General features: G+C 70.7%; 44 protein-coding genes, 4 tRNA genes and 3 CRISPR repeat arrays (1 of these 51 running past the window's edge). Of the genes, 28 read left to right on the top strand and 20 right to left on the bottom strand.

The annotated features are described in order from the left end of the window. Window positions 1-172 carry the 5' portion of a hypothetical protein gene (locus AB0I42_RS31015; protein ID WP_357542894.1) on the bottom strand. It extends 530 nt beyond the left edge of the window, so only the first 172 of its 702 coding nucleotides appear in the window; its start codon is at window positions 170-172; its stop codon lies off the left edge, out of view. 304 nt (window positions 173-476) lie between these two features. Here AB0I42_RS31015 and AB0I42_RS31010 point away from each other — a divergent pair, with 304 nt between their 5' ends. Next, the gene (locus AB0I42_RS31010) at window positions 477-2579 is read left to right on the top strand and encodes an N-6 DNA methylase (RefSeq protein WP_357542892.1); all 2103 of its coding nucleotides are present in this window, start codon (window positions 477-479) and stop codon (window positions 2577-2579) included. 249 nt (window positions 2580-2828) lie between these two features. Beyond that, a CRISPR array of direct repeats spans window positions 2829-4324; the repeat unit is 29 nt; unit sequence CTGCTCCCCGCGCACGCGGGGGTGATCCC. Between the two features lie 245 nt (window positions 4325-4569). Here AB0I42_RS31010 and AB0I42_RS31005 read toward each other — a convergent pair. The 4 genes from AB0I42_RS31005 to AB0I42_RS30990 all read right to left on the bottom strand — a co-directional run bounded on the left by AB0I42_RS31005 (window position 4570) and on the right by AB0I42_RS30990 (window position 12030). Continuing rightward, the gene (locus tag AB0I42_RS31005) at window positions 4570-5208 is read right to left on the bottom strand and encodes a class I SAM-dependent methyltransferase family protein (protein ID WP_357542890.1); all 639 of its coding nucleotides are present in this window, start codon (window positions 5206-5208) and stop codon (window positions 4570-4572) included. 514 nt (window positions 5209-5722) lie between these two features. Continuing rightward, a CRISPR array of direct repeats spans window positions 5723-8920; the repeat unit is 29 nt; unit sequence CTGCTCCCCGCGCACGCGGGGGTGATCCC. A gap of 351 nt (window positions 8921-9271) precedes the next feature. After that, window positions 9272-10279: an FAD-binding oxidoreductase gene (locus AB0I42_RS31000; RefSeq protein ID WP_357542889.1), complete on the bottom strand. Its 1008-nt coding sequence runs from the start codon at window positions 10277-10279 to the stop codon at window positions 9272-9274. A gap of 182 nt (window positions 10280-10461) precedes the next feature. Continuing rightward, window positions 10462-11001, bottom strand: a complete 540-nt coding sequence (locus tag AB0I42_RS30995; protein WP_357542888.1) for a dihydrofolate reductase family protein — start codon at window positions 10999-11001, stop codon at window positions 10462-10464. Between the two features lie 30 nt (window positions 11002-11031). Then, complete coding sequence (locus AB0I42_RS30990; protein WP_357542887.1) at window positions 11032-12030, bottom strand: sigma-70 family RNA polymerase sigma factor; 999 nt, start codon at window positions 12028-12030, stop codon at window positions 11032-11034. Window positions 12031-12178: 148 nt separating this feature from the next. On the opposite strand from AB0I42_RS30990, the gene AB0I42_RS30985 reads away from it, so the two are divergent. The 5 genes from AB0I42_RS30985 to AB0I42_RS30965 all read left to right on the top strand — a co-directional run bounded on the left by AB0I42_RS30985 (window position 12179) and on the right by AB0I42_RS30965 (window position 17290). Then, entirely contained in the window at window positions 12179-12961 is a 783-nt protein-coding gene (locus AB0I42_RS30985) for a maleylpyruvate isomerase N-terminal domain-containing protein (protein ID WP_357542885.1), read from the top strand. An 83-nt stretch (window positions 12962-13044) separates the two neighbouring features. Beyond that, entirely contained in the window at window positions 13045-13458 is a 414-nt protein-coding gene (locus AB0I42_RS30980) for a nitroreductase family deazaflavin-dependent oxidoreductase (RefSeq protein ID WP_357542883.1), read from the top strand. A gap of 192 nt (window positions 13459-13650) precedes the next feature. Beyond that, complete coding sequence (locus AB0I42_RS30975) at window positions 13651-15375, top strand: alpha-lytic protease prodomain-containing protein (RefSeq protein WP_357542881.1); 1725 nt, start codon at window positions 13651-13653, stop codon at window positions 15373-15375. A gap of 213 nt (window positions 15376-15588) precedes the next feature. Continuing rightward, the gene (locus AB0I42_RS30970) at window positions 15589-16842 is read left to right on the top strand and encodes a hypothetical protein (protein ID WP_357542879.1); all 1254 of its coding nucleotides are present in this window, start codon (window positions 15589-15591) and stop codon (window positions 16840-16842) included. Window positions 16843-16969: 127 nt separating this feature from the next. Next, complete coding sequence (locus AB0I42_RS30965) at window positions 16970-17290, top strand: hypothetical protein (RefSeq protein WP_357542877.1); 321 nt, start codon at window positions 16970-16972, stop codon at window positions 17288-17290. A gap of 34 nt (window positions 17291-17324) precedes the next feature. Here the strand turns inward: AB0I42_RS30965 and AB0I42_RS30960 are convergent, their stop codons facing one another. The 3 genes from AB0I42_RS30960 to AB0I42_RS30950 form a co-directional block, all read right to left on the bottom strand. Then, entirely contained in the window at window positions 17325-17750 is a 426-nt protein-coding gene (locus tag AB0I42_RS30960; protein ID WP_357542875.1) for a hypothetical protein, read from the bottom strand. A 155-nt stretch (window positions 17751-17905) separates the two neighbouring features. Next, window positions 17906-18889, bottom strand: a complete 984-nt coding sequence (locus AB0I42_RS30955; RefSeq protein WP_357542873.1) for a glycoside hydrolase family 11 protein — start codon at window positions 18887-18889, stop codon at window positions 17906-17908. A gap of 840 nt (window positions 18890-19729) precedes the next feature. Continuing rightward, window positions 19730-20606: a CRISPR direct-repeat array (repeat unit 22 nt; unit sequence CTGCTCCCCGCGCACGCGGGGG). A gap of 22 nt (window positions 20607-20628) precedes the next feature. Beyond that, entirely contained in the window at window positions 20629-21207 is a 579-nt protein-coding gene (locus AB0I42_RS30950; protein WP_357542871.1) for an XRE family transcriptional regulator, read from the bottom strand. 135 nt (window positions 21208-21342) lie between these two features. Here AB0I42_RS30950 and AB0I42_RS30945 point away from each other — a divergent pair, with 135 nt between their 5' ends. From AB0I42_RS30945 to AB0I42_RS30930, 4 genes are all read left to right on the top strand, one after another. Further along, entirely contained in the window at window positions 21343-22029 is a 687-nt protein-coding gene (locus AB0I42_RS30945) for a class I SAM-dependent methyltransferase (RefSeq protein WP_357542869.1), read from the top strand. Window positions 22030-22033: 4 nt separating this feature from the next. Then, a complete protein-coding gene (locus AB0I42_RS30940; protein ID WP_357542867.1) occupies window positions 22034-22522 on the top strand; it encodes a DinB family protein in 489 nt (162 codons plus the stop codon). Window positions 22523-22681: 159 nt separating this feature from the next. Beyond that, window positions 22682-23776 (top strand): glycoside hydrolase family 43 protein, encoded by a 1095-nt coding sequence (locus tag AB0I42_RS30935; RefSeq protein ID WP_357542865.1) that lies wholly within the window; start codon window positions 22682-22684, stop codon window positions 23774-23776. Between the two features lie 131 nt (window positions 23777-23907). Further along, window positions 23908-24795, top strand: coding sequence for an arginase family protein (locus tag AB0I42_RS30930; RefSeq protein WP_357542863.1), 888 nt, complete (start codon window positions 23908-23910; stop codon window positions 24793-24795). Between the two features lie 72 nt (window positions 24796-24867). Here AB0I42_RS30930 and AB0I42_RS30925 read toward each other — a convergent pair whose 3' ends face one another. Continuing rightward, window positions 24868-25371 (bottom strand): hypothetical protein, encoded by a 504-nt coding sequence (locus AB0I42_RS30925; protein ID WP_357542861.1) that lies wholly within the window; start codon window positions 25369-25371, stop codon window positions 24868-24870. Window positions 25372-25747: 376 nt separating this feature from the next. Then, window positions 25748-26839 (bottom strand): IS630 family transposase, encoded by a 1092-nt coding sequence (locus AB0I42_RS30920; RefSeq protein WP_357542859.1) that lies wholly within the window; start codon window positions 26837-26839, stop codon window positions 25748-25750. 131 nt (window positions 26840-26970) lie between these two features. Here AB0I42_RS30920 and AB0I42_RS30915 point away from each other — a divergent pair, with 131 nt between their 5' ends. Further along, window positions 26971-27168 carry a hypothetical protein gene (locus AB0I42_RS30915; protein WP_357542857.1) on the top strand — a complete coding sequence of 66 codons (198 nt, stop codon included), beginning with the start codon at window positions 26971-26973 and terminating at the stop codon, window positions 27166-27168. A 103-nt stretch (window positions 27169-27271) separates the two neighbouring features. Here the strand turns inward: AB0I42_RS30915 and AB0I42_RS30910 are convergent, their stop codons facing one another. After that, window positions 27272-28474, bottom strand: coding sequence for an MFS transporter (locus tag AB0I42_RS30910; protein ID WP_357542855.1), 1203 nt, complete (start codon window positions 28472-28474; stop codon window positions 27272-27274). 54 nt (window positions 28475-28528) lie between these two features. Here AB0I42_RS30910 and AB0I42_RS30905 point away from each other — a divergent pair, with 54 nt between their 5' ends. The 6 genes from AB0I42_RS30905 (at window position 28529) to AB0I42_RS30880 (ending at window position 35098) form a co-directional block, all read left to right on the top strand. After that, the gene (locus tag AB0I42_RS30905; RefSeq protein WP_357542852.1) at window positions 28529-29272 is read left to right on the top strand and encodes a helix-turn-helix transcriptional regulator; all 744 of its coding nucleotides are present in this window, start codon (window positions 28529-28531) and stop codon (window positions 29270-29272) included. A gap of 106 nt (window positions 29273-29378) precedes the next feature. Next, window positions 29379-29687 (top strand): hypothetical protein, encoded by a 309-nt coding sequence (locus tag AB0I42_RS30900; protein WP_357542850.1) that lies wholly within the window; start codon window positions 29379-29381, stop codon window positions 29685-29687. Between the two features lie 25 nt (window positions 29688-29712). Beyond that, the gene (fdh, locus tag AB0I42_RS30895; protein WP_357542848.1) at window positions 29713-32952 is read left to right on the top strand and encodes a formate dehydrogenase; all 3240 of its coding nucleotides are present in this window, start codon (window positions 29713-29715) and stop codon (window positions 32950-32952) included. A 3-nt stretch (window positions 32953-32955) separates the two neighbouring features. Continuing rightward, window positions 32956-33927, top strand: coding sequence for a 4Fe-4S dicluster domain-containing protein (locus AB0I42_RS30890; RefSeq protein WP_357542846.1), 972 nt, complete (start codon window positions 32956-32958; stop codon window positions 33925-33927). Next, window positions 33924-34937, top strand: coding sequence for an NrfD/PsrC family molybdoenzyme membrane anchor subunit (nrfD, locus tag AB0I42_RS30885; RefSeq protein WP_357542844.1), 1014 nt, complete (start codon window positions 33924-33926; stop codon window positions 34935-34937). The genes AB0I42_RS30890 and nrfD overlap by 4 nt, the downstream gene beginning before the upstream one ends. Further along, window positions 34934-35098, top strand: coding sequence for a hypothetical protein (locus tag AB0I42_RS30880; RefSeq protein ID WP_357542841.1), 165 nt, complete (start codon window positions 34934-34936; stop codon window positions 35096-35098). Before nrfD ends, AB0I42_RS30880 begins: the two co-directional genes overlap by 4 nt. On the opposite strand, the gene AB0I42_RS30875 is transcribed toward AB0I42_RS30880, so the two are convergent. Further along, the gene (locus tag AB0I42_RS30875; protein ID WP_357542839.1) at window positions 35045-37666 is read right to left on the bottom strand and encodes a LuxR C-terminal-related transcriptional regulator; all 2622 of its coding nucleotides are present in this window, start codon (window positions 37664-37666) and stop codon (window positions 35045-35047) included. The two genes, AB0I42_RS30880 and AB0I42_RS30875, sit on opposite strands and share 54 nt — an antisense overlap. Before the next feature lie 272 nt (window positions 37667-37938). Here AB0I42_RS30875 and AB0I42_RS30870 point away from each other — a divergent pair, with 272 nt between their 5' ends. From AB0I42_RS30870 to AB0I42_RS30860, 3 genes are all read left to right on the top strand, one after another. After that, complete coding sequence (locus AB0I42_RS30870) at window positions 37939-40866, top strand: endonuclease/exonuclease/phosphatase family protein (protein WP_357542837.1); 2928 nt, start codon at window positions 37939-37941, stop codon at window positions 40864-40866. Between the two features lie 185 nt (window positions 40867-41051). Then, a complete protein-coding gene (locus AB0I42_RS30865) occupies window positions 41052-42119 on the top strand; it encodes a hypothetical protein (protein WP_357542835.1) in 1068 nt (355 codons plus the stop codon). A 93-nt stretch (window positions 42120-42212) separates the two neighbouring features. Further along, complete coding sequence (locus AB0I42_RS30860; protein WP_357542833.1) at window positions 42213-43490, top strand: hypothetical protein; 1278 nt, start codon at window positions 42213-42215, stop codon at window positions 43488-43490. Between the two features lie 24 nt (window positions 43491-43514). Here AB0I42_RS30860 and AB0I42_RS30855 read toward each other — a convergent pair whose 3' ends face one another. Next, the gene (locus AB0I42_RS30855; protein WP_357542831.1) at window positions 43515-46217 is read right to left on the bottom strand and encodes a tetratricopeptide repeat protein; all 2703 of its coding nucleotides are present in this window, start codon (window positions 46215-46217) and stop codon (window positions 43515-43517) included. 240 nt (window positions 46218-46457) lie between these two features. Here AB0I42_RS30855 and AB0I42_RS30850 point away from each other — a divergent pair, with 240 nt between their 5' ends. Then, complete coding sequence (locus AB0I42_RS30850; protein WP_357542829.1) at window positions 46458-46811, top strand: hypothetical protein; 354 nt, start codon at window positions 46458-46460, stop codon at window positions 46809-46811. 107 nt (window positions 46812-46918) lie between these two features. Here the strand turns inward: AB0I42_RS30850 and AB0I42_RS30845 are convergent, their stop codons facing one another. Beyond that, complete coding sequence (locus tag AB0I42_RS30845) at window positions 46919-47566, bottom strand: M15 family metallopeptidase (protein ID WP_357542827.1); 648 nt, start codon at window positions 47564-47566, stop codon at window positions 46919-46921. Between the two features lie 104 nt (window positions 47567-47670). Here AB0I42_RS30845 and AB0I42_RS30840 point away from each other — a divergent pair, with 104 nt between their 5' ends. Together AB0I42_RS30840 and AB0I42_RS30835 are read left to right on the top strand one after the other, a co-directional pair. Next, the gene (locus AB0I42_RS30840; RefSeq protein ID WP_357542825.1) at window positions 47671-48366 is read left to right on the top strand and encodes a response regulator transcription factor; all 696 of its coding nucleotides are present in this window, start codon (window positions 47671-47673) and stop codon (window positions 48364-48366) included. 9 nt (window positions 48367-48375) lie between these two features. Further along, window positions 48376-49455 carry a HAMP domain-containing sensor histidine kinase gene (locus AB0I42_RS30835; RefSeq protein ID WP_357542823.1) on the top strand — a complete coding sequence of 360 codons (1080 nt, stop codon included), beginning with the start codon at window positions 48376-48378 and terminating at the stop codon, window positions 49453-49455. Between the two features lie 50 nt (window positions 49456-49505). On the opposite strand, the gene AB0I42_RS30830 is transcribed toward AB0I42_RS30835, so the two are convergent. Beyond that, window positions 49506-49892, bottom strand: coding sequence for a VOC family protein (locus tag AB0I42_RS30830; protein WP_357542931.1), 387 nt, complete (start codon window positions 49890-49892; stop codon window positions 49506-49508). Next, the gene (locus AB0I42_RS30825) at window positions 49892-50188 is read right to left on the bottom strand and encodes a metalloregulator ArsR/SmtB family transcription factor (protein ID WP_357542821.1); all 297 of its coding nucleotides are present in this window, start codon (window positions 50186-50188) and stop codon (window positions 49892-49894) included. The genes AB0I42_RS30830 and AB0I42_RS30825 overlap by 1 nt, the downstream gene beginning before the upstream one ends. A 177-nt stretch (window positions 50189-50365) precedes the next feature. Between AB0I42_RS30825 and AB0I42_RS30820 the strand changes: the two genes are divergently transcribed. The 4 genes from AB0I42_RS30820 to AB0I42_RS30805 all read left to right on the top strand — a co-directional run bounded on the left by AB0I42_RS30820 (window position 50366) and on the right by AB0I42_RS30805 (window position 56767). Beyond that, on the top strand, window positions 50366-50779 hold the full coding sequence (locus AB0I42_RS30820; protein WP_357542819.1) for a DUF1622 domain-containing protein: 414 nt from the start codon (window positions 50366-50368) through the stop codon (window positions 50777-50779). A gap of 92 nt (window positions 50780-50871) precedes the next feature. Continuing rightward, a complete protein-coding gene (locus AB0I42_RS30815; protein WP_357542817.1) occupies window positions 50872-51678 on the top strand; it encodes an ABC transporter ATP-binding protein in 807 nt (268 codons plus the stop codon). Window positions 51679-51683: 5 nt separating this feature from the next. Beyond that, a complete protein-coding gene (locus AB0I42_RS30810; protein WP_357542815.1) occupies window positions 51684-53561 on the top strand; it encodes a hypothetical protein in 1878 nt (625 codons plus the stop codon). 251 nt (window positions 53562-53812) lie between these two features. Beyond that, window positions 53813-56767: a family 16 glycoside hydrolase gene (locus AB0I42_RS30805; protein ID WP_357542813.1), complete on the top strand. Its 2955-nt coding sequence runs from the start codon at window positions 53813-53815 to the stop codon at window positions 56765-56767. Between the two features lie 94 nt (window positions 56768-56861). Here AB0I42_RS30805 and AB0I42_RS30800 read toward each other — a convergent pair. The 4 genes from AB0I42_RS30800 to AB0I42_RS30785 form a co-directional block, all read right to left on the bottom strand. Further along, window positions 56862-56932, bottom strand: a tRNA-Cys gene (locus AB0I42_RS30800). Between the two features lie 25 nt (window positions 56933-56957). Further along, window positions 56958-57032: transfer RNA gene (locus AB0I42_RS30795), tRNA-Glu, on the bottom strand. Between the two features lie 9 nt (window positions 57033-57041). After that, window positions 57042-57115: transfer RNA gene (locus AB0I42_RS30790), tRNA-Val, on the bottom strand. A 2-nt stretch (window positions 57116-57117) separates the two neighbouring features. Further along, window positions 57118-57193, bottom strand: a tRNA-Met gene (locus AB0I42_RS30785). A 212-nt stretch (window positions 57194-57405) separates the two neighbouring features. Here AB0I42_RS30785 and AB0I42_RS30780 point away from each other — a divergent pair. Beyond that, window positions 57406-57671: transposase (locus AB0I42_RS30780; RefSeq protein ID WP_357542929.1), on the top strand; the 266-nt coding region annotated here is incomplete at its 3' end.

The raw sequence follows: 57671 nt of genomic DNA, 5'->3' as shown, positions 1-57671 counted from the left end.
CGTACGCGTCCGCGATGGCGGTGCCAACGACGGGGTCAAGGCGCACTCGCGCGTACACCCGGGCGGTTGGGTCGCCCGTGGTGCCGGGCGCGTACCGCCGAGCACCACGGGCGACGTACACGACCGGCGAAAGGCGATCGGGAAGAGTGGTTGGCGGCGTGGATTCGAGCAAGGGTGTTCATGGTCCTCCTTCGGTAGTGGGGTCGGGTAACGGTCAGCGGGCTTCCACGGTCTCCCGCAGGTCATGCGTGCGCGATCCATCGCAGGGCCGGGTGCCCTGCTCGCGGCGCAGCGACTCGCCGAGCACCCTGATCTCGGACACCCGGCGGTCCTGGTGAACCTTGGCGATCTTTCCGATGGTGGTACTGCGTCCTCGACGCGGCATTGATCCCCCCTGAGGTAGTGGCCGGAGCCGCACACAACATATCGTCTGTAAACCGTGACCACAAGCATCATCGCCATGCTAGTGTTCACGGGTGACGAAAGAGCCGATCATGGCCCCGAGCAAGGCCACCCTGACCGCCAGCGGCATCGCGCGACTGGCCAACGTCGGCAGGGCAGCGGTGAGCAACTGGCGCCGCCGCTACACCGACTTCCCCACACCGGTGGGCGGCACCCCGACCAGCCCGTCGTTCGACGCCCGGGAAGTCGAGCGGTGGCTGCACCGCCATGGACGGCTACACCAGGCCAGCACCGCCCAATGGGCCTGGCGGCAGATCGAGAGCTACCAGCCCGCGGCGCAGATCAGCGACGTCCTCGGCATCGCCGGTGCGCTTCTGCTCGTCCGGACCGAGTCCGCCAGCGACAACCTGCCGACCCCGAAACAGCTCGTCAGCCACCTGCACACCTTCGACCCCGGCCTGGCCGGGCTGGTCGGTGACGTACTGCCGAAACAGTGGACCGCGCAGCTCACCACGCTCCTGCGCACAGTGGACCAGTTCGGCTCGGAACAGGGCGCGGAGACCGCCTTCGAATACCTGCACAGCCAGTACGTGACCTCAGCCCACTCGATGTCCGGCCTTGCCGGCACGCCCGACGCCGTCGCCGAGGTGATGCTGACCCTCGCCGGCATCGGGACGCGTACCTTCGACTTCACCAGCGGCACCGGATCCATCCTTCGCATGGCCGCCGACCGGGCCCTGCGAAACGGTACGGCCACCCGGTGCTACGCGCAGGAGGTCAACCCGCAGTACGCGCTGATCACCCTGCTGCGCCTGTGGTTCGTGCACCTGCGTACCCGAGCCGCCGGACACGCGGCGGAGCCGCCCGTCATCCACGTCGGCGACAGCATGCTCGCCGACGGCCTACCCGACCTGCGGGCCGATGTCGTCGTCGCGAACTTCCCGTTCGGGGTGCACGACTGGGGCCACGACCGCCTCGCCTACGACCCCCGCTGGGCCTACGGCCTTCCCCCACGAACCGAACCCGAACTCGCCTGGGTGCAACACACCCTGGCCCACCTCTCCCCCGGCGGCACCGCCGTCGTACTCATGCCCCCAGCCGCCGCATCGCGCCCCGCCGGCCGCCGGATCCGCGCGGAACTCATCCGTCGCGGAGCGCTGCGTGCGGTCATCGCCCTCCCCTCCGGCCTGATGCCGCCGATCGCCATCGGACTGAACATCTGGGTCCTCACCCAGCCCGATCCGCACCAGCCGGGCGCCGGAGACCTGCTCATGGTCGACGCCACCACCGCGTCCGAGGGCCAGTCCCTCACCCAGATCGTCGACACTGTCTGGAACGCGTACCGGTCCGACAGCTACGCCGAAAGGCCCGGCGTCCACCGCGCCGTGCCCGCCATCGAACTCCTCGACGACCAGGTCGACCTGACACCGCAACGGCACCTACCACAAGCTGGCGAACTAACCGCCAACCCCGCGGAGATCATCTGCAGGATCGGCGACTTCGACCGACTTCTCGACCACATGCGACGCAGCCTGCCCGCGGTGCACGAGACACCGACAACACCGCTGCTCGAAGCCCCCCAGGCCGACGTCACCGACCTGATCCGGTCCGGCAGCATCACCGTCCAGCGCGCCGTCTCCCGTAGCCGACCGACCAGCGCCGCCGGCGGCGCCGTACTGACCGCCGCCGACGTGCTGTCCGGCGGCCCGGCCAGCGGACAGGCGACCCGCGCCAGCGACGACGCCCCGGGGCCACAGGTAAACGCCAACGACATCCTCGTTCCGGTCATCGGCCGCCGGATCAGCGCCCGAGTCGCCACACCGGAACAGATCGGCGCCGAACTCGGGCCCGGCGTCCAGTTGATACGCGTCGACACAACCCGCTTCGACCCATGGTTCGTCGCCGGTGTCCTCTCCCGCACGGACAACCTGCGGATCGCCGGCCGAACCTCGAGCACCGCAAGCGGCACCCTACGCATCGACATCCGCCGGCTCACGATTCCTGTCGTGCCGCTGAAGCAGCAGCGGGCGTACGGGCAAGCCTTCCGTCAGCTTGTCGAGTTTCGTAACACGCTTGAGCAGGCGGCAGCGACCGGAGCGGCCCTGGCCCGCGAGATCGGCGACGGCCTCACCACCGGTGCCCTCGGTGTTGCGTCGACACCAGGCCCGACAGCATAGAGACGCTTGGTTCAGCGCACATAGGACGGGCGTGAAGTACCACGCGGACGACGGTACGGCAAGCTTCGACCGCTCGAGAAGATCCCTTCAACGGGCGGACCACCGGCCTGTGCTGACATGAAGCTGTTAGCCTCGACCATCCGTACCCTCACGTTGGTCCCATCAAGCCAGGGAGTTCAGATGGCAGCTTTGCCGACCAAAGTGAAGGAAAAACAACTAGTTGATCTCTAGAGCACCAGGTCAGGAAGTCTGCTCCCCGCGCACGCGGGGGTGATCCCGCCCCGCTTGGCTGCGGCCCGCTCGGCGAGATCTGCTCCCCGCGCACGCGGGGGTGATCCCGTCCGGTCGTACTGGATGCCGATCTCGCCGACCTGCTCCCCGCGCACGCGGGGGTGATCCGATGATCTTGGGTCGTGAGCCGGCCGAGTGGGGCTGCTCCCCGCGCACGCGGGGGTGATCCCGCCCGGCTTGATGTCGGTGGCGCGCGACAGGTCTGCTCCCCGCGCACGCGGGGGTGATCCCCATCCGTGCTCGCGCCCGCTGTCGGGCACCGTCTGCTCCCCGCGCACGCGGGGGTGATCCTACGCCTTCGTGGACGCGACACGAGGGAGGCTACTGCTCCCCGCGCACGCGGGGGTGATCCTCGGAGTCTGATCGAGGACCTGCAGGACGTCCTCTGCTCCCCGCGCACGCGGGGGTGATCCCATCGCGCGCGGCACATACCTCGGGCGCTGTGTCTGCTCCCCGCGCACGCGGGGGTGATCCCAAGATCGACACGGCGACGTCGCCACGGAAGACCTGCTCCCCGCGCACGCGGGGGTGATCCCTCGTCCAAACGCCGGGCGATCTCGGCGTTGCTCTGCTCCCCGCGCACGCGGGGGTGATCCCCTCGCCCAGGTAGCCACGATCCTGGCCCTCGCCTGCTCCCCGCGCACGCGGGGGTGATCCCACGGCCGGCGGGTAGTCCAGGTTGGCCCACTCCTGCTCCCCGCGCACGCGGGGGTGATCCCCCGGTGTTCGGGATGGCGCCGCTGCCGGCGCCCTGCTCCCCGCGCACGCGGGGGTGATCCCTCGCCCTGCAGACCCCGGCCGAGCGCGCGGCCCTGCTCCCCGCGCACGCGGGGGTGATCCCTTGTAGACGAGCCGATCCCGCACGATGTTCTCCTGCTCCCCGCGCACGCGGGGGTGATCCCGCCCGTGCCGGGATCTTGCCGTTGCAGCGGAGCTGCTCCCCGCGCACGCGGGGGTGATCCCGACGAACACTGCGAGCAGTGCGGGACGACGGACTGCTCCCCGCACACGCGGGGGTGATCCCCACCGGCGTACACCGACCGAACGCAACGGACACTGCTCCCCGCGCACGCGGGGGTGATCCCCGGCGTAAGAGATCGGTGTCCACACTGGCGGCCTGCTCCCCGCGCACGCGGGGGTGATCCGGTCAGGGCGCGGCAGGCCGCGCTACGGGCGCCCTGCTCCCCGCGCACGCGGGGGTGATCCCGCGGCGAGGAACTGGTCGTCTTCCTCGATGCCCTGCTCCCCGCGCACGCGGGGATGATCCCTGGCGGCTGCGGCACGGCGACGTGACCGGGCGCCGCTCCCCGCGGCACGCGGGGGTGATCCCTGTGTCCGGATCTTCCGGTGCGGCGACGGCCGCTGCTCCCCGCACGGACGCGGGGGTGATCCCGCGCAGGACCTCACGCACCTCGAGCCGACGACCTGCTCCCCGCGACGCGAAGGTGATCCCGCCTAGACGTATGCGATACCCCCGACCGCCACCGGTGAGTCATCGAGTCCGCCTGGTCTGGCTTACACAACCTTCGACTCGTACGCCGCTGCGGGCGCGAGGCCGACCACTTCCATGCCTCCGCCGGCCTCGCCTACGCCCTGCTCCGTCACCACCGGCTCACGAACGACAACCACCTGGGATGAGCCCTACGAAGCAGCAAGCGTGACATCCGATCTCCCAGCGCGTCAGGACTTCAGTTCGATGTCAAGCGATGAACTGGAAGATCTTGCCGTCAGCAGGCAACGGCTGCGGGGTGCCGGTGAAGCGGTGGATGCCGACGGAGAACAGGACGCCGTCGGGGGCGTGGAATGCCTCTTCGACGAATCCCGCGTCGGTCAGCCACCTTCGGATCGCTGGTGTGAGGTCGGGCGTACGCCGGGTCCTGGTCCAGATCACCGTGGCATCGGCGGCGCAGAACTGTGGCAACGCCTTGATGGTGGTGCGGACGTCGCCGTCGCTGATGTTGCCCAGGACTCCCGCCATGATGACGAGGTCGGCGGGCACCGCCTGTCGGTACGAGGCGAGGTCACCCGCGTCGGCCTGCATGACAGTCACCGTCTCGAGCTTCTCGGCGGCCACTCTTGCTCGGGCCGTCGCGACGTTCCGCGGGTCGTACTCGATCAGGGTGGCACCGACCCGAGCGGCGTCAGGGCGCGCTGCCAGCACGTCGAGGATGTCGCGGCCTTGGCCGGCACACACGCTGACCACGGTTACGGGTTTACCGGCGTGCTCATCGAGCCACGCGGCGATGTGCCGCTGAACCAGGCGCAGCCTATGTGCCAGCGGCGAGCCGGGGTCGGCATACGGGCGGTGCCAGTCGTACCAGTCTTCTCCGTCGTTCATGTGGGCCGATCTTGCCAGTGTCACCGTGGCGGCAACAGCCATCACAATCTTGTACCGTGCTCAGGTGCGTCGCGGCGGTGGCGCGGTCACCTCCATGACCTGCTCGACCGGCAGTCGGGGCGTACGCGGCACCGGCTCGGATCGTGGTGAGCCAGGGCATCGACGCGGACATCACCCTCAACGCGCTACGGACCCTCGGCGGCGATCGACGGATACCGGACACAGCGTAACGGCACTGAAACTCTCACTGGGCGCAGGCGGTGACAGCTAACGGGACGGAGATTCGAGGCCTCCGGTGGTGACGGCCTCGGCGTCCACGGCATGCTCCCGTACAAACAGAGGCCCGGACTACCAGCCCTTCTACAATGGAGCCGGATGCAGGAACCCTAGCTTCTGGTCTCAATAGTTCGCACGGGACGTTGGTTTGCCGAGTCGAGAAATCCGGATGGAAGCCTTGCCAACCAAAGTGAAGAAAAACGGCCTACTTGATCTCTAGAGCACCAGGTCAGGAAGCCTGCTCCCCGCGCACGCGGGGGTGATCCCGCCTACTCCGGGGAGCCGCTGGACGCCGATGCTGCTCCCCGCGCACGCGGGGGTGATCCCTCGCGGAAGCGATCCTCACCCCGGTCAAGGCCCTGCTCCCCGCGCACGCGGGGGTGATCCCCGGAGTCCCACCGGCCCGGGCATCCGTCCCTCCTGCTCCCCGCGCACGCGGGGGTGATCCCTTGTTGCGCCAGCCCATCCCGTCGCCCAGGTCCTGCTCCCCGCGCACGCGGGGGTGATCCGTCATCGACTCGCCGGTCCTGGCCATGCTCATCCTGCTCCCCGCGCACGCGGGGGTGATCCTTGCCGAACCGTCGTAGGTCCTCAATGGAGCACTGCTCCCCGCGCACGCGGGGGTGATCCTTGCCGAACCGTCGTAGGTCCTCAATGGAGCAACTGCTCCCCGCGCACGCGGGGGTGATCCCTTGACGTTGCGGCTCGACAACGTCGGCGGTCGCTGCTCCCCGCGCACGCGGGGGTGATCCCCGAGGCCGCGCCGGCTGCTGCGGAGGATGGATCTGCTCCCCGCGCACGCGGGGGTGATCCCGGGCTGTCCCACGGGCTGATCCCGAGCACGGCCTGCTCCCCGCGCACGCGGGGGTGATCCCGCCGGGGCACCCTTGCCGCCGTCGGCCGGCTCCTGCTCCCCGCGCACGCGGGGGTGATCCGCCTGGGCCTGGCACCTGTCCCTGGCCCTCGGCTGCTCCCCGCGCACGCGGGGGTGATCCTCCATGGATAGATCTGCCAACGCGCCTGCTACGCTGCTCCCCGCGCACGCGGGGGTGATCCCTCGGCCGGTGGCTGCGGGAGTTGGACGAGCGGCTGCTCCCCGCGCACGCGGGGGTGATCCCGAGACGACCGCGTACTACCGCGACATCAGCCACTGCTCCCCGCGCACGCGGGGGTGATCCGCGCGAGACCGGCGCCGGCCCGGCGGTCACCAACTGCTCCCCGCGCACGCGGGGGTGATCCTTTTTCTCGCCACGGTCAGCGAAGACGCGGATCCTGCTCCCCGCGCACGCGGGGGTGATCCCGAGGACGGTCTACACCTGGCCGACGACCTGGCCTGCTCCCCGCGCACGCGGGGGTGATCCCTGGCGGGGCATGGTCTTGCGACCGATCGCGATCTGCTCCCCGCGCACGCGGGGGTGATCCCCGGCTGATCACCCACGAGGTCACCAGGAAGCGCTGCTCCCCGCGCACGCGGGGGTGATCCTGGTGCCGATCGGGCGGCCGGATCGGAGTCGATCTGCTCCCCGCGCACGCGGGGGTGATCCCGTCATCCCGGTCCTGTACGACCTGTACACGGACTGCTCCCCGCGCACGCGGGGGTGATCCCGCCTGCCCGAATGCCGCCAGGGCCGGCACGATCTGCTCCCCGCGCACGCGGGGGTGATCCGGCGTCGAGGTTGCTGTAGTTGCCCTCACGGGCCTGCTCCCCGCGCACGCGGGGGTGATCCCCACGGCCGGTACGCGGGTGCTGGCGGTCGACCCTGCTCCCCGCGCACGCGGGGGTGATCCCTCGGCACGGACGTACACCATGTTCCTTTGGGCCTGCTCCCCGCGCACGCGGGGGTGATCCCTGGACTCCACCACCGGCCCCGCCCGGTCGGATCTGCTCCCCGCGCACGCGGGGGTGATCCCCTACTCGCGTGGCCAACCACGGGGAAAAGATCCTGCTCCCCGCGCACGCGGGGGTGATCCCGTCCGCTGCGGGCGGACGAGCGCCGTCTCATGCTGCTCCCCGCGCACGCGGGGGTGATCCCTCCCCTTGCGTATCACTCCGATAATGAAGTATCTGCTCCCCACGCACGCGGGGGTGATCCCAGGTCCCGGTGCGCGTCGACGAAGTCCTGTCCCTGCTCCCCGCGCACGCGGGGGTGATCCCCTGAACGTGATCTCCAGGCGCTGCCCGGCCTCCTGCTCCCCGCGCACGCGGGGGTGATCCTGCACCAGCGGTTCTGACCCTGCCCACCGAATCCCTGCTCCCCGCGCACGCGGGGGTGATCCCAGGGTCTGAGCTGCGCCGACCACGGTCCGGATCTGCTCCCCGCGCACGCGGGGGTGATCCCGCGATGTCTCGCTTGTCGACGTGGAGTTCGGCCTGCTCCCCGCGCACGCGGGGGTGATCCCGCGGCCTGGACGTCCGGCACCAGCCCGGTCTCTGCTCCCCGCGCACGCGGGGGTGATCCCTTCTCGTCGCGGATGCGGGCGAGCGCCGTACCCTGCTCCCCGCGCACGCGGGGGTGATCCCGCACTGATGCCATAGGCGGCAGAGGGGCTAGCCCTGCTCCCCGCGCACGCGGGGGTGATCCCGGCCACCGTGCCGGCTGTAATGTCGGCGCCCGCTGCTCCCCGCGCACGCGGGGGTGATCCCGCACGACCGGCCGGCTGGTCCGCGGCCAAAACCTGCTCCCCGCGCACGCGGGGGTGATCCCCGTGCTCGATCTGTCCGCGGACAACACATCCGCTGCTCCCCGCGCACGCGGGGGTGATCCCGCCACAACATCACTATGCGCGAGCTGGGCGTCCTGCTCCCCGCGCACGCGGGGGTGATCCCGCGTACTGGGGTGACCCGCTCGACGCCGATGACTGCTCCCCGCGCACGCGGGGGTGATCCCACGCGCGCCGCGATCCCCAGGAGTCCCTGCCCCTGCTCCCCGCGCACGCGGGGGTGATCCCCACGCCGTAAAAGCGAACGAAGTCGCAGCCGCTGCTCCCCGCGCACGCGGGGGTGATCCCTTCACCACGCCGGCGCCGGCGATCCGGGCGAGCTGCTCCCCGCGCACGCGGGGGTGATCCTCTCAAGCTGGTCCAGGAAGTTGAGTACGGACCCTGCTCCCCGCGCACGCCGGGGTGATCCCAAGTTGGCGGTCTCCCGTCGCCGCGCGCACATCTGCTCCCCGCGCACGCAGGGGTGATCCCGCCACGTGGAGGACATCGCGGGCCGAGGTCGCCTGCTCCCCGCGCACGCGGGGGTGATCTTTAGACGGTTACGGTCACCTCAAGGACTGGGGACTGCTCCCCACGCACGCGGGGGTGATCCCAGCATCCGGCAGCTCGGCACCGTGGACCCCAACTGCTCCCCGCGCACGCGGGGGTAATCCCGCGCCCGTCACCATCGCCACCTCATACTGGATCTGCTCCCCGCGCACCCGGGGTGATCCGGTGGCGCCGGGCTCAGTGCACCAGTGGCCGCGCTGTTCCCCGCTCACACGGAGTACTTCCATGCGGACCGCTTGATTGCCGGGCGTGGTCGGGATCATCAGCTAACAAGGCCGAGTTCGGCGACTTCCTGCGCAAGATCGCCACAGCACGACGTGCAACTGCCGGCGAGAATAGGCCTGACAACTTCCACACGAGGTCTGCGCGGGGTCGTTCGACAATGTCAAGGAACTCATCGCCACGGTCCGCGCTTTCATCGACGGCTGGGGAGGACCGATGCCCCCTTCACCTGAACCAAGACCCCCGCCGAGATCCTGCCGCACGCCACCGGTAAGCGAGATTCAGATGCGGGACGCTAGAAGCGGTCGGGGCGGCATCCCGACAATGCCGGCTCGTCGATGCCGTTGACCAGTTCCCGCGCGATGAGGCGGCCCATGGCCGGGGCAAGCGTGACCGCCGAGTGCATCACCGCCAGGTAGAGACCGGGTACGTCGGCGACCGGACCGACGATCGGTTCACCGTCGGCCGGCATCGGGCGTACTCCGAGTCGTGTGCTGAGCAGCTCGACGCTTCCGGCACCACGGAAAGTGGACCGGACGGCGGCAAGGGTCGGTTCGGGCGAGTCCGCGGCGGCGATCAGCCGGTCCGCGGCGACCTGCCGGAGATCGAAATCCTCAGTGTTGACCACGGTACGGACCAGGCCGGCCGGCGCCCGAAGCCGGAAGAGCGGGCACGGTGACGGCTCGACCGGGACACGCACGCCGAGCGGCGCGCCCAGCGTGGCCGTGGCAACGCCGGCCGCCAACACCACAGTCGTACCGGACAGGGGTCCCACAGCCGTGTCGACCCCGGCAACCTGGCCCGCCGCATCCCGGTGGATCGCGGTGACCGCGGTGTCCAGATGTACCCGGGCGCCGTGGGCGCGGGCGCCGGCGACCAGCCGCTCGGTCACGCCGACCGGGTCGACGGCGCCGTCGCCGGGTGCCCATATGGCCCACTCCGGGGGCTGTCGAAGGTTGGGCTCGAGCGTCATCACGGTGGCCGCGTCCACAATTTCCTGTCCGGGCCCGGCCTCCGGCGCGCTGCCTTCCGCGCGCCAGCTCAGTGAGCCGGACCAGGTCACCGGGAGTCCCGGCAACTCGGCCTCGACCCGGTGGTACTCCTCCGTCGCGGTGGCCCGGATCCCGGCCGCCGGACCGGTACGTACGCCGGATGCTCCGACCCAGGCGAACGAGTCCGCCGTCACGCCGGCGCCTGGCCGCCCGGCATCGAGTAACGTCACGGCGGCGCCCGCCCGGGCGGCGTGATAGGCCACCGACGCGCCGACGATGCCAGCTCCGACGACGACTATGTGCCTACCCACCGGTGCGCTCACCACGTTGACGACCTTACTGTCCGCAGCGGCTCCGTCCGTGCGGCCTGACGGGTCGCCGCCCGCTGACCGACTGCCGGTAGGCGGGATTCAGATGCGGAAGTGGGGCGGCGCGCGTGGCGTGCCGCTCCCCCGCCGGACGCGGTGGAGCGGCACGCCTGTCGCGGCCTCCGTTACCGCCGGACCTTCAGCCACATGGTCGGTACGGGACCCTGTGCGGTCGTGACCTCGTCCATTCGCACATGGGCGCCACCGGGGTGGTGGAACAGGCGTACGCCGTCACCGAGCAGTACGGGTGCGATGAACACCAGGATCTCGTCGAGCAGGCCCGCCGCCAGGCACTGGGCGGCGACGTCGGCGCCGAGGACGTTGACGTACCGGTCGCCGGCGGCGGCCTTGGCCGCGGCCACTCCGCTGGTCAGGTCGTCGACGAAGGTGGTGTCGGGTACGGGGTTGGTGGGCGGCCGGTGGGTGAGCACGAACTGCGGGCCGGTCCACTGGCCTCCGAAGGCGCCTTCCTTGTCGGTGTCGCGGTTCGGGTCGTCGCCGTAATAGGTGCGGGCGCCGATGAGCAGCGCGCCGATCTTCCCGACGAGGTCGTCGGCCACCGGGTTGGGGCCGCCGACGTGCTCGGCGAGCCAGGACATGTCACCGCCGGGGCCGGCGATGTAGCCGTCGAGTGACATGGTCGCGGAGTAGAGAACTTTGGTCATGTCTCCTGAGACTACGGCGGCGCGGAAAAACTATCGGTCGAGGCGCGGTGGCAGCCGGAACGCCGGGAAGAGGGCCGGCTCGTGGAATGCGGTGATCTCCGTGATCTGGCCTTTCTCGACGCACAGCACCCCGATCGCGAACGGCGCGTACGAGTGTTCTTCGGGGCGTCGTACGTAGGCCGCGGCGGCGAGCTGGCCGTTGGCCTGTGCCGGCAGCATCCGGAACGTGCCCACGTACTCGGGCGAGGTGGGGTCCCAGCTCGTCGACAGCGCCGCGAGCACCGCCGGTCGGCCGGCGAGCCATTCCGGGTACGGCGGCATCGTCGTTCTCACGTCCTCGGCCAGCAGTTCGGCGATCTCGGCGAGGTCGCCCCGTTCGGCCGCCGACATGTATCGGCGTAGCACCATGCGCTCCTCGTCGGTGGGCGGGGCGGACGGTGCCCAGTCGGCCCGGCCCGGTGGCAGGTGCTTGCGCAGCGTCGCCCGTGCCCGTTGCAGCGCGCTGTTGACGGATGCGACGCTGCCGTCCAGTGCCTGGGCCGTCTGCCGGATCGGCCAGCCGTGCACGTCGTGCAGGATCACCGCGGCGCGCTGCCGGGGTGGCAGGTGTTGGATCGCGGCCAGGAACGCGAGTTCCAGCGTCTCCTTCGCGACGACCCTCGCTTCCGGCTCGTCGGAGTGCGACGCGACCGGCTCCCACAGGTGGTCGGGAAACGGCTGCAGCCAGGAGGGGTCGACGACGGCGGGTTGCGGCTGGCCCGGGTCGTACGGCGGTCCGACGTGGTGTGGGAGCACGCGCCGCGCCCGACCGGTGAGGGCGTCGAGGCAGGCGTTGGTCGCGATCCGGTAGAGCCAGGCGCGGATCGACGAGTGCCCCTGGAATCCGTGCCGGCCCCGCCAGGCCCGCAGGAACGTCTCCTGGACCAGGTCTTCCGCTTCGTCGAAGGACCCGAGCATCCGGTAGCAGTGCACTCGCAGCTCGCCCCGGTGCCGCTCGATGAGGTCGGCGAAGTCTTCGTCGTCGCTCACCCGGCGACCGTACCGAACCGGCCCGGTCCGGCTCGCCCCGCACCCGCCGAACGTGGCCGCAACCTGCACTTATGGCGGACGGTAGCGGGCCTTCCGTGCGCTAGCATCCGAAACAAGATCACCGCCGGGAGGGTGAATGGTCCTCAACGTGCCATCCGCAGCGACGGACCGCGACGACCCGCGGGGTCGGCCGGAGATCGACGTATTCCTCGACACCCTGCAGGACGTGCCACCGCACGCGCTGACCGCCTGCCAGGGCTGGACCGCGCACGAGGTCGTGGCCCACCTGGTCTCCGGTGTCGAGCTGCTGACCGAGCAGGCCCGGGCCCATCTCGAGGGGCGGCCCGCTCCGGCGGTGACCGACTGGGCGGCGCGGGAGCTGCCGTACCAGGCGCTGGACGACCGGGTGCTGCGCCGCCGGCTGGAGACCGGCGAACGGGAGATGACCGAACTTTTCAAGCACCTTGCCGCCCCCGATCCGACCGCGGCGGTTCCCGGGTTGGGGTGGGGCATGCCGGTCGGGGAACTGATCCTGCACATGCGGCAGGAGTTCGCCGTGCACCGCTGGGACCTCGTCGGCGACGACGGCCAGGGCGACGAGGTGCTGGCCCGGCCCGAACTGCTCGCGCACTCGGTACGGATGCTGCAGAACTCGCTGCTCGCCACCGGCCTGGCCGGTGCGGGCGGAACCGGGGCCGACTTCGCCGCCCGGCTGCGGTGCCCCGACCAACCCGATCTCGTCGTCGAGGTACGGCGCGGTGAGGGGCGGTTCGCGCTGGTCGAACCTGACGACGGTCCGGCGGTGGAGACGGATCCGGCGGCCCGGCTGCTGCTGTTGTGGGGCCGCCGCCCCTCGGATCCCCGGCGGGTCCGCAGCGGGCTGCCGCCTGGCCAGTTACAGCGGTTGCAGCAGTTGCTGTGCGGATTCTGAACCGCACCGGTGATCGGTCGGTCACCGGCGGAATAGTGGTGCCGGATGGACGGTTGGGGCCAGTTGTGACGACGAATCCCGAAATGAGCCCGACCGACTGGGTCCGCAGGCAGACCGAGCAGATCCTCACGCAGGGCACCACCGAGGGCGTATTGATCTTGGATCGCCCGATCGTGCTGGTGACGACGACCGGCGCGCGGACCGGCAAGGAGCGCTTCGTCCCCGTCATGCGGGTCGAGCACGACGGCCGGTACGCGATGGTCGCGTCCAAGGGCGGCAGCCCCGAACACCCTTCCTGGTATCACAACGTGAAGGCGAACCCGGCCCTGACGCTGCAGGACGGCACCGCGATCGACCCGTACGTCGCCCGCGAGGTGGCCGGCGCCGAGCGCGACGAATGGTGGGCGCGGGCCGTCGCGGCCTTCCCGCCGTACGCCGAGTACGAGACCAAGACCGAGCGTCTGATCCCCGTCTTCGTCCTGGAGCCGGCCGGCTGATCCGGACCGCGTCACGGCCGCGCCGGGCCGGGTCCGACCGTGGAGAGACCTCGCTCCACATGATCACCTGGCTCGGGCGGCCGTCAGCCGCGGCGACCGGAACCCGACACGACGTATCTGCCGTACCGCTTCTGCCGTCCTCCCTGCGAGCGCCGGGCCCCCGCCCGGCGCCCTGCACAGGGAGGTTCCGGGTTGCGAAGGATCGCGGTGGGGTGGCTGGCGGCATTGACCGTCGCCGGTTCGATGCTGGTGGGGGCGCCGGCAGCGGCGCAGGCGGTGCCGGACGGCGCGGCGCTGGAGCGGATGAAGGTCGGGCTGGACCGGGCCACGAGCGTGCCGGCGGGAGTGACCGGCTGGTACACGGATGTCGACGAGCGGACGCTGGTGGTGCAGACGCTGCCCGGTACGGCCGGGGCAGCCAAGCGGTTCGCGCAGGACAACGGCGTGCCGCCGAGCGCGGTACGGGTCGTCGAGGCCGCCGGACGCCCGGAGCAGCAGTCGGAGCGCCTGCCCGCCGGCAACGAGTTCCTGATCGGCGCAGCCGCCTGCTCGACCGGGTTCGCCGTGACGGAGAACCTCAGCGGGGACGCCGGATTCGCCACCGCCGGGCACTGCGCTCTCGAGACGCCGCCCGGGGCGCTCACCGCCAAGGGGCGGCCGCTGGGCGTCTGGGGCGGCTACTCCTTCCCGTCCTACGACATGGCCTGGGTGCGGACGTACACCGACTGGCGGCCGACCGCCGAGGTGGCCGGCCTCGGCCCGGTCAACGGCGACGAACCGGCGGCCGAGGGCACCACGGTCTGCCGTACCGGCCGCACGACCGGCGTGCGGTGCGGGACCATCCTGACCAAGAACGCCACCATCATCTACCCCGGCCGCGACGGCGGCCCCGACAAGGTGGTCACCGGCCTGACCATCACCGACGCCTGCTCCGAACCGGGCGACTCCGGCGGCCCGTACGTCGCCGGTGACCAGGCCCAGGGCGTGCTCTCCGGCGGCCTGAACCTGCCCTGCGGCCATTCCGGCGACCGGTCGTACTTCCAGCCGATCCGGCCGATCCTGCACACCTTCGGCCTCACCCTGACCCGCTTCTGGCAGGGCTGGACCGAGGTGCCCGGCGGGCAGCTCATCGATTCGAGCCCGGCGGTGACGAACTTCGCCGGCAGCGAGTACGTCTTCGCCCGCCGCGCCGACGGCCAGATCGTCCACGCCGCCCGCACCGGCACCCATTGGTCGGCCTGGCTGCCGGTGCCCGGCGGCCGCACCACCCCCAGCGCGCCGGCGGTCACCGTCCACAACAACATGCTGTACGTCTTCGTCCGCGACGACACCGGCCGCATCCACTTCAACACGTCCACCCGTACGGCGTGGTCCGGCTGGGTCGAGGTGCCCGGCGGCGGCACCACCCCGAGCGCCCCGGCCGCCGCGGTCGTCGACGGTGAGCTGCACCTGATCGTGCGGGCCGGCAACGGCAAGCTGGTCGAGAACGTCCACGGTCCGTCCGGCTGGTCCGGCTGGAGTGTGCTGCCGGGCAACGGCCTCACCTCCGACGCGCCCGCCGTGACCGAGTACGACGGCACGCTGCGCCTGGCCGTGCACTCCGACAACGGCAGCATCTACCTCAACACGTACGAGGGCGGCGCCTGGGCCGGCTGGATCCCGGTGTCCGGCAACGGCTTCACCGAAAGCCCGCTCGGTCTCACCACCTACGACGGCCTGCTGCGCATCTTTGCCCGTGGCGGCAACGACCACCTGTTCAGCATCACCTCCGACGGCACGACCTTCAACCGCTGGATCGAACTGTCCGGCAACGGCGCCACCCCGAGCGGCCCGGCTGCCAACGTCTACGACGGCAACCTGCACCTGTTCGCCCGCGGGCTGAACGACAGGGTCTACGTCAACACCGCCCGAGCCTGACCCCAGGCGCTGTCGCGTGCGGCGACCGTTGCCGGCGGTAGTGGATTTTGGACGTATATGCACCGGATGAGATCAATGCAACCGGTGCACCCGGCAACTGGGAACGCGCGCGAAAGAATCATCACGCAGGGTGACGGTACGGGCCTGAAGCGGAACACTCCCGAATCGGAGCGGTCGACCGGCCGCTCCGATTCGGGAGGAAGAGGCCCGCACATGATCATGATCGGAGCACAGTCCCCGGCGCGGCGGGCGATGCCGCGTCGTGCCCTTCTCGCGGCGGGCGTCGCCGTGCTCGTCGTCGCATCACTCGCCGGCCCGGCGCCGGCAGCACCCCCGACGGTCGACGCCAGGCCCACCACACCCGGCGCGGGGCCGGTCGGCGCCGTACCCGGTGGGTTCGCCACCTGGTCGGAACTGGTCGACGTCCAGACCCGGCTCAACGCCGCGGCAGAGAAGATCGCCACAGCCAGGAACGCCGGCTTCGCCGGGATCGTGGCCGCCCCGGAGAACCGTGAGGTACGGGTCTACTGGAAGGGTGATCCCGGCGCGACGGTGCGTTCACTGATCACCGACCTGAACCGCACCGTCCCGGTGAGACTGCTGCCGGCCCGGTTCTCGGAGGTCGAACTCGCCGGCGCGGCCCGCCGGCTCGCCGCCGTACCGAACGTCGTCAACGTCATCCCGAAGGTCGACGGAAGCGGCGTCCAACTGACCGTCACCGGTGACAGCGCACAGGTCGGCATGGCGCCGGCCGTACGCGACTCCACCGTCCCGGTCTCGGTCGTGGTCGGTGAGCGGCCGGTGGCCGCCCACAGCCGGCAGGCCGACATCTCCCCCTACTACGGCGGGGGCCGGTTCTGGTCACCGATCGGTGCATGCAGCACCGGCTTCGCGATCAACCTGGGCGGCCTCCAGCAAATGCTCACCGCCGGTCACTGCGGCGAGAACGGTCAGACCGTCACCACCGGCGCCGGCGTCCCCATGGGCAGGATCCACAGCAAGATCCTCTGCCAGGACATCGAGATCATCGACGCCCCCTCCTTCGGCCGGGTCTTCAAAGACCTCGCACCGGGTAGCGTGGCCATCAGCGGCACCGCCGACAGCTTCGTCGGCAACTGGGTCATCCCCAACGGAGCCTCCAGTGGCGAACTCAGTGGCGTCCAGGTCACCGCGGTCAACCTCTTCCTCGCCGTCAACGGCATCCCGTGCGACACCGTCGGACCGCTGATCCAGGCCCGACAGGTCGCCGGCCGGTGCGCCGTCGCGCCAGGGGACAGCGGCGGCCCGGTGATCGCCTACCGGCCCGACGGCACAGCGAACGCCCTCGGCACCATCACCGCCGGCCAGAACCCCGTCCCGAACAGCGCCTGCCCCAGCGCCATCTACGCGCCGGGCTACAACTACGTGTACTACGTCCCGATCAACGCCTCGTTGCGCACCTACGGCGTTTCGATCGCCACCGGCTGATCGCGTACGCACCGGGCCCGTCGGCTCTGCCGGCCGGCCGGCCCGGTGTTCGCCCGGTCTCGCCGCAGCCGGAGGCGCGGGTCATGATTGTGGTGGTGAGACGGGCAGCGCGGTTCGAAGGAGCAGAGTGGACGACTACGCCAGGGTGATCGCAGCCTTCGAGCGGCTGCACGCGGCCGGATGCCCGCTTCCTACCGCCGAGCAACGCGAGCGGATCGCCAAGGTGGCGTTCCGACGGTGGCGAAGCTTCGACCGACGCTCGCGGATTCGTCGCCCCGTACAGGCGGATCGCATCCGGGACCTCGCGCACGGCCTGGTCGAAGCCCTGGAAGCCGAGCCGCGCCTGGTCGGCCCCCTCATGCGTGACTACGAGTGTCTGGCGGAAGCCTTCGCGGCAGCCGTTGATCCGACGGCCGACGAGGGCGGGACCCCTTCTGCGCTCCGGTGACTCGGACGAGGTCGACCAGACGAATGACGCGTTGTCAGGCTGTCAGCAGCAGGATTCCCGCAGAGATCAGGGCTAGAACCTTGATCATCTCCAGGGCGATATAGGCGTAGTGGCTACGTGACCGGGGCGCGTCATGGCCGGCAAGAACGCGGTCCGACCTGCGGGTCAGCCGTGGCCGGACCAGGGCGAGCTGAACGATCAACGCGACCACCGCCACCGCTGCGGCGGTGACCGCGCCGCGCGACGGGTGGCCGGCGACGAGCGCGACGACGAGTACGGCGGCGAGCACGACCTCGACGGTGTTGAGGGCCCGGAAGACGAGCCGGCCGATACCGAGCCCGATCGGCAGGGTGACGCCGGGAGCGCGGAACTTCAACGGTGCTTCCAGGAACGAGATGGCCAACACCATGCCGAGCCATACGAAGGTCACGGCGGTGGCGACCGCTGGCGCGAATGTCATCCGGCGTTGCTCCCGTTCCTGAACGTTCGGCCCGGGAGCAGGCTAGCAACCGGGCGGCCGCCGCCGCCCTCGCACCGACTGGGCTCTCCCCGCCGGACGGCGCCCGGGCGCGACGGTCATGAGCCGCCGGCCGCGGGCGCCGGGTCCGGCGACGGTCAGCCGGTGCTACAGGAGACGGTCGGCCAGGTCCAGTTGCCGTTGTGCCGGATGGTGACGCCCCAGTTGTTGCCGTTGCCGTTGGGCCTGGCGGTCAGCACCTGGGCACTGGGGTAGCTGGCGCTGACGTTCCAGGTCGCGATGACTCCCGCGGGCGACGGTACGGTCATCGTCACGGTCCAGTTGCTGGAGCCGGACACCGCGACGTTGAGGTTGTAGCGGTCGCTCCACTGCTGGCCCGCAGAGAGCGTCGCGGTGCAGCCACCACCGCCTCCGCCGCCACCGCCGCCGCTCCCCAGCGTGATGTTGGAGTTTCCGCTGCTCTGGTATCCCTCCGTCGCGAGAATCATGTAGTCGTGACTGCCCAGGTTCATGCCGTTGCGGGCCCAGGCGTCGAAGTGGTTGCCGGAGGTGATCGTTCCGCCCGTCCTCTTCGACTGCCGGACGCTCCAGTACTGCGGGAAGGTCCTGGTGCCCTCGATGGAGGGAGCGTTGTACCGCATCGTCTCGTAGATGTCGTACGTACCGCCGTCGCTGGTGACCGTGCCCTTGTACGTACCCGTGGGCCGGTAGGTGCCCCAGTTGTCGACGACGTAGTACTCGACGAGTGGGTTCCGTGTCCATCCGTAGAGGGTCAGGTAGGCATTGCCGGACGGGTTGAAGCTGCCCGAGTAGGTCACGCTCCGCCGGCCGCCGGTGCTCCAACCCTTACCCGCGACGAAGTTCCCGGTGTTCCGCCACGAGGTGCTGTAGTTTCCGCCGGCTCCCAGTTCCATGGAGACCGTGCCGGAACTGTCGGTCCAGAACGAGTAGAAGTAGCCGTTGTGGGTGCCGGTCTGGTTCGAGGTCACGGCCGCATGAGCGGTGCCGGGCAGCATCATGGTGGCCACGATCAGCACCGCCGCGCTGGCGCTGCCGATGAGCCGCCTGATTGGCCCGCCTCTGCGGCTTCTCGGACGGGCGGTGACGTCGTTCATGGGCATGATCCCTCCTTGGGACGGCTGGCGGGAACCAGGCAGCGTGATACGGCCCCGCGGGCTGTCGGCGGTCAGAGCGCCGGCCACCGCGCGCGGGCGTGGTAACACGATTGGGTTGCCCGGTCGTCATGCGGCAACGACCGGAGTGCGATGTCGCAACAGGCGCTTGATCGATGACACCCGATGCGCTTGGTGCTCCCGAGTATCGATCCGCTGCCGACTTCTCGTCAACAACTTCCGGAAATGCCACCAGAAGACTGATCTTGCACTGCCACAACCCTGCCGGATCCAACGCCTGGCCATTGTCGTGAGGACGGCCGAGACCGGCTCCAGGCGGGCGCCGAGAGCAGGTTTGACGATTCCAGCTTCGAGCCGCCAGTCCTGAAACTTTCGGAGACCTTCCGATGAGTCCCGCCGGCCCGCTTGGCCGCCCGTACCGGCCTCCAGGCCGAGGTTGTGGCGAACTCCGCCGCCACACCTCAACGCCCAAATGCGCCGCCTACGCCAAACCCGGATCGTCGGCTACGCAGACAGCCACCAGGTCATCAACGCCTGCCACCGGCAGGTGGCTGCGAGGTCATCCATCCACTATGGCGCTTCGACCGGCGGGGGTCCCCGACGCATAGGGAGCAGACCGCTCTTTACAACCCTTCAGATCCGGCGAGCTTCCACGCCTCGAGAGGGTCACTCCAACACCCGGTACGACTTCCGGTTCCACGAACCGTTCGCCATGATGATTCATGCCAGACATCGGTCCCGCCGAGCCAGGGAGTTCAGATGGCAGCCTTGCCGACTAAAGTAAAGGAAAATCGGCTAGTTGATCTCTAGAGCACCAGGTCAGGAAGCCTGCTCCCCGCGCACGCGGGGGTGATCCCGAGGGGGCCCACTGGACGACGTGGAAGGGCAGCTGCTCCCCGCGCACGCGGGGGTGATCCCGGCGTGAGCCGGCCATGGCCGGCTGGAACACCTGCTCCCCGCGCACGCGGGGGTGATCCCCCACCGGCCGACGTGCTCGGCTCCGACATCGACTGCTCCCCGCGCACGCGGGGGTGATCCGTGGCAGGAAATCGGCCAGGACATCGCCGAGATCTGCTCCCCGCGCACGCGGGGGTGATCCTGCTCGTCGGATCGGCGTCGTCGGCCATCACCCCTGCTCCCCGCGCACGCGGGGGTGCCCGCTGTGGCTACAAGTCCGCGGTCCTCTCCGGCTGCTCCCCGCGCACGCGGGGGTGATCCGGAAGGCCAGCAAGACGTTCAGGCCGTGGTCAACTGCTCCCCGCGCACGCGGGGGGTGATCCCAGCGCGACCAGGCGCGGGGGAATGTCGATCGGCTGCTCCCCGCGCACGCGGGGGTGATCCCAGCCGCGCCGAGGTGACCGCGTGACCACCATCCTGCTCCCCGCGCACGCGGGGGGTGATCCCCACCGATTGACCTATGTGCACTGTGTGACCTACTGCTCCCCGCGCACGCGGGGGTGATCCCTCGACGAGTTGCCTGAGGTGATCTCGTAGTTCTGCTCCCCCGCGCACGCGGGGGTGATCCCCAGCTCGGCGTGGACATCCGGCAGCCGCAGCGCTGCTCCCCGCGCACGCGGGGATGATCCCAGCGGCCGCGGGGACCAGGCGACCAACCAAATCTGCTCCCCGCGCACGCGGGGGTGATCCGGCGACGACCGGTACCTCGTCGTAAACGCCCGCCTGCTCCCCGCGCACGCGCCGGACACGGCCGGTGGAGGGCTGAACGGTCAGTGCCCCGATGGTGCCAGGTGGGCGCGTTCTCCCTGTGCGCCGAACAGTGCGAGCAGTTCCGCGGGTTGGGTGTCGGCGCTGCCGATCCAGTGCGGTATGCGGGTGTCGAACTCTGCGGCTTCGCCGACGCCGAGCTGGAATTCCCGCTCGCCGAGCACGAATCGAATCTGTCCATTGAGGACGTAGAACCACTCGTATCCCTCGTGGGTCTGCAGGTTCATCGTGGGCGATCGGCCGGCCGGTGGGTAGATCACCTTGTAGGCCTGGATGCCGCCGGCCCGCCTGGTCAGTGGGACCATCACCAGCCCGGATCGCCGTACGGGTCGCAGGTGGATGCGCGGGTCGCCGGTGGGTGGCGCCGCGACGAGATCGTCGAGTGGTACGCCGTGTGCCCGGGCCAGCGGCAGCAACTGCTCCAGGGTGGGGCGGAGTTTGCCGTTCTCGAGGCGGGACAGGGTGCTCGCGGTGAGGCCGGTTTCGTTTGCCAGCGCCGCCAGCGTGGCGTTCCTCGCCTGGCGCAGGGCGCGCAGACGGGCTCCGACTCCGGCCAGCACATCTTCTGCGGGGTTGTCCATGCATCCGATGATGCGGATCCGCAATTTTTCTTGCAAGCAGGAAACGACGGTGGCGATGCTGGCGGTACACCAACCGGCGTCGGGTGCGTACGGATCACGCGCGGCACGCCGGCCGACGAGGGGATCGACCCACAAATGGATTTCACCCGAAGCCGAGGACCTGCGGGCGACCACGGCGGGGACGCCGAGGCGTTCTGGGAGCGGCACTACCGCACCCGGGGCAGCTGGGGCGTACGCGTGAACCCGCTGCTCGCCGAGATTGCCGCACCGCTGCCCTGTGGCGCCGTACTGGATCTGGGCTGTGGCGCTGGCGGCGATGCCATCTGGCTCGCGCAGCGGGGGTGGCACGTGACCGCGGTGGACATTTCGAGGACCGCCGTCGAGCGGGTGCGGGATCGCGCCCGGGAACTCGGCGTCGCGGACCGGGTCGCCACCGAGCGGCACGATCTGGCCAGGAGCTTTCCGGCCGGCCGGTTCGATCTCGTGTCCGCCCAGTACTTCCACACCCCGTTTGCGTTGCACCGTAGCCGGGTCCTGCGTACCGCGGCGGATGCCCTGCGTCCCGGCGGTCTTCTGCTGGTCGTCGACCACGGCTCCACCGCGCCGTGGTCGTGGAACCAGGACCCTGACGCCCACTTCCCCACGCCCACCGAGATCGCCGCCGAGCTCGATCTCGACCCGGCGCGGTGGTGCGTCCTGCGGGCCGACATGCCCCGCCGCCGGGCCACCGGACCCGGTGGTGAGACTGCCACCGTCGTCGACAACGTCCTGCTGGTCCGGCGAGCCGCCGGGACCGCGCGACCATCCGGTCGGAGGGAGTGACTTGATGTCTGGGAGGCGGGCAAAGGACACCGGACCGCCGTGGACCGGCGGCGGCGAGAAGGCCACCTTGCAGGGTTTTCTCGACTATCTACGTAAGTCGATCGCGGACAAGGTCGCGGGTGCGCCGGAACCGCAGGTGCGGACAGGTGGAGTGCCGTCGGGCACCAGCCTTCTCGGGCTGCTCAAGCATCTGACGTTCGTCGAGCGGTTCTACTTCCTTGGCGAGGATGTCGGCAACTGGCGGGCGACCATACGGCCGTCCGTGGACGACACGGTCGACAGTGTGCTCGCCGACTACCGCAGCGCTGTCGAGCGGGCCAACCAGGTCATCGACGCCTGCCCGGATCTGGCTCTTCCTGCCCCGCGTCCCCCGCGCCGGGGACCGGCACCGTCGATGCGGTGGGTCCTCGTGCACATGATCGAGGAGACCGGACGGCACGCCGGCCACGCCGACATCCTCCGCGAGCAGATCGACGGATCGACCGGCCGCTGACAACGCGGGCGGCAGGATCGGAGCATTTGGAAAACTTTCCTAACAGTCAGTCTCGAAACATTGACGACCGTTCACGTCGTGGCAATACTCTGAGAGCGCTCTCTGTGATCGGCAACCGTCGAGATCAAGCTGCCGCGGCACGATCAGGAGGACAATCCGATGCCTCACCCACGCCGACTCGCCGGCATCGCCTCCGCCGCCCTGGTGGGCGCGCTCGCCCTCGGGCACGCGCCGACCGCTGCCGTGGCCGGGACCGACACCGCCGCGCAGCCGCAGCCATTCGGCCGTACCACGCTGGGCGGCGCCGACCCCAGCGTCATCCGGGTCGGCGGCCTCTACGTCTCGGCCAAGTCGGTGGACGGCGGGGTCGCGGTGCGGACGGCGTCCACCCTCGAGGGCATCGCCACCGCGCCCAAGCGCCAGGTGTGGCGGGACACGGGCAACCTCGGCGAGGTGTGGGCGCCCGAGATCGTGCACCACGACGGTCGATACCACATCTACTTCGCCGCCGGCCGCAGCGCCGCCCACCGGATGTACCACATCAGCTCCGCCACCGCCGACTCCGGCTATTCGGCCGCCACGAAGGTCGCGCTGCCCGGCGACAAGTGGGCGATCGACGGCGTGCCGTTCACCCACAACGGCCAGCGCTGGTTCGTGTGGTCCGGTTGGGCCGGCGACACCAATGTGGAGCAGAACCTCTACGTCGCCCGGATGACCAGCCCCACCACGACCACCGGCGGCCGCTACATCATCTCGCAGCCGCGGGAGCCGTGGGAACGCGTCGTCGGCAACCCGTTCATCAACGAGGCACCGCAGCCGGTCCGCGACCCGAACGGGCAACTGCACATCGTGTACTCCGCCAACGGAAGCTGGAGCAGCCGGTACTGCCTGGCCGACCTGCGGCTGCGGGCCGGCGGCGACCCCACGTACGTCTGGGACTGGTACAAGAGCAACGGCTGCCTGTTCGGCTCGCACGCCGACAACATGATGTCGGGCTGGCACGCGACCCTGCACGTCGACGGCCCCGGCCACAACTCGTTCGTCCTGGAGCGCGGCGACATCGCCACCAGCCCGCCGTCCGGCAACCGGTTCCCGACCATGTTCCACGCGGTCGCCAAGGGCACGCCGTACTCGTGGTCCAACCGGTACTGGTACACCGGCACGGCCGTGTGGTGGGGCAACACCACCTACCGGCGGGCCAACGTTCCCGGGGCCACCACCAACGTCGGATACAGCCTCAAGTTCTTCGAATGACCGACCGCGACTCCTGATCGGCCGGCGCGGCGGGTTCACCGCGGCCACGCGCGGCGACCGGGCCGGTCAGGTGGGCACGGGTACGGGTACGGCACACCCGCCTCCCGGGACGGGTTGGATATCCTGCGCCGATGCGTCCCATCGCCGTCCTCGACGCGCCGTCCAACCTCGGTCTGCGCCCGCCGGCACCGGGCCTGGTGCCCGGCTGCTACAAGCTGGCCGGCGCCCTACGTGACCAGCGCCTGCTGTCCCGGCTCGCGGCCCGCGACGCGGGTGTCGTCGTGCCGCCGCGCTACGACGTCCGCGACTGGCGCCCCGGCGACGGGGTGCTGAACGCCGCCGCGCTGGCGCGCTACACGCGACAGCTCGCGGAACGGGTCGACGCCGTCGTCGACAGCGGTGACTTCCTGGTGCTGCTCGGCGGCGACTGTTCGATTCTCTTCGGCCCGGCGCTCGCCCTGCACTGGCGCGGGCGCTACGGCATCGCCTACCTCGACGGGTCGATCGACTTCCGGCACGTCGGCAACAGCGACCGCGTGGGTGCCTCCGCCGGTGAGGGCACCGCGATCGTCACCGGACGGGGACAGCCAGACATCGCCGACATCGACGGACTCGGGCCGTACTGCCGGGAGGAGGATCTGGTGATCCTCGGGGTGCGTGACTACGACAGCGAACTCGCCGAGGTGCGGGGGTTGGGCATCGCCGTGCACACCACGCCGGAGATCCTGGCGGAGGGCCCGGCGGCGGTCGGCTCCCGGGTGGCCCGACGGCTGGCCGCCCACGACGGCTATTTCGTCCACCTCGACGTCGACGTGCTGGACCCCGAGGTCATGCCGGCCGCCGATGCCCCGGATCCGGGCGGCCTCGACCACCCGCAGTTGACCGAGCTTCTCCGTCCGCTGGTCACCGATCCGGCCTGCGTCGGCCTGCAGGTCACGGTCTACGACCCGGACCTCGATCCGGACGGGCGCCACGCCGCCGCGCTCGCCGACACCGTGGTCGCGGTTCTGCGCGGCTGATCGGATCCCCCACCACCGACAGCGGCGACGGCCGGGAAGACCAGGGCTTCCCTGCCGTCGCCGGCTGCGGTGTCAGCCCAGCTGCGACCACCACTGGCTACTTCCGGTGAAGCGCTTCAGTGGTGTGCCGGCGGCGTGGAAGTAGTAGCTGTAGGCGCCGTTCTGGCCGTATCCGTACATCGTGACCGCGTCGAGGTTCCAGTTGTCGTCGGTCTGAAAAGGGCCGTTGTGCGACAACATTCGCAGCTTCAGGCCGGTGACGTCGCAGGAGTTGACCGTCCAGTTCAGGTTGTGGAGACCCAGCACTTTCGTATGGGTCGAATTGTTGCCGAAGCCGGAACGGAAATGCTGTAGCTCCACGTCGCCGTACCTGGTCGTCAGGAACGGCATCACCTCGCTGTTGCTGCGCAGGTCGTCGCCGCCAGTTCGAAAGACCAGGGTGAAGCTGGTCATGTTGTTGCAGGCGATCGGGCCGGCGTTGGCGGGGGTCGCGGCGACGGCCGCACCGACGGCCGCGAGCAGGCCGGCTGCGAGCAGGCCGATGACACGGTGGAGCGAGCTGGATCGGTGACGCATCGGGATATGCCCTCCATAGGCGATGGGTGGTTGTCGGATTGATTCCGAGTTCGCCAAAACGTATCGTCGAGGCCGCGTGATGTCGTGAGTAGCGCCCTACTCATCGCCGGCCGGGTCCGTGCGCCAATCGGTTGACCTGGGCAGCTGGAACGAACAATCTCCCGGGAACGTTATTCACGGGTGCCGACCGACAATTAAAAGACATAGACCGTTACGCCTACGTTCATCGCCGCGTCGGGGCCGCCGCCCTGGTGGTGTTCGATCGCGGGCTGCCCGGGTAAGCGCGGGGAGCCGACGCGACGCGAGGTTGACATGGAATTCGAGCAGGCCGACGCATACCGGTCGCTGCGGGCGGTCCACTCGAGCTAGTGCCTCGTCATGCAGCCTTGAACGGGTAATCAGGGTGGCGGATTTTGGATCCGGTGGCGAATCCGGATTTCGGGCGTGCGCGGTGGTTGCGCCAGCGGATGTAGTCGCCGATGGCGGCGTCCTGTTCGGCGTGGCTGCGGTGGTCGGTGCCGTTGAGGGCGAAGTACCGCACGGCGGCGAACTCGGCCTCGATCCAGTTCAGCCAGGACGCGTAGGTCGGTAGGAACACCAACTCGACGCGGTTGGTCGCGCACCAGGCGCGGACCTCGGGATGCTTGTGCGGGGAGAAGTTGTCCACGATCAGGTGGAGACGCTGGTCGGGCCAGCGACGGCGCAGGGTTTTGAGGAAGCCGAGGAACTCGCGCCATCGTTTGCGGTCGCGGATGCGGTAGTGCAGGCGTCCGGTGGCCAGGTCCAGGGCGGCGATCATGTGCCGTACCCCCTGGTCACGGCTGTAGGTGGCCCGTAGTCGTACCGGCTGACCTTCCGGACGCCAGGCGCGGCCGGGGCGGGGTTGCAGGTTCAGCGGCCCGAACTCGTCCACGCAGAGCACCCGCCCGTCGGCGGGCGGGTGGTCGTACAGGTCGAGGATCCGACGCATCTTGGCGGTGAAGTCGGGGTCGGTACTGGCCTTCCAGGTCTTGGTGGCCTGCCACGACACGCCACGCTCGTGCAGGATCCGCCGGACGGTCTCTACGCTGATCGTCGTGACATAGCCGGCCTGGATCAGGTAGTCGCGCAGCTTGGTCAGTGACCAGCAGGAGAACGGCTTACCGAGGAAGCGGGGGTCGCACCGGGCGATGACACAGATCCAGTCACGGGTCTGCTCATCGATCCGTCTGGGTGCGCCCCCGCTCCATTTTGGGTCCAGGGCGTCGAACCCCCGTTCGTTGAACGCGTGGATCACGTCCCGCACGTAGTCCTCGCTGGTCTTGAGCAGGTGCGCGATGTCCGGGGCCGGCTGCCCCTGAGCGGACATCAACACGACGATCGCCCGACGCAACTTCACCGGGTCCTTCGCCGTCCGGCTGATCCGCTGCAACCGCTGTCCCTCGGCCATCGACACCTGCCGGACGAACACCTCCGGGCGTCTGCCCACCGGCCACCACCTCCCATAAACGATGGGAGACAGCCTGCCCGACAGGTCCTCAGAACCGGCGCATTACACGATCAACGTTCAAAGACGAGGCACTAGGAGGTGTGCGGACGATGGGACGTAACCTGGCCCAGATGACCACCGGGCAGCTGCGCGACGAGGCGCAGCGTGCCGGGATCGGCAACACCGACCAGATGGACAAGGATGACCTGATCGGTGCGCTCGGCGGCACCACCAACGCCAGACAGGGCGGCGGTCAGACCCAGAAGGATCCTCGGCCGAAGGGGGTCCGTCCGCAGGAGTACAAGAACATACCCGGTAACCAGACCTGAGCCGGTCCGGGCCGGGCGGTCGGTGGGGTGCGGGAGTCGCACCCCACGGGCCGCACACTTCGGGCTTTCGACCGGTCCGGTGAGTCCCGGTAGGGCGAACGGGTCAGTCGACCCGAACAGGGCTGGACGGGGCGGGGACTTCCTGTTGTTTGGCGGGCCGAGACCGCTTCGACGCTTCGGGGTCGCGCAGGGTGCGGAACATCAGCCAACTCAGGGCCGGCATGAGGATCAGGGGTGTGAGCGCGGTCCGTAGTGAGGTCGCGTCGGCCAGGGCGCCGATGACGGGGCTGGCGAGTCCGCCGATGCTGACGGCCAGGCCGAGGGTGATGCCACTGGCGGTGCCGACCCTGTTGGGCAGGTAGTCCTGTCCGAGGGTGATCTGCAGGGAGAAGGGCAGGTAGAGGCCGGCGGAGGTCAGGGCCACGAAGGGGTACATGGCGGGTCCGGGCGCCCACACCACGCCCGCGATGGCGAGGACGGTGACCGCGTAGGACCAGCGGGACACGGTGACGCGGCCCCACCGGTTCGCGGCGGAGCCGCCGAGCAAGGAGCCGGCGACGCCACCGAGGTAGAGCAGGAACAGGGCGGTGGTGCCGGCGACGGCGCTGCCGTTCATGCGCTGTTGGGCGTAGAGGGAGATGAACGTGCCGAGGCCGACGAAGGCGATCGACCGGAACACCACCGCGAAGGTCAGCCGCACGAACGAGGTGACGTCGTCACGCCCGGCCCGCGTGGTGTTCTCGCGGGTGGTGTTCCTACGCCGGGCGAGGGCGTGCAGCACGGGCAGCGCCATCGCGGTGCCGGCGAGTGCCGGCACGACCAGCAGTGGCGTCCAGCTCAGTCCGCCGAGGGCGGCGATACCGGCGACCATCAGCGGTGCCAGGGCGAAGCCGACGTTGCCGCCGGTCGAGAAGTAGGCCATCGCGGTGTGGCTGCCCTCGCTGGCTTCGCGGGCGATGCGGGCGGATTCGGGGTGGTAGGCGGCCACGCCGATGCCGGAGACCGCCACGAACAGAAGGGTGAGGGCGTAGTTGCCGCTCAGCCCGCTCAGGGCGATGCCGACCCCGCCGAGCAGGGTGCTGACGGGCAGCAGCCACGGCATCGCCCAGCGGTCGGTGAGGGCGCCGAACACCGGTTGCGCGATCGAGGACAGCAGCGTCGCGGCGAGCACGATGCCGGACGCGGCCGCGTACGTGTAGGCGCGCTCGGCGACGAACAGGGGCACCAGTGCGGCGACGGTGCCCTGGTAGACGTCGACGCAGGCGTGGCCGACGGAGAGCAGGGTGATGGACGTTCTTCTGCGCACGATCCGATGCTTCCAACGCGCCACCCTGTCGGGCTTCCGATAACCTGACAATCAATGACGGAAATCCGCCACGTGTCGGTGGCCCCGACTCGGAGCCAGTGGCTCGCGTCCGGGGCTGAGATCGACGCGCATCGCCATGACGATCACCAGATCGTCTACGCCGCCCGTGGTGTCCTGACCGTGACGACCAGCGCGGGCTCGTGGGTCACGCCGGGCACCCGGGCCATCTGGGTGCCGGCCGGCACCGTTCACGCCCACCGCGCCTACGGCGAACTCGAACTGCACCTGGTGGGGCTGCCTGCCACGAGCAACCCGCTCGGCCTGGACACCCCGACCGTGTTGTCGGTCGCCCCGCTGCTGCGTGAGCTGATCATGGCCTACACCCGCGGCCCCGTTGAGCAGAGCCCGGAACGTGACCGGCTGCGCGACGTGCTGCTCGACCGGTTACGTACCTCTCCGCAGCAGCCGCTGCACGTGCCGACCCCGACCGATCCGCTGCTGCGTGCCGTGTGCGCACTGCTGCAGGCCGACCCGGGCGGCAACCGCACGCTGGTCGACCTCGGCCGCGAGGTCGGCGCCAGCGACCGGACCCTGTCCCGGCTGTTTCGCCGCGACCTCGGCATGAGCTATCCGCAGTGGCGCACCCAGCTGCGCCTGCACCACGCGCTGATCCTGCTCGCCGACAGGACGCCCGTGACCGCGGTGGCCCATCGGTGCGGCTGGTCATCGGCCAGCGCGTTCATCGACGTGTTCCGCCGTACCTTCGGCCACACCCCCGGCACCCATCCCGCGGGCTAGTTCCAGGATCCCGTGCGTCGCGCGGCGGTCGGTGGCCGTGCGTTGGGGAAAGTGGCCGCCACGGTCCGTCCGTGATGCCAGGATTATCCCCTAGGAGGCTTTGGTCATGCCGGACAGGGATCAGGTACTGCGGCTGCTCGACCAGGGAAACGACTACGTCGAGGTCGGGCGCCGCCTCGGCATCCCACCCGGTCAGGCGTACCTCATCGCCACCGGCGTGCCGGCGGACGACGGGGTCACGGTGAACCGGGAGCGCCGCGGGCGGCCGGGACTCCTGCCGTCCCGGACGCAGCGGCTGGTCAACGACCGTGAGGTCAACCCGATGTCGTCGGCGCTGGTACGCGAATGGGTACGCCGCCGCGCCGCCGAGGACCAGCCGATGCAACGGGCCGCCCGGGCGGACGGACGGCACTGAGCGACCGAGCGGAAGGGCAGGACCGATGGCCGGAATCTCCCCACGGGGGTGGCCCGTCTGGCGGCAGCTCACCGGCCCTGACCGGTCCGGGCGGGGCGCGGCGGTCAAGTCGCCGCGCAGCGACTCCCTCGAGCCGCGTACGGCCGGCGCGGACAAGGTCGTCAAGTCGGTCTGCCCGTACTGCGCCGTCGGTTGTGCCCAGAACGTGTACGTCCGCGACGACCGGGTCGTGCAGATCGAGGGGGACCCCGACTCGCCGGTCAGCCGTGGCCGGCTGTGCCCGAAGGGCGCCGCCTCGCTGCAACTGACCACGGACTCGGGCCGGCTGCGTACGGTGCTGCACCGTCCGCCGTACGCCTCGGACTGGCAGGAGCTCGACCTCGACACGGCGATGGAGATGATCGCCGACCGGGTGCTGCGGACCCGGCGGGAGACGTGGCGGGCCGAGGAGCGGGGCCTGCCGGTGGCCCGCACGATGGGCATCGCCAGCCTGGGCGGCGCGACGCTGGACAACGAGGAGAACTACCTCATCAAGAAGTTGTTCACCGCGCTCGGCATGGTGCAGATCGAGAACCAGGCCCGGGTCTGTCACAGCTCCACCGTCATCGGTCTGGGCACCTCGTTCGGCCGGGGCGGCGCCACCACCTTCATGCAGGACGCCCAGCACGCCGACTGCATTCTCATCGAGGGCTCCAACTACGCCGAGGCCCATCCGGTCGGCTTTCAGTGGATCATGGAGGCGAAGGCGCGTGGCGCGGTCGTCATCCACGTCGATCCGCGGTTCACCCGTACCAGTGCCCTGGCGGACCTGCACGTGCCGATCCGGGCCGGGACCGACGTGGCGTTCCTCGGCGGGATCATCAACCACGTCCTGACCGAGGGGAAGGACTTCCGGGAGTACGTCCTGGCGTATACGAACGCGGCCACGATCATCAACGAGGACTTCCGGGACACCGAGGACCTCGACGGTCTCTTCTCGGGATTCGATCCGGAAGAGCACGTCTACTCGGAGCGGAGCTGGCAGTACGAGGGCGTCGACGTCGTCTCCGCCTCCGGGCAGCGGGACACCCAGTACCAGCAGCGCGCGTCCGGCTCGTCGACCGGCCGGGGCGAGAAGCACGGCGCCGGCGGCGCGGCCCTGACCGGCGAGCCGCACCAGGACCGCACGCTGCGGCACCCGCGCTGCGTCTACCAGATCCTCAAGCGGCACTACGCCCGCTACACCCCGGAGATGGTCGAACGGATCTGCGGCATCGCACCCGACGTCTTCGCCGAGGTGTGCCGGCACCTGGTGGAGAACTCCGGCCCGGAGCGGACCAGCGAGTTGGTCTACGCGGTGGGCTGGACCCAGCACTCCGACGGCTCGCAGTTCGTCCGCGCCGCCAGCGTGCTGCAGTTGCTGCTGGGCAACATCGGCCGCCCCGGCGGCGGCATCCAGGCGTTGCGCGGCCACGCCAGCATCCAGGGCTCCACCGACATCCCGACCCTGTTCAACCTGCTGCCCGGCTACATCCCGATGCCGCACGCCCACGCCGGTCAGACGCTCGACGACCTGGTCGCCGCCGACGCCGCCCCGAAGGGCTACTGGGCCAACATGAAGGCATACCTGGTCAGCCTCATGAAAGCCTGGTGGGGGCCGGCGGCGACGCCGGACAACGACTTCTGCTTCGGCTACCTGCCCCGGCTCACCGGCAGCCACTGCACCTACGACACCGTCATGGAACAGCTCGCCGGCACCTGCAAGGGCTTCTTCCTGCTGGGCGAGAACCCGGCGGTCGGCTCGGCGAACGCGAAGATGCAGCGGCTGGGCATGGCGAACCTGGACTGGCTGGTGGTCCGCGACTTCAACCTGATCGAGAGTGCCACCTGGTGGAAGGACGGCCCGGAGATCGAGTCCGGCGAGCTGCGCACCGAGGACATCGGCACCGAGGTCTTCTTCCTGCCCGCCGCCGCGCACACCGAGAAGTCCGGCAGCTTCACCAACACCAACCGGATGCTGCAGTGGCACCACCAGGCGGTCGAGCCGGCGGGCGACCGGCGCAGCGAGCTGTGGTTCATGTACCACCTCGGCCGGATCATCCGCGACCGGCTGGCCGGCTCCACCGCCCTGATGGACCGCCCGGTTCTGGACCTCACCTGGGACTACCCCACCGAGGGCACGGTGGCCGAGCCGTCGGCCGAGGCGGTGCTGGCGGAGATCAACGGCTGGGACGCCGGCGGCAACCCCCTGCCCGGCTACGCCAGCCTCAAGGACGACGGCTCCACCGCCTGCGGCTGCTGGATCTACTGCGGGGTGTACAAGGACGGGATCAACCAGGCGGCCCGGCGCAAGCCGGCCGAGGAGCAGAACTGGGTCGCCCCGGAGTGGGCCTGGGCCTGGCCGGACAATCGCCGGCTGCTCTACAACCGCGCCTCCGCCCGCCCCGACGGCCGGCCGTGGAGTGAGCGGAAGAAGCTGGTCTGGTGGGACGAGCAGGCGGGCAGGTGGACCGGCTACGACGTGCCCGACTTCGAGCCGACCAAGCGCCCCGACTACCGGCCGCCGGAGGGTGCCACCGGGGTGGCGGCCCTGAAGGGCACCGACCCGTTCATCATGCAGGCCGACGGGCTGGGCTGGCTCTACGTCCCGGCCGGCATCGCCGACGGGCCGCTGCCCACCCACTACGAGCCGCAGGACTCCCCGATCAGCAACCCGCTGTACGGCCAGCAGCGCAACCCGGCCCGGCTGCTCTACCCGCACGAACACAACCGGTACCAGCCCAGCGGCCGGCAGTCCGGCGCGGACGTCTTCCCGTACGTGGTCACCACCTACCGGCTCACCGAGCACTTCACCGCCGGCGGAATGAGCCGGCACACGCCGTACCTGGCCGAGCTGCAACCCGAGTTCTTCTGCGAGGTCTCCCCCGAGCTGGCGGTGGAACGCGGGCTGGAACACGGCGGCTGGGCCACCATCGTCACCGCGCGCAACGCCATCGAGGCCCGGGTCATGGTCACCGAACGGATGGCGCCGCTGCGGGTGGACGGGCGGGTCATCCACCAGATCGGGCTACCGTTCCACTGGGGACCGAACGGCTACAGCCGCGGCGACGCCGCCAACGAGCTGTCCGCCATCTCGCTGGACCCGAACTCGCACATCCAGGAGGTGAAGGCGTTCTCCGCCGACATCCGGCCCGGGCGACGACCACGCGGACCCGCCCGCCTCGAACTGGTCGGCGAATACCAGGCCCGCGCCGGCATCACCGGCCTGACCGGAACGGAGGTCTAGGCGATGGAACTCGACCTGAGAGCGGCCGCCGAACACGGCCTCGACCCGGCCACCGCGAGCGGATACGACGCGCACCCGCCGCGGATGGGCTTCTTCACCGACACCAGCGTCTGTATCGGCTGCAAGGCGTGCGAAGTGGCGTGCAAGGAGTGGAACGCCATCCCGGAGGACGGGCTGACCTTCACCGGCATGTCGTACGACAACACCGTCGGGCTCGGCGCGGACACCTGGCGCCACGTGGCCTTCGTCGAGCAGCCGCGACGGCTGGGCCGGCAGGAGACCCACCTCGCCGACGTGGAACTGCCGGCGGCGGTCACCGCGCAGGCGGCGGGGCGTACCGCCGTCTCGCTCGGGATGCCCGAGTCCCGGCCGCCGGACGGACACCCGCACCCGGTGCGCGACATGGAGTTCCGCTGGCTGATGTCGTCCGACGTGTGCAAGCACTGCACCCACGCCGCCTGCCTGGACGTCTGCCCGACCGGGGCGCTGTTCCGGACCGAGTTCGGCACCGTGGTGGTGCAGGAGGACATCTGCAACGGCTGCGGCTACTGCGTCCCGGCCTGCCCGTACGGTGTCATCGACCAGCGCAAGGACGACGGCCGGGTGTGGAAGTGCACGCTGTGCTACGACCGGTTGTCGGTCGGCCAGGAGCCGGCCTGCGCGAAGAGCTGCCCGACCGACTCCATCCAGTTCGGTGAGCTGACCGAGCTGCGCGAGCGGGCCGAGACGCGGGTCCGGCGGCTGCACGACCAGGGCGTCGCCGACGCCCGGCTCTACGGCGCCGACCCGGGCGACGGGGTCGGCGGCACCGGCGCGTTCTTCCTGCTGCTCGACGAGCCGGAGGTGTACGGCCTGCCGCCGGATCCGGTGGTCACCACCCGCGACCTGCCGGCGATGTGGCGCCGGGTCGCGGTGGCCGCCGCCGGGCTGCTGGTCGGGCTGGTCGGCGTGACGGTCATCGGAGGTGGCAGGTGAACCGGACCGACGTACGCCTCGACGGCGCCCCCGGCCTGCCGGCCGGGCGGGAGGCGGTGGTCGGCTCGGCCGGCCGTTGGCGGCGCCGCCAACGGGGCGAGCGGCTGATGGTGCCGAAGGCCGAGTTCCGCTCCTACTACGGGCTGCCGGTGCTCAACGCCCCGACCTGGCGGGCGGCGGACATCGCCGGATACCTCTTCCTCGGCGGGCTGGCCGGCGCCTCGTCCACGCTGGGCGCCGCCGCCGAGCTGGCCGGGCGGCCCCGGCTCGCCGCCGGGCTCAAGGTCGGTGCCGCCGGCGCGCTCGGCGGATCGCTGTACGCCCTGATCCACGACCTGGGCCGGCCCGAGCGGTTCCTCAACATGCTGCGGGTGTTCAAACCCAGTTCGCCGATGAGCGTCGGGTCCTGGCTGCTGGCCGGCTACGGCCCGCTCGCCGGCCTGGCCGCGGGCAGTCAGGTGACCGGGCTGCTGCCCCGGCTCGGCCGGTTCGGCACGGCGGGCGCGGCCCTGCTGGGTCCGGCGGTCGCCGCCTACACCGCCGCGCTGATCGCCGACACCGCCGTGCCGACCTGGCACGAGGCGTACCGCGAGCTGCCGGCGCTGTTCGTCGGGTCCGCCGCCGCCTCCGCCGGCGGGCTGGGCCTGCTGGTCGCGCCGGCCGGTGAAGCCGGCCCGGCCCGGCGGGCGGCCGTCCTCGGCACCGCCGTCGAGCTGGTCGCGGCCCGGCGGATGGACCGCCGCCTCGGGCTGGTGGCCGAGCCCCTGCGCGAGGGGGCGGGCGGGTGGCTGCTGCGGGCGGGTAGGGCGTTCGGCGTCGGTGGTGCGGTGCTCGCGGTCGCGGGCCGGCGCAGCCGTACGGCCACCGCCCTGGCCGGGGCGGCCTTCCTGGCCGGGGCCGTCTGCACCCGCTTCGGGTTCTTCACCGCCGGCGTTGCCTCGGCCGGGGATCCGAAGTACACCGTGGCCCCACAGCGCGAACGGCTCGGGGAGAAGGAGGCACCACGATGAGGACGGTCGCGAGGTATCTCCCGTTCGCCGGCATCGTGCTCACCACCTGGCTGGTCGCCCGGCTGGCGGTACGGCAGCAGGAGCATCGGCCGGCACCGGGCGCGGTGTCACGGACGCTCGTCTCCGGCGGCGGGCGGCGGCTCGGGCGGGTCGTCGTGTAGCACCTCGGCCAGTTCGGCCCGGCCCCTGGTGCCCAGCTTCCCGTTGATCCGGTAGAGATGGTTCTCGATGGTGCGTACCGAGACGACCAGCCGGTCCGCGATCTCCCGGTTCGACATGCCCCGGGCGGCCAGGCTGCCGATCTCGCGCTCGCGTCCGGTGAGCGGCAGGGGCGCGACGGTGCTCGTCGCGAGGGTCCGTACGCCCTCGCAGCGTTCGGTCAGCCGGCGTACCCGGGCGGCGGCCCGGTGTGCCGCGCCGCGCCGGTTCATCCGCTGGTAGGTGGCGGCCGCCTGGGCCGCCGCATCGGCGGCCGCCAGCAGGTCCCCCATCCGCTCCAGCAGGTCCGACGCGGCCCGCAGACCGTCGGCGTCGTCGGCGGCCAGCGCGGTCGCGTGCGCGGCGGCGGCCGGGGCGCGCGGACCATCCACCCGGGCGGCCAACGCGGTGAGCCGCGCGGCCACCGACCGGTCGCCGAAGCAGACGGCGGTGTGCAGCGCCAGCACCTCGTGGGCGGAGTGCCCGGTCGCCGCCGCCACCGACGCCGCCTCGTGGGCAAGCGCGACCGCCTCGCTCGACACCCCCTGGGCGGCGGCCAGCCAGGCCCGGGACAGGTACAGGTCCGGCTGGAGGAACAGCACCATCGGGTGCTGCCGGGCGTGCAGTCGCGCCTGTACGTCGGCCGCCGCCGCCAGGTCACCGGTCAGCGCCAGCGCCCGGCCCAGCGGGATCAGGCACACGTGCTCGAAGCCGCCGGCCGTGTCGAACCGCTCCAGGCCGGCGTGCGCCTCACGCAGCCAGCGCAGGGCGCTGACCGGCCGGCCCTCGGCCAGGGTCACGTCACCCAGCAGCACCGTGCTGATCAACGCCGGGAGGTCGAGGTAACGCACGGACTCCCAGCAGGCGTACGCGATCTCGGCCGCCTCCCGCAGGTAGCCGGCCAGGCGCAGCCCGGCGACCTGCGCGGTGATCAGCGGGAAGCGTACGTAGCCGAACTCCGCCGACCGGCCGGCCGCGGCCAGGCCACGCGCCGTCGCGTCGGCGAGTTCGTCGGCCCGGCCGACGGCGGCCAGGCCGACAACGTGTCCGGCGGTGGCGAGAGCGACCGACTCGTCCGGCAGTCCCGGTGCCGCGAGCGCGGTCGTCGCCGCCTCGATCGCCGCGACCGGCCGGGCGCGCTGCCCGTCGAACAACGCGCGCAGCGCCATCAGCCGCATCCGGCCCGCGCCGTCGACGACCCGCGACTCGGCCGATTCGAGGATCGTCTGCGCCTCCGCGGGCCGCGACGCCATCCACGCCAGGTTGATCACCTGCGCCACCGTGGCCCGGACCAGTTCGTCGTCCGTACCCGCCGTCGCGGCCAGCGCCGCGACCTCGGCGCCGGCCGGTCGGCTCAGTCCGTTGAGGGCGGCGATCGTGATCATGCTCGGCTCGAATCCGCCGCCGGCGGCCTGCGCCGCCTGCCCGAGCCGTACGGTCAGCGGGAGGTCGCACAGCCGGCCGGCGTGCCTGGCCGCCTCGTACAGCAGCCGCCAGTCCGGTTCCAGGTCCGAGTCCAGCGCCAGTACGGCCCGACGGAGGGTGTCGTCGGCCCGGCGGCCCCCGGTGTCGGCGAGCGCCCGGCTGATCCGTCCGCGTAGCCGCCGGGCCCGCAGCACCCCCATCCGGGCACGTCTGACCTCTGCGAACAGCGGGTGGGTCAGCCGGGCCTCGAGCCGGCGGCCGTCCTGCTCGACCCGGACGAGGCCGGCCCGTTCGGCCTGTTCGACCGCCGAGGGGTCGGCGAGCCGGGCGATCAGGCGGACACCGAGCGGTTCGGCGAGGGCGAGCAGGTCGACCACTGTCGCCACGGGTTCGGCCAGTTCGCCCATCCGGATCGTCACCAGGTCGGTCAGGCCGGGCGACACCGGTGCCCCGCCCGACCACCGCCACACGCCGCGGACCGGGCGCAGCCGGTCGGCCTCGACCTCGCCGTCGACGAAATGCCGCAGGTAGAGCGCGTTGCCCTGGGTGATCTCCCAGACGCGGTCCACGGTCTTGCTGTCCACCGGGCCACCCAGCCCGGCCTCCAGCAGCGAGCCGGTCTGTCGCTGGCCGAGCGGCGACACCTCGAGCCGTTCGAGGTATCCGTCCTTCCACAGGTGGGTGACCAGGTCCGGCACCGTCTCGCCGGTGCGTACGGTGGCGATGACGACCGCCGCGCAGTGCAGGGCCAACTGGTGCACCAGCAGTGCCGACACCTCGTCGAGCAGGTGGGCGTCGTCGACCCCGAGCACGAGCGGGCCGTCACCGGCATCCGCGACGAGCACCCGGGACGCCTCCGCCACCAGTGCCACCGGGTCGCTGTTCAGTGCGCCGAGCAGCGCCGCGAAGGGGCCCAGCGGGAGCCCGCGCGACGCCGCCGTGCCGACGACCCACCGGGTGACGGCGCCGCGCCGTTGCGCCGACGTGAGCGCCTCACGGGCCAGCCGGGTCTTCCCCACCCCGGCCGGACCGGCCAGCAGTACGCCGTGCGGGGTGCCGGACCGCATCGCCGCGTCGATGGAGCGTAGTTCTTCCCGGCGTCCCACGAGCGGCCAACCTCGTGCCATAGATGAAGTTTAATATCTTGGAGTGGGCTGGTGTGTCCCCTCCCGGCCTCGCCACGACCGCCGATTATGGCCGCCTATGCGGGATTACCGGCCGATTCGCGGAAGAGTACGGCACTGGCCTCAAGCCGGCGTCGTTGTGTCGCACCTGTCGGTCGGCGTCCGAGCGGTGTTCACGTCCCTGCCATGCACTGGCGCTTGGCTGCCGACGTCCCCACGTTTTGACCCGCGACCGTCCCAGGAGGACATTGGCGATGCGATCCGTCCATCGTGGCCTCGCGTGTGCCGTGGCTCTGGCCGCCACGGCCGTCGGCGCCCTTCCCGGCGCGCCGGCACACGCCGCCGAATCCGTCCAGTACCTGCAGAACCCCAGTTTCGAACTGCCCGGCAGCAACGCCGCCGCCCCGACCGGGTGGAACCAGGTGCTGCTGGAGAACGAGACGAGCCCGTACCGGGTCGTCGTGCAGACCTTCGACGCGGCCGGCCAGTTCCCGCCCCCGTCCCCCGTACCCGACGGCGACTTCGCCCTGGAGGTGTACTGGCAGGTCGGCTCCAAGCTGGGCCTGCTCGGCGTCGGGGCGGAACAGGCGGTCTCCGTACCGGCCGCCGACGACCTCTGGTTCAGCTACGACACGGTGCAGACCTTCTACGCCGACTCGCGCTCGGCCAACTGGGCCGGCGCGCTGGCCGAGGTGGAGTTCACCTCCGGCACGCAGACCTACAAGTTGCGCTACTTCCACCTCGGCTCGCGGCCGGACTACACCGGTCTGCCGCAGGACTCCGCCACCGTCCGGTACATCGTCGGCCAGCAGTTCGCCGGCAACGGCACCTGGATCGCGAACACCCGGGACCTCGACGCCGACATCGCCGCCAAGTTCGGCCTGACCGACTTCACCGTCACCGCGGTCCGCATCGGCAACCTCCAGGACCGCAAGGCCACCTCGCCGTTTCCGAACCTGACGTCGTACTTCGACGACGTCCGCCTGACGAAGGGCGCCGTCGACCCCGACCCGGACCCCGACCCGGAGCCGGGCGACCACACGCTGATCAGCGCGATCCAGGGCAGCGGCGCCAGCAGCCCGATGTCCGGCCGGACCGTCACCATCCAGGGTGTGGTGACCGGCATCGACAACGAGGTCGGCGCCGACTACGAGCGGACCTACCCCGAGGACCGGGGCATCTACGTCCAGTCGCTCGCCGACGACGTCGACGGCGACCCGAACACCTCCGAGGGCATCTTCGTCGGCTACGTCGACAACCCGGCCGCGTACCGGCCCGGCGACGTGGTGCGGGTGACCGGCCAGGTCAAGGAGAAGTTCGGGCTGACCGAACTCGCCGAGCAGATCGGCCAGGAGCCGACCAAGGTCGGCACCGCGCCGGTGCCGGCGCCGATCGTGATCGACCAGGCCCGGGCCGAGGCGCAGGGCAGCGGCCGGGCGTACTACGAGTCGCTCGAGGGCATGCTGGTCACCCTGCCGGCCGGCGTCGCCAACTCCGGCGGCACCAACAAGTTCGGCGAACTGTTCCTGACCCCGGGCACCACCCGGGACCCGATCCTCCAGGGCGCGGCGGTGCCCGCCTCGCTGCTCGCCCTCGACGCCGACGCGGGTGCCGGCAACCCCGCCAACCCGCACAAGCCGCCGGCGCCGTCGACCACCCACGTCACCGCGGACCACCTCGACGAAGTACGCGGGGCGACCGGGCCGCTCGGCTTCTCGTACGGCCACTACAAGCTGTACCCGCAGCCCGGCGCCATGCCGCAGGTCGTCGACGGACCCACCGCGTTCCCGTACGCCGGACTCGCCCCGACCGGCCCGGGCCAGCTGCGGGTCGTGTCGTACAACGTGGAGAACTACTTCCCGGTCGGCGTCGAGCTCGACCTGTCGCCGGTCACCCAGGCCGAGTACGCCGAGAAGCGGGACCGGATCGCCGCGTCGATCGAGCTGCTCCAGCGGCCCGACATCATCGGCGTGCAGGAGGTCTACCACCTGGCCGTGCTCCAGGACCTGGCGACGACGCTCGGCGGCTACACCGCCCACCTGCTGGAGGGCAACGACTCGCGCGGCATCGACGTCGGTTTCCTGGTTCGTGACGGCGTGAGTGTCGCCAACCTGCGCCAGCTCGACCGGACCACGCCCGGCTGCGACGACTCCGGGCTGGCGTACGACCGGCCGCCGCTGGCGCTGGACGTCACCGCCGGCGGCCTGGAGTTCACGGTCGTCAACAACCACTTCAAGTCCAAGGGCGGGGCCGGCGCGTCCGGCGCCTGCCAGCAGGAGCAGGCGACCCGGCTGCGTGACCGGGTCAAGGCGCTGGAGGACGCCGGCCGGCAGGTGATCGTGCTGGGCGACCTCAACCAGTTCGAGTACGAGCAGCCGCTGGCCACCCTGCAGACCGGTTCGACGCTCACCAACCTCTGGGGCAGCGCCCCGGCGGAGTTCCGGTACAGCTCGCACTACCAGGGCGTCCTGCAGACGCTGGACCACGTGCTGGTCACCGACGGGCTCGACGACGCGGTGGTCGACTTCCGGTACGCGCCGATCAACACCGACTACGCCGACCGGTTCGGCACCGACGGGCACAAGGCCGCCGACCACAACCCGGCCGTACTCACGCTCGAGGTCGAGCCGCCGGCCGACACCACCCCGCCGACGGCGGCGGCGACGCTGTCGCCGGACGAACCGAACGGGGACGACAACCGGAGCTACCACACCCCGGTGACGGTCACGCTGACCGGCGCCGACGAGGGCGGCTCCGGCGTCCGGGTGCTCCAGTACGCCATCGACGGCGAGGCCTGGACCCGGTACAAGGCGCCGCTGACCATCAGCGCCCCGGGTCGGCACGTGGTGAAATTCCGGGCGATCGACCTGGCCGGCAACCGGTCCGAGATCGGCAAGGTCATCGTCACCATCACGCCCGACGCCTGCCCCGGCTCGGACAAGCGGTGGAAGATCTGGCTCGGCAACGTCAACAGCGGGGTCGCCAACGGGGACCTCGGCAACGGCTGCACGTACACCGACGTCCTCTACCCGAGGGACCGGACGTGGAGCGGCAACCAGGAGTACGTCGAGTTCGTCACGGCCAAGGCGAACGGCCTGCGGGTCGACGGTCGCCTGACGGCCGCCGACGTCGAGGCGCTGGTCGCCGCCGCCGCACGCTCGACAGTGGGCGGCCGCTCCTGACCATGTGATGCGCCCGCGGTGCGGGTCCGTCTCGCGGTGGCCGGTGTCCGGGTACTCGTACCCGGACACCGGCCACCGTCGCGTGCAACCGGAGGACCGGGACTGACCCGGGCCGGCCGGACACTCTCCGCCCGTCCACCTGCTGCCGCACGCTGAAGGCCCGCTTCTACAGGAAGGAGCTGTCGATGTTGAAGAGTTTCCCGCGACCGCGACGGCTGGCCGGGGCCGGGCTGGTGGCGAGCGGATTGGCGCTGCTGCTCACGGTCTCGGGAGCGACCGCGGCAGGCTCCGACGTCGGGTTGCACGCCACCTCCGAGGTGTTCATCCAGGACACCCTCAGCGACAACGGCGCCGAACCCTCCACCGTCTCCCCGTTCTGGCATAGCCCGGCGATCAAGGTCTGCGCCTGGACGCCCACGGTGCCACCCGTGGAGTGCCCGACCAGCCAGGACCAACTGCTGATCGGCGGCAGCTACCACGTGTGGATCACACTGTCCAACACCGGAACCACCGACGCCGTCGGCACCCTCGAATTGCGGCGCACCAAGCCGGGTGGCGGCACCAACTGGAACACCGACTGGGTCAACGTCGCCACCAAGCTGGACGTGGCGGTACCGGCCGATGGCGTCACCCGCATCCCGATCCAGTTCGACAACGTGCCGGGTCCCGGCCACTTCTGCCTCGCGGCGCTCTGGGACGCCGACGGAGACGAACTGAAGCCGTACCCGGCCGACCATGACAGGGTCGTCACGAACGACAACAACATCGCCCAGCGCAACGTGAACTCGATCGCGATCGGCAAATCCCAGTCGGCGGACCGGTCGTTCTCCATGGCCAACAACCAGTTCGTACGCACCCACACCAGCCTGATCTTCAGGCCGGTCGGCACACCGTTCCATCTCGTCGGCGGGCAGATCGTCGTCGACCTCGGCCCGGTCCTGTTCCAGCGCTGGCACCAGGCGGGCCGCCGGGGCAGCGGGATCCAGCAGGTCGGCACCACCACCCAACTCCGGCTGGTGTCGACGACGACCGCGAGGATCGAGGAACTGCCACTCGATCCCGTCGAACGGGTGACGGTCAACCTCCGGTTCACGGCCGGCAGCAGCACACCGGCGGGTGTCTACGGCGTCGAGATCGCCCAGGGCAAGACGTCCGTCGCGATCCCGTGCAGCCCCACCGGCGCCCCCTGCCCGCCGCCTCCGGACCGGCTGCCGATCGGCGGCGTCCGCTACACCATCACCGTCGTGGACTGACGGCTCCCTGGCGGGGCGCCGCATCTGGTAACGCGGTGCCCCGCCCGAGGACCGACAGCCGATCAAGCCGGAACGTGAAAGGCAGGAGACCGAATGAGACTCAAGCCCGCACCGGTCATGGCCGCCGCCGTGGCCCTCCTGTTGGCGGCGACACCCGCGGTGGCCCACGCCAAGCCGCAGCCGTCGGTCACGACGCAGATGACCACCCAGGCCGCCCCGGCCGGCTTCGCGTCCTGGGCCGAGGTGTACGAACTACAGACCCGGCTCAACGCGGCCGCCGAGCGGATCCTGCGCGCCGGAGACGCCGGCAATCCGAGCATCGTCGCCGACCCGCTCCGCCGCGAACTGCTGGTGCACTGGAAGGGCACCGTCCCACCCGCCGTCCTGGCGGAGGCGGCCACCGCCGGGGTGCCGGTACGGTTCCGGCCCGCCCGGCACACCCTTCGGGAACTGACCGCCGAGGCCCGACGGATCGTCGGCGACGAGCGGGTCGCGGAGGCCGCGCCCGATGCCGACGGCGGCGGCCTGACCGTGACCGTCACCGGGACCACGCTGGAAGCGGGCCAGCGGGATCTTCTGAGCACCGCCAGGGTTGCGGTGACCGTCCGGACCGGCGCCCGTCCCCAGGCGACCGGCCGGCAAGCCGACAGCCCCCTTTTCTGGGGCGGATCGGCGTACACGATCGGCAGCAACCAGTGCAGCACCGGCTTCACCGTCAAGCGAGCCGGGCAGCCCCTGCCGTCCCGCCTGATGCTCAGCGCGGGGCACTGCACCCGACCCAGCGGCGGCACCGTCGTCGTCCCCGGCCTGCCGAACCCGGCGGGCAGCGTCGAGGCCGGAAGTACGCACGGCTGCCGGGACACGACGCTGCTCCACCTGCCCGGGGGCGCGGCCGGCGTCGTCTACACCGGCGCGTGGAACTCGACCGCCGGCGCGATCGTCGGCCTGGACACCGGCGTCACCGCCGGATTCGACCTCGTCAACAACCTCGTCACCACCAGTGGAGCCGGCACCGGCATGCACTCGAATCTGTTGGTGGAGGCGGTCAACGTCTTCGCCCGGGTCAACGGCGCCCGCTGCGCGGACGCCGTAGGCCCCCTGATCCGGGCCCGGGCCACCGCCGGCTGCGCGGTGGGCCCCGGCGACAGCGGCGGTCCCGTGTTCGCCGGACCGTCCTTCCAGGGGCGCGGCATCATCGTGAGCAGCGGCGCGCCGGACAGTGACGGGGACCGGGCGCAGTGCCCGTCGGCCGCCCCTTCGGGCTACCCGATCCTGGGAACCAGAACCGTCCTGTACGCACCACTCCTGCGCCCGACCGGCGACCCGATGATCGGCGCACTCCAGCACTACGACGTGACCCTGGTGCCGTGAGCCCGGCCGGCTGCGGGGTGGTTGTCACCGGCCGCCCCGCAGCTCGGCGAGTTGGGCGCGAATGCGCGGACCGGTGGTCTGCGCGTCGTCGGTGTGGTCGGTGCCCAGCTTGGCGAGCAGGTCCAGTGCCACCTGCCAGTGCTTTCCAGCCAGTTCGCGATCACCGATGGCGAGGTAGGCGTGGGCCAGGCCGTCGTGCGCCCTCGCCTGATCCGGCAACTGGCCGAGGCCGGTCGCGTGCCGCAACGCCTGCCGGTGCTGGACGAGAGCCACCGCGGGCTGTCCCATCGCCTGCCGCAACCGGCCCAGGCCCTGCAGCGCCTCGAACTGCCAGTTGGCGCTGCCGAGTTCGCGGCCCTTACGCAGTGCCTGTTCATAGCACTCGTCGGCCGGCGCGAACCGGCACTGTGCCAGGTGGGCGTGCCCGAGGCCGACCAGGGCCTGCAGTTCGCCGGTACGGTCGCCGATCTCCTGCGCGATCCGCAGCGCCCGGGTCTGGTGCCCGGCGGCCGGCTCGTGTTGGCCCAGCAGCCAGCGGACGTGGCCGAGCCCGTGCAGCGCGTAGAGTTCACCGGCGCGGTTGCCCGAGTCCTGCGCGATCCGCAACGCCTCCCCGTAGTGGCGCAGGGCCTGTTCGAGCTCGCCCAGTTTCAGCCGGATGACGCCGAGCCCGGTCAACGCCTGTAGTTCGCCGGACCGGTCGCCGAGATCGCCGGCGATCCGTAGCGCCCGGCGGTAGTGGTTCTCGGCCTGCTCGTACTGACCCAGAAGCATGCCGACGTGGCCCAGCCCGTTGAGGGCGGCCAACTCGCCGCCCCGGTCCCCGATCTCGGCGGCGATCGCCAGTGATCGTCCATAGTGGATGGCCGACCGCTCGTTGTTCCCACGCATCCAGTTGACGTGGCCGAGCCCGTGCTGCGCGTAGAGTTCGCCGGACCGGTCGCCCCGCCGCTGCGCGATCCGCAACGCCAGCCCGTAGTGTTCCTCGGCGAGTTCGTGCCGGCCCTGCGCCCGGTGGACGTAGCCGAGATCGATCAGGGCATCCGTCTCCGCTTCCTGGTTTCCCGCGAGTCGGGCCAGGTCCAGGCTGTGCTGGTGCAGGCTTTCCGCTTCCTGGTATTGGCCGTGGGTGCGCAGATGCCGGTGGAGCAGGACCGACATCTCCCACGCCGGTTCCGGCCGGTCCGGCCCGCTGTGCGCGGCGGCCGTGAGCAGGTTCGCCAGCTCGTTCTTGAGCCATCGCCCGGCATGGCCGGCGTCCGGCAGGTCCGGCAACGGGCTGTCGGCCGGCGTCGTCCTGCGGCGGCGCCGTTCGTGGGGATCGGTCACCGACACCGCCAGGGCGGCCGCGTCGCGGTAGTAGGCCAGCAGCCGCCCGGTCGCCGCCGCGCGTGTCTCGGGCGGGTCGGCGGCGGTAGTGAGATGGACCGCGTGCGACCGGACCAGGTCGTGCATCCGGTAGCGGCGGTAGGCGGGCTCCTCCAGCAGATGGTCACGCTGCAACTCGTCCAGGTGCAGCCCGGCCTCGTGCACCGGCAGGCCGGCGAGCGCCGCGACCGCGTACCCGTCGAACTCGACCCCTGGATGCAGGCCGAGTAGCCGGAACAGGCGTTGCCGGCCGGCGGGAAGGTGTTGGTAGGAAAGGTCGAACACGGCGGCGACCGTGCGGTGTTCGGCGGTCAGGGTGAGCAGCCCGCCGGCCGGCTGCCGCATCTCCCGGCGCAGCTCGGCGATGGTCCACGATCGGTGCCGCCGGTAGAGGCTGGCCATGATGGAGATGGCCAGCGGGAGGTGTCCGCAGGCGTGGACCAGTTCGGCGACCTCCCGGCCGGCGTCCCGCGCGGCCAGCCGGGCGAACATCGTGGCGGCCTCGTCCGGGGACAGCACGTCCAGCCCGATCGGCACCGGCGCCGGAAGGTCGGCCAGGATCCGGCGTGACGTCACCAGAACCAGGCAGCCCGGCGTCCCGGGAAGCAGCGGCAGGACCTGGTTGGTGCTGGCGGCGTCGTCGAGGACCAGCAGGAGGCGACGGCCGTTCATCCGGTCGCGCCACAGGGCGGCCCGCCCGTCCAGGGTCGGCGGCAGGAACCGGGCGTCCACCCCGTCGGCGGCCAGCAGGTCCGCGAGCAGATCGGCGGGGTCGGCGGGATGCCGGCCGGAGGTGTAGGCGTGCAGGCTCAGGAAGAGCTGCCGGTCGCCGAACCGGTCCTTGAGCCGGTGCGCGACGTGCACCGCCAGGGTGGTCTTGCCGACGCCGGCCATGCCGTCGATGGCATGGATGCTGACCACTTCCCCGGCCCGTGTGGCGTCGGCGACCGTGCTGACGATCTGCTCGATCTCCTTGTCCCGCCCCACGAACACGGCCTGGTCGGCGGGCAGGGTGCAGCGGGCCGGGGCCGGTCCGGGGGCGGGTTCGGCCACCGGGGCCGGGCGCAGCGCGGCGAGACGGCGCCGGGCGGTCACCCAGCGGTGCACCTCTTCGTCGTCGCCGCCGCAGGTACGCACGAGCGCGACGACGAGATCTTCCCGCGGAAGGGTGTCCCGCGCCAGGGCGGCCGTCACCGTGCTGCGTGGCAGCATCCGACCGGCCGCGGCGGCGCGGCTCTCCAGCCGTCGGAAGCCGACCCCGGACCAGCTCTTCAACCGCCGCAGGGCCTCCACGAACTCGGCCGCCGTGCTCGCGGCAGCCGGGTCAGGTCGGCCGTCACCGCCGGGCGATACCGCCATGCCGCCCCCCACCGCAATACACCTCGTTGGTCGCGGCACCAGTGTAGCCATCATTGACGCCCTTGGATGCCAAAGAAGACATCAACGGCACCGCCGGACGACAGCGTCCCAACTCCGGGGGCGCGGACCCTGGTCGCACGGATTGAGTATCGCGCTACTCACGACGGGTCACCGCGGCGTGGCTAGCTTCGGTTCTGGTGTCCGATCCCGGGCACCTGTCAATTCTCTTGGAGGTCAACAATGCACCGGAAGCGAATTGCCACCCTGGCGGCCGCTCCCCTCGCGCTGCTCATCGGATCGGCGGTCTTGTCCGCGTCGACCGCCAATGCCTCTCATTCGACGGTGCCGGCCGTGGCGAGCTCCACCTGCAATGCGCCCGACGCTGAAAAGATCCTCACCGTCGAGGAGGGGATCGCGCTCCTGAAGAAATGCTCGGCCCGGGCCGACGCGGCGGCCCCGGGATGGCACTGGATGGGCAATTACGGCTCGGTCTACGATGTGGTCGCCGTTGCGAACGGTGGCGGAATCGGCCCCGGCGAACTCATCGCCCAGCCGCAGTCCTCGGGTCTGGTCCCGAGCTTCATGTACTACTGACGCCACTTCCGTAGTTCGTGCTCGTCACGGTACGGCCGCCGCATCCACGGCGGCCGTACCGGCCACGGGTGAGGTGAGTTCACGACGATCGCCGTCCGGGATCGGCTTCAGAGCGGGCCACCAAAAGGCGGCGGACTCGAATGCATCCTGGGGTCGTGGGTGGGGTCGGGATACATGGGTGGACAGCCGTGGTCGACCGCTTCCGGGCGCAGTTCGAAGTGCCAGGACTCGTTGCCGTAGATCTGGCACAGCCCGTATTCGGCGCCGTGCCGGGAAAGCCAGTACGTGGCGTCGAACGGCCCGATGTCGATCGCGTCGCCCGAGACATGGGCGGAGGTCTCGGCCGTGGCCACCCAGCGGGCCGCCTCTTCCGCCGAGCCGTACACGGAGACAGCTTCCCGGAGCAACTGTTCCTGGTATTCCGGCGACCGCCATCCGCTGTTGACCCGGAAGACGACATCGCTCCCGGCGGCGTCCGTCGCCGCCCGGCGAAGGGCATCGCGCAGATCCGGATCCAGGTTTGCTACCGCCGGAATCCGGTCATCGAACACCGACACCACCACACCGTCGGGGATCACCCCGTCAGCCTCGTCGGGCGCATCCCCCCAGATCCCGAGCAGTGCGTCGGCGGGTGACGAGGCTGACGACGATGACGAGGTCAGCGACCGGTAGCCGATGGACGCGGCGATCCCGGCGACGACGACCACCAGGATGACAAGAACCGTCTTCGGGCTCCGGCGGGGTGCTGTTCGCATTGGTGCGCTGGGGTTCATGCCTCCAGTCGAGGCGGAACAGTGTTGCCAGCCCGTATGCGGTTTCCGATATGCCGACGATATGCGCCGGCCCGTAGCATCGCGGCATGCGCGTGTTGATCGTGGAGGACGAACCCTACCTGGCGGAGGCCGTCCGCGACGGGCTGCGCCTGGAGGCGATCGCGGCGGATATCGCCGGCGACGGCGACACCGCTCTGGCGCTGCTGAGCATCAACACCTATGACATCGCCGTGCTCGACCGGGACATCCCCGGCCCGTCCGGCGACGAGATCGCGGCACGCATCGTCGCCTCCGGCAGCGGCCTGCCGATCCTTATGCTCACCGCCGCCGACCGGCTCGACGACAAGGTTTCCGGATTCGAACTCGGCGCCGACGACTACCTCACGAAACCCTTCGCACTCCGCGAACTCGTCCTCAGGATCAGAGCGCTCGACCGCAGGAGCCCTCAGCACCGGCCGCCCGTACGGGAGATCGCGGGCCTGCGGCTGGACCCCTTCCGCCGCGAGGTCTACCGCGACGGCCGCTACGTCGCACTCACCCGCAAGCAGTTCGCCGTACTCGAAGTCCTGGTCAGGGCTGAAGGCGGCGTCGTCAGCGCCGAAGAGCTGCTGGAACGCGCGTGGGACGAGAACGCCGACCCGTTCACCAACGCGGTCCGCATCACCGTCTCGGCACTGCGCAAGCGCCTCGGGGAGCCGTGGCTGATCGCCACCGTGCCCGGCGTCGGATACCGCATCGACGCGGGACCGGGCACCGACGGCGAAGCAGCCGGCCGTGGGTAGGTCACCCGGATGAGCGTTCGCCTCAAACTCGCACTGAGCTACGCCGGGTTCCTCGTCCTCGCCGGTGTCCTGCTGCTCGCCGCCGTGTGGGTGTTCCTGCTGCGCTACGTGCCGGACAGCGCGATCAACACCACCGCGGGCTTCGTACCCAACCGCTCGGACCTTTTACGCGCCTTCACCCCGGCGGCTGCCGCCGTGCTGTCGTTCCTGCTCGTGTTCGGCCTCCTGGGCGGGTGGATCCTCGCCGGCCGCATGCTCGCACCTCTTGATCGCATCACCGATGCCACCCGGTCGGCCGCGAACGGATCCCTCTCCCACCGGATCCGGCTGGCGGGCCGCGACGACGAGTTCCGGGAGCTCGCCGACGCCTTCGACACCATGCTCGCGCGCCTCGAAGCGCACGTCGCCGAACAGCGAAGGTTCGCGGCCAACGCCTCCCACGAACTGCGTACGCCGCTCGCCATCACCCAGACCCTGCTCGACGTGGCACGCCACGATCCGACCCGAGACGCCGGTGAACTGGTCGAGCGCCTCCACACGGTCAACGGGCGGGCGATCGAACTCACCGAGGCGCTGCTGCTGCTCAGCCGCGCCGACCAGAGATCCTTCACCCGGGAGCCCGTCGACCTTTCCCTGGTCGTGGAGGAGGCGGTCGAGACGCTGCTGTCGCTGGCCGAGAAACGTGGGGTCCTCCTCCACATCTCCGGCGACATCGCCCGCACCGTCGGCTCGGCGGCGCTTCTGCTGCAGATGGCCACGAACCTCGTACACAACGCGATCTCGCACAACCTCCCCGACAATGGCGCGGTCTGGGTCAGCACCGCCGTCCATGCCGAATCGGTCATGCTCGCTGTCGAGAACACCGGCGAAAGGCTCTCACCACGGCTGGTCTCGACACTCACCGAGCCGTTCCAACGCGGCACCGAACGCATCCGGGGAAACGACCACGCGGGGGTCGGCCTCGGCCTGGCGATCGTGAAAAGCATCGTCGACGCACACGACGGAACCCTGGCCATCGACTCGCGCCCGGCGGGTGGGCTCCGCATCGCGGTGAAATTGCCCACCGCACCGCCACACATTGACCGATAGGCATCGGATCGCCTTCTCCACCCTTGGCCACCCGCCCGCCGATGCCGCCGCTACTTCATGGCGGCGATCTGGATCAGGTTGCCGCAGGTGTCGTCGAATACGGCGGTGACCACCGGCCCCAGGTCGGTCGCCTCCTGGGTGAACTCGACGCCGAGGCCCTTGAGTCGCTCGACCTCGGCGTAGACGTCGTCGACAGCGAACTGGGTGTACGGAATGCCGTCGTCGACCAGTGCCTTCTTGAACGGACCCGCGGCCGGGTGGCCGTCCGGCTCCAGCAGCAACTCGACACCGTCGGGGTTGGCCGGCGACACCACGGTGAGCCAGCGGGCCCCGCCGGCGGGCACGTCGGTCTTCTTGATGAACCCGAGCTTCTCGGTGTAAAAGGCGAGCGCCTTGGCCTGGTCGTCGACGAGCACGCTGGTGATGTTGATACGAATCACGGGTTCGGTTCCTCTCGGTCAATGGGCCACCGCGCGACGATCGAGCGCAGCGGGCTCGTGTCGATGTGGTGGAACTTGAATCGGCCCTGCCGCCGGGTGTGCACCAGGCCGGCCTGTTCGAGCACCGCGAGGTGCTGCGAGATCGCCTGACGCGAGGAGGCCAGGCCATGCTTCATGGTCAGCCGGCCGCAGATCTCGAAGAGCGTCTGGCCGTCCCTGTCGGCCAGCTCGTCCAGGATGATCCGTCGCGTCGCGTCGCCGAGGGCCTTGAACAGGTCGGGGTTCGCCTCCACACACACAGTTATAGGCAAGCGCTCACTTGCCTGTCAAGCTGGTCGCGACCGAATCCGGCAGCCCCTTCAGCCGAAGATGACGAAACCCACCTGACCCGTACGTCGGATGGGCGATGGTGGGGTATCGCCCGGCGCGGCCACGTGCCGGAGCGGTACGGCTCGTGTCCGGGGGTGGCGGTGTCGGCCAGGGAGGTCATCCAGTGGATCGGCGGTCTGCTTGACCTCGCCGGTGTCCTCGTCATCGCGGTCGGCGTGCTCGTCACCTCGGTGGCCTTCCTGCGCGGTTACCGGCGGGACCGCCAGCGGGGCGACGCCTACCGGTCGTACCGGCAGGGGGTCGGGCGGGCGATCCTGCTGGGACTGGAACTGCTCGTCGCCGGCGACATCATCCGGACGGTGGCGGTGTCCCCGACATTCCACAGCGTCGGTGTCCTCGCCCTGATCGTCGTGGTCCGGACGCTTCTCAGCTTCACCCTCGAGGTGGAGCTCGAGGGGCGCTGGCCGTGGCAGTCCCGGGCGGCCCGGAGCGGGCCTTCCCCGGAAGCGGCCGCACCGGGCGATCAATCGCCGGCGAAACCCGAGCCCCGGTAGCGAGTCGGCCCTCGGACACTCGCCGGGGCGCACTGGTAGTCGCGGCCTACGCTGGGGTCCCAGCGGTTCCCCCGAGGCAGCCGAGGCCAGCGATGCCGAGACCGATCCGGAAGGCCACCGGCCCACCCAGGCCGGCAGAGGACGGGGTCCCGGCGCTTCTCCTCGCCGGCCTGACCAAGACCTTCGGCGACGCCACCGCGGTCGACCACGTCGACCTCAGCGTCCCGGCGGGATCGTTCTTCGGCCTGGTCGGGCCGAACGGCGCCGGCAAGACGACGGCGTTGTCGATGGCGGTCGGGCTGTTACGCCCCGACGCCGGCGGCTCGGCGGTGTTCGGCGTCGACATGTGGTCCGGGCCGGTACGGGCCAAAGCCCTGATCGGGGTGCTGCCCGACAACCTCGCGCTGCCCGAGCGGCTGACCGGGCGGGAACTCCTCACGTTTCTCGGCCAGCTCCGCGGCCTCGATCCGGCCGCGGTCACTGCGCGGGTCAACGAGCTGATCGACGTGATGGACCTGACGCACGCCGAACGGACACTGGTCGTCGACTACTCGACCGGCATGCGAAAGAAGACCGGTCTGGCGACCGCGCTGCTGCACGCACCCCGGCTCCTGGTGCTCGACGAGCCGTTCGAGGCGGTCGACCCGGTGTCGGCGGTGGCGTTGAAGCGGATCCTGGCGCGGTTCGTCGCCGGCGGCGGTTCGGTGGTGCTGTCCAGCCATGTCATGGCGCTCGTCGAGCAGCTCTGCGACACGGTGGCCATCATGGTCGAGGGCAAGGTGGTGACGGCCGGTCCGCTGGACGAGGTCCGGGGCCGGGGTTCCCTCGAGGAGACCTTCGTCCGGGTGGCCGGCGGTGACGCCCGGGCCTCGGAAGGGCTGTCGTGGTTGGCGTCCTGATCCGGATGAAGCTGGCCATCATCCGGAACTCGATGACCGGTGGCCGGGCCGCGTTGATGGTCGTCGGCGGCGCACTCGGCCTCCTGGTCGCCGCCGCCACCATCTGGCTCAGCCTGCTCGACCCGGCCGGCCCCGGCGTGGTCCCCGACCTGCTCGCGACGGCATACCTGGTCTGGTTGCTCGGGTGGGTGGTCGGCCCGCTGTGGGGCGTCTCGTCGGTTCTGCGCGTCGACCACTTCGCGCTGCTGCCGTTGCCCCGCCGACGGCTGGCGGTCGGCCTGCTCGGTGCCGCGTTCGTCGGCGTCACCACCGCGGTGACGGCGCTGGCCTTCGTCAGCCTTGTCGTGTACGGCATCCGGCAGGGCGTGCTGCCGGCGCTCGTCGCGGTGCCCGCGGCCGCGCTGCAACTGGTGCTGGTGGTCCTGCTGTCCCGCACGTCCCACAGCGTGATCGGCCTGATCGCCCGGGGGCGCGTCGGCTCGGCGTTCACCGGGCTCCTGCTCGCCGCGTTCCTGATACTCACCCAGTCCGGCTGGGTCGTCGTCGTCGCGATCGCGTACTCGGAGGTGCTCACCACCGGTTTCCCGTCGGCGTACTCGACCGTGGTGCGGGCGGTTCCATCCGGCTGGGGCGTGGTCGCCGTCGACTCCGCCCACAGTGGGCAGTGGTGGCGCGTGGCCGGTGTGCTGGTGGCCATGGTCGCGCTGATCGGGCTGCTGCTGCTCGGGTGGAGCCGTACCCTGGGCTCGTTCCGCCACGGCCGGGCGACGATCCGCGGGAGCGCCCACGTGCCGGCCGCCACCGGGCCCGTGCTCGCCGGCCGCACCGCCGCCGTCGTACGCAAGGAACTGCGCACCTGGTGGCGGGACCCGGGGCGGACCCACCTGCTGGCGATCGTCCTGGGGTGGGCGTTGGGAACCGCGCTGCTGCCGATGGCCCTGGGTTGGACGGCGGCGCTTCCGTGGGCCGGGCCGGGCATGGCGTTGATGGCGGCCACGGTCGTCTGCAACCTCTACGGCTCGGACGGCACCGCGTTGTGGCTGACCCTGCAGACCAGCACCGAACGGGAGGACCTGCGCGGCCGGCAGTGGGCATACCTGCTGGTGTTCGGTCCCCTCACGGTCGCCGTCACGGTCGGGCTCACGATCTGGAGCGGATACACGTGGGCGTGGCCGTGGTTGCTCGCCCTGGTGCCGGCCCTGCTCGGCGGCGGCGTGGGCCTTGCCGGGTACGCCTCGGTCTTCGCGCTGGCGCCCGGCCCGGACGCGCACCGGCGACCGGAGAACCCGCTCGAGCAGGCCGGGACCACCTGGCAGTCCCAGGTGCTGTTCTGGGCCGCCCTGCTGCCACCGGTCCCGGCGGTCGCCCTGGTCGTTGCCGGCACCGTGTTCGACAATGCCGCGCTGCGGTGGGCCGGTGGCCCGGTCGGGCTGGTCACCGGCGTCTTCCTCGGCTGGTGGTTGGGGCGGGTCGCGATCGAGCGGCTGCGGGCCGCCGGCCCGGAGATGCTGTTCCTGATGCGTACCGGGCACCCCTCGAAGACCACGGCCGTCGCGGCGCCGGTCGACGTACCCAAGGTCAAGCTGTCCGGGCGGGAGAGTCTCGTCGCGGTGCTCTCCTGGGTTCTCGGCCCGCTCTGCCTGCTCCCGCAGGGCGTGGTGCCGGCGGTGATCCTGCTCGCCGGCGCCGATCTGAAGCTGTGGTTCCTCGCGTTGTACTTCCCGGACCCGCTGCGCTGGCCGGTCGCCGTCCTCATGGTGCTGCTCGGGATCTTCCTCGTCCACCAGGCGATCCGGCTCACCCTCAAGAGCGGCCGGCCGGCACCCGTCCGCCCCGGCGACCGGTCGTCCGGGCGCGTCGATCAGGAGTTCGAGTCGGTCTGATCCGTCCCGCGTCCCGCCAGCGGCGCCAACCCCAGACCTTTCGTCTCGCGATAGCAAAAGTTTGACTGCCACGCCGCAAAGGTCTTGCAGGTTCGACGAATGTGGCCGATCATTTCCCCCAGCCGCCAATCGAGGAACATCTTCGTCCCCCGAGCAGGCGCCCTCGGCGATGGTCCCGACGGCGGCTCCCAAGGGCACCGTCGAAGGGGGAGGGAATGTCTCCACGCCCATCACGAACGAACCGGCCGGCCATGCTGCTCGGCGTCGCGCTGCTCGCCTCGATGGCCGTCGTCGCCACGTCGCCGGCCGCCGCCCAGGCCGCGGACCTGCCACCCCAGCAGCCGGGGGTGACGCTGCGTACGTACGACGTGCGGGTGCCACTCACCGAGATCTGCACCCTCAAGCCGAGCCAGACCCCGAACATCGACAAGCTGATGCCGGACATCGACTGGTCCACAGCCGACGAATTCGGGCTGGAGAACAACTTCGTCACGCACGCGCTCGGCCACATCCACATCCCCACCGCCGGGTCGTACACGTTCCGGCTGACCAGCGACGACGGTTCCCGCCTCTACATCGACGAGGCGGTGGTGGTCGACCACGACGGGCTGCACGGCGCGACGTCGAAGGACGGCAGCGTCACGCTGACCGAGGGGCACCACGCGCTGCGGGTCGAATACTTCGAGGCCGGCGGCGGCCAGCAGCTCACCCTGTCGTGGCAGCCGCCGGGCGCGACCGGGTTCGCCGTCGTACCCACCTCGGTGCTGAGCACGGACGCCGAGGCGGTGCGGGTGGTCTCGCCCGGACGCAAGGAGTGCGAGGGTGTCGCCGACACTCCGGGCGACGGGCTTCCGCTCGATTCCGTGCATCCCGACTACACCCTCACCGACCTGCGGCCGGACGGCTTCCAGCCGCAGGTCTCGGGCATGGACTGGACCCCCGACGGCCGGCTGGTCATCGCCACCTGGGGCGGCAGCAACCAGGTCCTCGGCGAGGTGTACATCGTGGAGAACGTGACCGGGGCGACCGGCCCCGACCAGGTCACGTACAAGCGGGTCGCCAGCGGGCTGCGGGAGCCGATGGGCGTGGCGGTGGTCGACGGCACCATCTACGTCTCGCAGAAGCACGAGCTGACCGAACTGCGGGACACCGACGGCGACGAGGTCGCCGACGAGCACCGTACGGTGGCCACCTGGCCGTACGGCGGCAACTTCCACGAGTTCGCCTTCGGGCTGCTCTACAAGGGCGGCAACTTCTACCTCAACCTCTCGGTCGCGATCGACTACGGTGGCGCCACCACCGACCCGCAGCCGGTCGGCAACCGCGGCACCAGCGTCGTGGTGAACCGGCGCACCGGCAAGATCAGCTACGTCGCCGGTGGCCTGCGCACCCCGAACGGCATCGGATGGGGACCGGAGCAGGAACTCTTCGTCACCGACAACCAGGGCGGCTACCTGCCCGCCTCCAAGCTGGTCCGGATCGAGCAGGACCGCTTCTTCAACCACTACACCAATCCGGACGGGCCGTACGACGCCAACCCGGTGACCCGGCCGGTGCTGTGGCTGCCGCAGAACGAGATCGGCAACTCGCCGAGCACGCCGGTGCTACTCAAGAAGGGTCCGTACCGTGGGCAGTTCCTGATCGGCGACGTCACCTACGGCGGGTTGCAGCGCGCGTACCTGGAGAAGGTCCACGGCGAGTACCAGGGCGCGGTGTTCCGGCACACCCAGGGGCTGGAGGCCGGCATCAACCGGGTCTCGCTCGGCCCCGACGGCGCGATCTACGTGGGCGGGCTCGGCGCCGACGGCAACTGGGGCCAGGCCGGCAAGCTCCGGTACGGGCTGCAGAAGCTGACGCCGAACGACAACCGGACCTTCGACATGAAGTCGATGAGCGCCACCCCGAACGGCTTCAGGATCGAATACACCCGACCGCTGTCGACCGCCACAATCCAGGACATCGCACAGCGCTACCGGCTCCAGCAGTGGCGCTACGCCCCGGCCCCCACGTACGGCGGGCCGAAGGTCGACGAGGAGACCCTGACGGTCACCGGGGTGAAGGTCTCCAACGACCGCAAGACGGTGACACTGACCGTCGACGGTCTCCAGGCCAACCGCGTGGTGCACCTGCGCTCGCCGCGCTCGTTCACCGCGTCCAACGGTGAGGAACTGTGGAGCACCGAGGCCTGGTACACCCTCAACGCCATCCCGGGCGCGCAGCCGGACCAGATCTTCTACGAGGCCGAGGAGGGCAACCGGGAGGGCGGCGCCGGGTTCGACACCGAGCACGCCGGCCACTCGGGGGTCGGGTTCGTGGACAACCTCGGTGGGCTGAACGCCTCCACCACCGTCCACGTCGACGTGAAGCGGGCCGGCGAGTACGAGGTCGGGCTGCGCTACAGCAACGGTCCCAACCCGTTCCAGGGCGACAAGACGATCAGCATCTACGTCAACGGCCGCAAGGTCAAGCAGACCGTGCTGCCCACGACGGTCACCTGGAAGGAGTGGGCGACCAAGACCGAACAGCTGACGCTGCGCCGCGGCGTCAACGCGATCCAGTACCGGGTGGACGCGACCGACACCGGACACGTCAACCTGGATCTGATCACCGTACGCAAACCCGGTGAGCGGATCACACTGTTCGACGGCGGCAGCCTTTCGGAGTGGCAGCACACCGACGGGCGCAGCGCGACCTGGCGGCGGGTGGACGGCGACGCGATGGAGGTCTTCGGCGGCGACCTGCGCACCAGGCAGGCGTTCGGTGACTTCCGGCTGCACGTCGAGTTCAAGGTGCCGCTCCTGCCACCGGACGTCACCGGCCAGAACCGCGGCAACAGTGGCGTCTACCTCCAGGAGCGGTACGAGATCCAGGTCCTCGACTCCTACGGGGACCCGACCCTGGACAACAACGAGGCCGGCGCGATCTACCTGCAGAAGGCGCCGGACGTCAACGCCGCGACACCACCGGAGACCTGGCAGACGTACGACATCGAGTACCGCGCCGCGCGCTACGACAGCGCGGGCAACAAGACCGAGAACGCCCGGGTGACCGTGGTCTGGAACGGCGTACTCGTCCACGACGACGTCGCCATCACCGGCCCGACCGGCGGCAACATCCCGGAAGGACCGGCGACCGGGTCGATCCGCCTCCAGGATCACCAGAACACCGTGCAATACCGCAACATCTGGATCGAGCCGCTGACCTGACGCCTCGGCGGCCGTGCCGGACCAGTCCCTGGCCGGCACGGCCGCCGGGTGTCCCAACAGGGACGGCCGCTCCACCTCGGATGGCACAGCGTCGAGGCCGCAGCCGGACTCGAACCGGCGTCTACCGCTTTGCAGGCGGTCCCCTGACCACTCGGGCACACGACCGTGGCGTTCCCCGGACCGGATCGCGTAGCGCGGACGGGATTCGAACCCGCAACGTGTCCCGGGTGAAAGCCGGGCGACTCTCCCATTCGTCCACCGCGCCAAGGGTGCGTGTCCCGGGCTGGAGTCGAACCAGCGACCTCCGCCGTGTCGGGGCGGCGCTCTGACCTGCTGAGCTATCGGGACGGGAGCAGGGGCGGGATTCGAACCCGCGGTCTCCGGCTTATGAGGCCGGCGAGGACGACCGAACTCCTCTACCCTGCGGCGTGCGCCGCCGGGAGTCGAATCCTGGCGGCGCCGCGTTGTCGCGTACCCGGAGCGCGATTCGAACGCGCACTGGCGCCGTCCTAATAGTGCTTTGTTAGGTCGTTGTGGCGTGTCGCTTGTATGTGGATCGTGGCGGTGTTTGGCTGCCGTGTGTGGATGAACGCGAGCTGGCCCGGGTGCGGGCACGGTTGGAGGACTTCGCGGCAGGGGTGTTCGCGGGGTTGCCGCGTGCGGATCAGCGTGCGACCGGTCTGCGGTATCTGCGGGGGTTGATGCTGGACGGTCGACGTAAGTCGATGCAGCCGATGGCGCAGCGGCTCGGGGTCGATCACCAGCAGTTGCAGCAGTTCCTGACCTCGTCCACATGGGATGTCACCGGGGTGCGGCGTCGGCTGGCCACGGCCGCGGTCGACACGGTGACTCCGCGGGTGTGGGTGGTGGACGACACCGGTTTCCCCAAGGACGGCAAAGCCTC

Source organism: Polymorphospora sp. NPDC050346, assembly GCF_040655695.1.
Classification (GTDB): Bacteria; Actinomycetota; Actinomycetes; order Mycobacteriales; family Micromonosporaceae; genus Polymorphospora; species Polymorphospora lycopeni.
The sequence above is the reverse complement of the archived record's forward strand: the minus strand, read 5'-3'. Positions and strand labels throughout refer to the sequence as shown.

Excerpts from the sequence above, each read along its gene's own strand:
- AB0I42_RS31005 (WP_357542890.1), bottom strand. The coding sequence starts at position 5,208 with ATGAACGACGGAGAAGACTGGTACGACTGGCACCGCCCGTATGCCGAC.
- AB0I42_RS30995 (WP_357542888.1), bottom strand. The coding sequence starts at position 11,001 with ATGACCAAAGTTCTCTACTCCGCGACCATGTCACTCGACGGCTACATC.
- AB0I42_RS30980 (WP_357542883.1), top strand. The coding sequence starts at position 13,045 with ATGAGCCCGACCGACTGGGTCCGCAGGCAGACCGAGCAGATCCTCACG.
- AB0I42_RS30970 (WP_357542879.1), top strand. The coding sequence starts at position 15,589 with ATGATCATGATCGGAGCACAGTCCCCGGCGCGGCGGGCGATGCCGCGT.
- AB0I42_RS30960 (WP_357542875.1), bottom strand. The coding sequence starts at position 17,750 with ATGACATTCGCGCCAGCGGTCGCCACCGCCGTGACCTTCGTATGGCTC.
- AB0I42_RS30955 (WP_357542873.1), bottom strand. The coding sequence starts at position 18,889 with ATGCCCATGAACGACGTCACCGCCCGTCCGAGAAGCCGCAGAGGCGGG.
- AB0I42_RS30950 (WP_357542871.1), bottom strand. The coding sequence starts at position 21,207 with ATGGACAACCCCGCAGAAGATGTGCTGGCCGGAGTCGGAGCCCGTCTG.
- AB0I42_RS30945 (WP_357542869.1), top strand. The coding sequence starts at position 21,343 with ATGGATTTCACCCGAAGCCGAGGACCTGCGGGCGACCACGGCGGGGAC.
- AB0I42_RS30940 (WP_357542867.1), top strand. The coding sequence starts at position 22,034 with ATGTCTGGGAGGCGGGCAAAGGACACCGGACCGCCGTGGACCGGCGGC.
- AB0I42_RS30935 (WP_357542865.1), top strand. The coding sequence starts at position 22,682 with ATGCCTCACCCACGCCGACTCGCCGGCATCGCCTCCGCCGCCCTGGTG.
- AB0I42_RS30930 (WP_357542863.1), top strand. The coding sequence starts at position 23,908 with ATGCGTCCCATCGCCGTCCTCGACGCGCCGTCCAACCTCGGTCTGCGC.
- AB0I42_RS30925 (WP_357542861.1), bottom strand. The coding sequence starts at position 25,371 with ATGCGTCACCGATCCAGCTCGCTCCACCGTGTCATCGGCCTGCTCGCA.
- AB0I42_RS30915 (WP_357542857.1), top strand. The coding sequence starts at position 26,971 with ATGACCACCGGGCAGCTGCGCGACGAGGCGCAGCGTGCCGGGATCGGC.
- AB0I42_RS30905 (WP_357542852.1), top strand. The coding sequence starts at position 28,529 with ATGACGGAAATCCGCCACGTGTCGGTGGCCCCGACTCGGAGCCAGTGG.
- AB0I42_RS30900 (WP_357542850.1), top strand. The coding sequence starts at position 29,379 with ATGCCGGACAGGGATCAGGTACTGCGGCTGCTCGACCAGGGAAACGAC.
- fdh (WP_357542848.1), top strand. The coding sequence starts at position 29,713 with ATGGCCGGAATCTCCCCACGGGGGTGGCCCGTCTGGCGGCAGCTCACC.
- AB0I42_RS30890 (WP_357542846.1), top strand. The coding sequence starts at position 32,956 with ATGGAACTCGACCTGAGAGCGGCCGCCGAACACGGCCTCGACCCGGCC.
- AB0I42_RS30880 (WP_357542841.1), top strand. The coding sequence starts at position 34,934 with ATGAGGACGGTCGCGAGGTATCTCCCGTTCGCCGGCATCGTGCTCACC.
- AB0I42_RS30870 (WP_357542837.1), top strand. The coding sequence starts at position 37,939 with ATGCGATCCGTCCATCGTGGCCTCGCGTGTGCCGTGGCTCTGGCCGCC.
- AB0I42_RS30865 (WP_357542835.1), top strand. The coding sequence starts at position 41,052 with ATGTTGAAGAGTTTCCCGCGACCGCGACGGCTGGCCGGGGCCGGGCTG.
- AB0I42_RS30860 (WP_357542833.1), top strand. The coding sequence starts at position 42,213 with ATGAGACTCAAGCCCGCACCGGTCATGGCCGCCGCCGTGGCCCTCCTG.
- AB0I42_RS30855 (WP_357542831.1), bottom strand. The coding sequence starts at position 46,217 with ATGGCGGTATCGCCCGGCGGTGACGGCCGACCTGACCCGGCTGCCGCG.
- AB0I42_RS30850 (WP_357542829.1), top strand. The coding sequence starts at position 46,458 with ATGCACCGGAAGCGAATTGCCACCCTGGCGGCCGCTCCCCTCGCGCTG.
- AB0I42_RS30845 (WP_357542827.1), bottom strand. The coding sequence starts at position 47,566 with ATGCGAACAGCACCCCGCCGGAGCCCGAAGACGGTTCTTGTCATCCTG.
- AB0I42_RS30840 (WP_357542825.1), top strand. The coding sequence starts at position 47,671 with ATGCGCGTGTTGATCGTGGAGGACGAACCCTACCTGGCGGAGGCCGTC.
- AB0I42_RS30835 (WP_357542823.1), top strand. The coding sequence starts at position 48,376 with ATGAGCGTTCGCCTCAAACTCGCACTGAGCTACGCCGGGTTCCTCGTC.
- AB0I42_RS30815 (WP_357542817.1), top strand. The coding sequence starts at position 50,872 with ATGCCGAGACCGATCCGGAAGGCCACCGGCCCACCCAGGCCGGCAGAG.
- AB0I42_RS30810 (WP_357542815.1), top strand. The coding sequence starts at position 51,684 with ATGAAGCTGGCCATCATCCGGAACTCGATGACCGGTGGCCGGGCCGCG.
- AB0I42_RS30805 (WP_357542813.1), top strand. The coding sequence starts at position 53,813 with ATGCTGCTCGGCGTCGCGCTGCTCGCCTCGATGGCCGTCGTCGCCACG.